The organism is Agaribacillus sp. DX54 (assembly GCF_056858335.1).
Map to the genome: position 1 here is coordinate 173,015 of NZ_JBXEQE010000002.1, position 57,671 is coordinate 230,685.

Consider the following 57,671-nt stretch of genomic DNA (forward strand, 5'->3'; position numbering starts at 1 on the left):
CACAAAATAACGGTTATATCCGCCGAGACCGATCATTTTTTTTCCAGAACGGCCTTGATGTATGTTTACATGGGTCATATGCGGTTTGACAATATCAAGCCGTATGAGAATTGGTTTTGGAAGAAAAATAAAATTGATCTGGTGCGGGCCTATGTTTCGAGCATCCAAACCGGTGACAAAATGCTCGTTCTGGATGATGGGTCTACCTTGAATTATGATGTGCTTATTCTGGCGGTTGGCTCCAAACCTAACAAATTCGGTTGGCCGGGCCAGGATCTCAAAGGGGTACAGGGCTTATATAGTTATCAGGATTTGGAATCAATGGAGCAATACACCGAAAATATAGAAAGGGGAGTGGTAGTTGGTGGTGGACTCATAGGTGTTGAAATGGCCGAAATGTTGCTGTCAAGGAATATTCCGGTAACTTTTTTGGTCAGGGAAGAAAGCTTCTGGAACGTTGTCTTACCACGGGAAGAGTCTGAAATGATTAATCGCCACATCAGGGAACATCATGTCGACCTGCGGCTTTCTACAGAATTGAAGGAAATATTGCCTGATGAAAATGGCCGAGCACAGGCAGTGGTTACCAATCATGGCGAAAAAATATCATGCCAGTTTGTTGGACTAACAGCCGGGGTAAGCCCCAATATCGGTTTTTTAAAAGACAGCGGGATTGAAACTCAAAGGGGAATCATGGTGGATCCTTTTCTTTTGACCAATGTGCCGGATGTTTATGCTATCGGTGACTGTGCACAATTCAGGGAACCGTTGCCTAACCGAAGGCCCGTGGAACAGGTATGGTATACCGGAAGAATGATGGGTGAGGTAGTAGCCCGTACCGTTTGTGGCAAGAAAACAGCCTATAAACCAGGTGTGTGGTTTAACTCCGCAAAATTCTTCGATATAGAATATCAGACATATGGGCATGTATGGTCACAATTAAAAGAAAATGAGGAGCAGTTTTATTGGGAACACCGGGATGGCAAAAAATGTCTGAAATTTGTCTTTGATAAAGCTTCCAGAAAACTGCTCGGTGTTAATGCTTTTGGCATAAGAATAAGACATGAGGTGCTGGATCAATGGTTGAACGAAGGACGAACCATTGAGTTCGTACTTGAAAACCTTAAAAAGGCCAACTTTGATCCGGAGTTTTTCAAGCGGCACGAAAGCGAGGTCATTGATTTGTATAACCGGCAAAATGCCGGCGCTAATTTAAATCTTGTAAAATAACTGAGGAACAAATGAAATTTATAAAGACCATTGGATTAGCCCTTTTTTTGGTGGGTTTTGGCATTTTTAATGCCTCATTTTTTCTGAATCAATTTCAGCTAAATGAAAAAATTATTCATACGTACATCACCGATAGTCCGAAGCAAAACCTGTTCAAAGAGCAGGCCTCAGCGCTTATGGACCAGCAGATTTCCTCTGGCTTCACCTTTGTTGGCAAGGTGTCAGCTATTTTTGAGGCTATAAATGAGGAAGCCCTTCAAAGTTATTCCATAAAAGAAGATGAAATTGACAAAATCATAGCCAATGCCCGTAAAGGAGATGCATTTAGTTTTCAGATTCAGGCGCTGTCGGAGGTTTATCCCGGAAATGATCCTGTGAGTGCGTTTAAACGCAAAGCTTTCAGTGATTATGGGAACTGGCTTGATGGCAGAAGCTTTGATGATAGGGAAACTTTTAGAAGCAACCTGCAAAATGTCGCCGGCAATATCAAGGAATATGGGATTATCAGCCAAAAGGGATTTGATACATACACCATCAAAAATCTGAAATATAGTCTTACAAAGGCAGCGAGCATTGGCCCGGTTAATAATAACCCGGTAAAATATTTGTGGTTAACCTATGTTTTGTGCATTGCCGGCGCTATGTTATACATTTTACCAAAGATTAAGGATGGCCCTCCCGGTATCAAAAACAATGGTATATTTCACAGTGCCATGAAAAATGTGGGCTGGTTGGGTATCCTTACAGGTACATATCTGATTTTGTTCTACATTTTTCTTTATTTCTATCCTGAATACATGACCACCTGGATTATTATGGTCGACCCGATCAGTGAATTTTTAAAAGGTAGTGAGGCAGGCCGGTTTTTTTTGTATGGATTTATCTATACCCTCTGTATTTTGGTAATGGGTGTTCGCATGCTGATAAAATACAGGCACAGCAGGTACCAAATGGTAAGAACAGTTTCAGTGATGTTCTTTCAGACTGCCTTTGCCTTTTTGATCCCCGAAATACTGTTACGTTTGAATCAACCGTATTTTGATTTTAAGAATATCTGGCCCCTGGATTATGATTTTTTCTTTGACAATGAGTTGAGTACGCTGGTTAGCAGCGGAGGTTTGGGAATATTTATGCTGGTTTGGGGTATTGCGCTGATTTTGATTGCGGTACCTGTATTTGTCTATTTTTTTGGTAAAAGATGGTATTGCTCATGGGTATGCGGCTGCGGGGGATTGGCTGAGACACTGGGAGACCCATACCGGCAATTGTCAGACAAGTCTCTGAAAGCATGGCGTGTTGAAAGGATACTTATTCATGCTGTTTTGGTTTTTGCGGTTTTGATGACGGTTGGCGTACTATACACTTATTTTACAGGAACCGGGTCATTGATGGGGATAAGCACTTACAAAATCAGAGAGGTTTACGGCGCCTGGATAGGTGCAGGCTTTGCAGGTGTTGTGGGTACAGGTTTCTATCCGTTAATGGGTAACCGTGTCTGGTGCCGTTTCGGTTGTCCTTTGGCTGCCTATCTGGGCTTAGTACAGAGGTTTAAATCAAGGTTCAGAATTACCACAAATGGTGGACAGTGTATTTCCTGTGGTAATTGTTCAACTTATTGTGAAATGGGTATCGATGTGAGATGGTATGCACAAAGAGGTCAAAACATTGTGAGATCCTCCTGCGTAGGGTGTGGGGTTTGCTCTTCTGTTTGCCCAAGAGGTGTGCTAAATCTTGAAAACAGGGATGAAAACGGAAGGTTCGGCAAACCGATTTTGATTGGAAATGATAGTTTTAAGGTAGAAGCCTGATCATTTGGAGGCAAATCTGCCTGATTTGTAATATTCAATCCCGGTAATTGTACAGGCGTATGAAAGTTTTATAAAAAAAGTACAGGATTAAGTTTATGATTAAAAATCGATAGTCTCAAAGGCTTTTCAATCATATATTACCTCATAAAACAGCTAGGTATGCATTTTAATAGTAGGAGATAAAGCAGCACTGGCTATGGGGTTAAAATGAATAATATCCGGAGGTCATTTTTTGGGATTACTATCAACCGCATCATGTTGGCGGTGTTTAGTTTTATTATACTGTTGGCAGGATATTTTATTTACGATATTTACCGGAAAAACCTGAAATATGCTGAAGAAAAGGTGCTGGCCCAACTGTTGGCTGTTGCTAATTCAATTAGCGTGGCCATCGACCCGCAGAGTTTAATCAACCTCACACATAAATATCCTCGTAAGGATGATATCCTGACAAACAGCCAGGATTCCGTTTACAACCGACTCCATAGATTACTTGCTGTCCATTGCCGAATAAATGCCCTGGAAAGCCCCATTTACGTACTGACGTTTAACAAACCTTCTCAAAAGTTTGAATTTTTAGTGACGAGTGCTGAAAATCCATATTTCCGGCACACCTTTAGTCAGGTTCCCGAGGTGCTGAAGGAAAAATATGATACTGGCGGATGCATTACTGACTACCAAACCGAGAACGGTCGGTGGTTGTCTGCTTTTGCACCGGTTAAAGGGGTTGAAGGTGAAACGATAGGCGTAGTCCAGGCAGATCATGAGTTTAATTCCTTTCTTAGTAAAGCGAGGGATAAGCTATGGAAAAATATAATTATCGCCGTAGCCATCATTTTAGTTTTGAGTTTCATGCTATTTAGATTTATGAAAAAGTCTTTGGGGAGGGAGGAGGAGATACGCAAAATCTTAGTAGAAAAGAACAGGGAGATCATTGGTCAAAACGAAGAGATCCGTGCACAGCATGAAGAAATTATCGCCCAGAATGAAAAAATTTCCGAGAATAACCTTGCCCTGGAAAAAAGTAAAAAGATCATTGAAGAAAAAAACACCCTGCTGGAAACTACCAATCAACTGCTGGACCAAAGAGTGCAAGAACGAACCAAGGCACTTGAGGAGTCCATGGAGAATCTGGACAATTTCCTTTATCGCTCCTACCATGATATCCTGGGGCCCATTGCCACTTTAAAGGGTTTATGTGGACTATCCAAAATGGAAAACCTGGATGACATATCACTTTCATATTTTGAAAAGATGGATAACTCAGTTGATAATCTCAAACAATCTATTAGAAAAGTAAATGCCGTTTATGAATTGAAGAACAGACATTTCATCTCAGAGGATATCAAATTGGCGTCGCTGATAAAGAAAATAACAGCAAAGCAGCAATATCTGTTACAAATAAAAACTGTTTCATTGCATAATCATGTGCCCTCCGGATGCCATGTCCATACCGATTTGTTTTTTTTGGATTTGATGCTGAGCGATATTATTCGCAATATTCTGACCTTTTCAGGCAATCATGAAATAGAACCCATATCGTTTCATATAAAAGAGGTCGGTATTAGCGAAGTTACACTCCGGATCAGCGATCCTGGTTCCCGGGAAATTTTTCTGAACAGTTACTTCAGAATTCACGAAAAAGATGCTATTTCTGTTAATCATGATCTTTACATTTTCCATAATGCCCTTAAGAAGCTCAAATGTCGAATCATAAATTACGATGATCCCAGAATCGGGCAAACCATGGAAATAATTATTCCGAATTTAGGTTAACCCCCGGGTAACTGTCATGTAATAGACATTATGTCTTCTTTGGTAGGCAATCATTCTTTAAGTTTTATTATTTAAATAACTTTGCATTATCGTGAAGCAAACAGTTAAGGTTATTATCCCTGCATTTAATGAGCAAAATTCGGTAGGTAAGGTGGTAAGGGATATTCCTAAAGATCTGGTCAACGAAGTGATTGTAGTTAATAATGCCTCCACCGATGACACCAAAATCAATGCCTGCCGTGAAGGCGCTACGGTTTTGGATGAGCCAAGACAAGGATATGGTTTTGCCTGCTTAAAAGGCATTGAATATGTTCAGTCAAACACGAACCAAATTCCTGATATTATTGTATTTATTGATGCTGATTATTCGGATTACCCGGAGGAGTTGCCGGAACTGGTCAGGCCCATTGTTGAGCAAAATGTCGACCTGGTGATTGGTTCAAGGGCATTAGGAAACCGTGAAAAAGGTGCTATGACTTTTCCGCAAATATTCGGAAATTGGTTAGCGACAAACTTGTTACGATTGTTTTACGGTGTAAAATTTACGGATCTTGGCCCTTTCAGGGCGATAAAATATAATAGATTAGTGGCCCTGGATATGCGGGATACCACCTATGGCTGGACCGTTGAAATGCAGTTGAAAGCCGCTAAAAAAAAGTTCAAATGCATTGAAGTACCCGTAAAGTATAGAAAACGGATAGGGTTTTCTAAAATCTCGGGAACGGTAAAGGGAACTTTGTTGGCAGGTTACAAAATTTTATGGACGATTTTCAAATACATATGACCTTACACGGCTTATGGAATTGGCAGTAGTTATTATCTATTCACTGGCTTTGTTAATGATCTTTTTGTTTAGCCTGGGGCAGCTTAACTTAAGCTGGCATTATCTCCGTGCCAGAAGAAAAGAAAATGCCGCCCAACATCATCCGGAACAGGTGAAAGCGTGGCCCATCGTCACTGTGCAGTTGCCTGTTTACAATGAACTCTATGTGATTAACCGCCTGATCGATGCCGTAGCCGCCATTGACTATCCAAGGCAGAAGTTAGAAATTCAGGTGCTGGATGATTCCACAGACGAGACTGTCAATGCTATTGCGGGCAAAGTTGCTTTGATCAGAAAGCAGGGCATTGACATTCACCATGTGCGCAGGCCTGACAGGGAAGGTTTTAAGGCGGGCGCCTTGAAATATGGCTTAGAGATAGCCAGGGGTAGTTTGATCGCTGTTTTTGATGCGGATTTTGTTCCGGAACCTGATTTTTTAAAGGCTACAGTCCCTTATTTTACTGATAAAGAAGTAGGTGTGGTGCAAACCAGATGGGGTCATTTAAACAAAAACTATTCTTTACTGACCCGGCTTCAGGCATTTGGTCTGGATGCGCATTTTTCAGTTGAACAAACCGGGAGGAGTGCTGCCGGAAGTTTTATTAACTTCAATGGAACAGCCGGGGTATGGCGTAAGGATTGCATAGAAGATGCCGGAGGATGGTCGTCAGAAACACTCACCGAAGATTTGGACCTGAGCTATCGCGCCCAGTTGAGAGGATGGAAATTCAGGTACCTGGAAGAGGTAGAGGCACCCGCCGAATTACCTATTCTCATGTCAGCGGTCAAGTCCCAGCAATATCGCTGGAATAAGGGGGCAGCCGAAACCGCCCGTAAAAATTTAGGACAGGTGCTGCGTTCACCTATTCGCCTCGTAAATAAAATTCATGCTACCTTTCATCTTTTTAACAGTTCGATCTTTGTATGCCTGCTGCTGGCAGCCGTTTTTAGCATTCCCATGTTATATATCAAATTCCTAAATCCCGGCTTCAACTTCATATTCAATTTGGGCAGTATATTTTTGTTGGGTTTTTTCTCTATTGGATACTTTTACTGGGTGGCTGCCAAAAGGATGGAACCACACCGCACATGGAAATACTTCTTTAAAACCTTTCCGTTTTTTCTGACTGTGTCTATGGGACTATCGTTACACAACGCTTTTGCTGTTCTGGAAGGGTTGTTCGGGCGTAAAACCCCTTTTATCAGAACACCAAAGTTCAATGTCACTGATCACAAAAAAAGATGGAAAGGCAATATCTACATCAAAAACCACATTAACCTGATGACAGTCATGGAAGGTGTTTTAAGTATTTATTTTATCTTTGGAGTAGCATTTGGCATCCATCTGCAGGATTTTGGTTTGATTTTATTTCACCTGATGCTCGCTGCAGGTTTTGGCAGCGTCTTTTATTATTCGGTGAGGCCAGCCTTTTATGAATAATCCGCTTAAAAATATAAACGCATTCCTTCCTTATTGCTTATTGATTGTTTCTCTCACAGGATACCTTTACATGGGGTATTTCCTTGAGCGTTCCTCAGCTATCCCACTGATGCTTACGTATTCTATTTTGTTTGCCATTTACGGGCTATTGCTTTTTAAACTGAAAAAAACGGCGCTCATTAGCTTCTCAGTTTTTTTTTCCCTGTTGATTCGCCTTTCCCTGCTTTTCGCCTTACCTAACCTTTCGGATGATTTTTACAGGTTTATCTGGGACGGCAGGCTGCTTAATCATGGTATTAATCCATTTATTCATTTGCCATCTTATTATATAGAAAACCCCACCCTATCTCCGGAGGGAATCAACCGCGACTTATATTTGAAGTTAAACTCACCGGAGTATTTCACAATTTACCCGCCCGTCAATCAGTTTATATTCTGGCTTTCCGCTTTACTCAGCCCCAATTCAATAGTGGGCTCTGTGATTGTCATAAGGGTGTTTATACTGTTGGCTGAAGCCGGGAATTTTTACATCATAGATAAACTGCTGAATATTTATAACCTGCCCTGCAAAAACCTGCTGATATATGCATTGAATCCATTGGTCATACTGGAGCTTAGCGGAAACCTGCATTTTGAAGGGGTTGTAGTATTTTTTGTCTTGGCCGGTGTTTATCTTTTGAAGAGGCATAAATTACTTTATGCGGCCGCTTCCTTTGCCCTTGCGATTAGTACCAAACTGATTCCGGTTATCTTTTTGCCTTTGATCTTCAGTAAACTTTCTTTCAGGAAAACCCTGTACTTCTATTTAATGTGCGGCCTGGTTACGCTGCTCACTTTTTTGCCTTTACTCAGTACGGAATTTGTGCAAGGTGTCAGTAGCAGCTTTTCTTTGTATTTTAAAAAATTTGAATTCAATGCCAGCCTTTATTATTTACTACGCGCCTATGGTTATCACCTGGAAGGATACAATATTATTGGCACCGCAGGAAGTTTTCTGGCCCTGATTACCTTTATGGCTATCGTACACTATGCCTTTTATGAATCTTATACCAGGCAAAATACTTTGCCTCACTGCTTTTTATGGGCCCTTTTGATTTACCTTTCCTTCACTACTACACTTCACCCCTGGTACATTATACCGCTAATCGCCTGTTGTTTATTTACCAGTTACCGTTTTCCGGTGCTTTGGGCGTTTTTGATTTTTTTCACGTACCTTCAATATAAACCCGAGGGATTCCTGGAGAATCTTAACCTGGTGCTGATAGAGTATGCCTTGTTGTTTGCATTTTTGTTGTGGGAGTGGGGGCGAAACTATTTTCAAAAGATGGGTTTATCACGTGATATACAGTGCTGATATCACCACAAAGTATTGCCCATATGTTCTATTCTGAAAGTTTAAATGGCATACACGGCAGGAAGTGTAAGAATGGGCACAAACCTTACCAGTGAAATTAATGCGGGGTTCGATTCACCCGGAGACAGGACAGAACCGAACCGCTTCAACAGCTTCTTTCAATTTTTACTATTCCAGCTATTTTTTTGGCCTGTTGCAGCTAATTTTTAACGGGAGGAACTATCCGCAGGGAAATGTTATGTGAACAACATATTTAATGGTTTTTGTGTTGATCCGGCAGCTAATTATACATGATTTGACGTTTCATTACTCCTTTGATTTTCCGCCTAAAATGAAATTGAATCCCATCGCAATTCAAAATAAATTCGACCCGGAATTTTGTAACAACTAAATATCAGTATGGATGGAGCGAATCAGTTTTTTTTTAATTTTATTTTGTGTTTTTTGGCTAAACAGTAAAGCCGCTTTAAGAAAAGACATGACCTGGCATGAAGGCACGGTCATTTTTACTAATCAAACCGCTGCATCCGGAGAATTGCATCTGGACATGGAGTTAGGTTTACTGCTTGTGAGGCAATCGGGTAGCATCAAGACTTTTCCCGCCTTTAAAGTAAAACACATTCAACTTTTCGACGAAAAATACGGCAAACCCCGGTTCTTTATTTCGTTGCCCTACAGAACACCCAGGTCTAATCAGAGTGCCAACCTGTTTGAGGTAGTACTGAGGGGTGATCTTATTGTTTTAAGAAAAGAACAAACCGGTCTGGCAACAAAGGTAGAGGCTTTCATAGGAAACCGCAATAACGTTATAGACCCTTATGATGAAGGTTATTACGTTTATTATCTCTACGATGGAGAGAAAATAACCAAACTTCGGTTGCTGAATAAAAAAAGAATGGCTTTATTGATGAAAAAATATGGTCAGGAGGTGAAAGGCTACATAAAAGAGAAGCACATCATACTCAAAGATACCTACAGCCGGATTAAGGTGATTGCCTACTACAATGCCCTTTCCCAATGCAAGAGGGACGGCGATCGTTAACCTGGCACGGAACCTCCGAATACTTCAATTAATCCGGTCATAATGTCGCTTTTGTCATGAATAAATGCAATTTTCATGACAACTTTTCGCATTTTTTTTATCGAATCACGGGTGGTTCATTATTTGATATGTGGGTTCATGATGATTTAAAACACTATAATTCATATGAACTTTAATAACTACACGATAAAATCGCAGGAAGCCATCCAAAAGGCTGCTGAACTTGCCGGATCCCTGGGACAGCAGGTGATAGAAACCGGTCATTTGTTGAAGGCTTTGCTTTTGTCAGATGAAAATGTTATTTCATTTTTGATCAAAAAGCTGAATGTCAACCAAAACCAGTTAAACACAAAGCTGGACGAAGTAATCGGTACTTATCCGAAGGTCAGCGGACAACATCCCTATTTATCAAATGATGCGCATGCCGTGCTCACCAAGGCGAGTCAGTATTTAAAAGATTTTAAAGATGAATACGTAGCCATTGAACACATCCTGTTGGGATTGTTGGCTGGCAAAGATAAGGTGGCCACCTTGCTGAAGGATCTGGGATTTAGTGAAAAAGAATTAAAACTCGCTATCGAAGAATTAAGAGGAGGAAATACGGTGAAAGATCAAAACGCAGAATCAAAATATAAGTCGCTGGAAAGGTATTCCAAGAACTTAAATGCGTTGGCTAAAGCTGGGAAGATAGACCCTGTTATTGGGCGTGATGAAGAGATCAGAAGGGTTTTGCAGATTTTATCGCGCAGAACCAAAAACAACCCCATGCTGGTTGGAGAGCCAGGAGTAGGTAAAACGGCTATTGTGGAAGGTATGGCCCAGAGGATTGTGGACGGAGATGTGCCCGAAAACCTGAAAACCAAGTCCATTATATCGCTTGATATGGGATTACTCATAGCCGGAGCCAAGTATAAAGGGGAATTTGAAGAGCGGCTGAAGGCGGTTATCAAAGAGGTAACTGATTCGGACGGGGAGATTATCATGTTTATAGATGAAATCCATACCTTGATTGGTGCCGGGGCCGGAGGTGAAGGGGCCATGGATGCTGCCAACCTGTTAAAGCCGGCGCTGGCGCGGGGGGAATTGCATGCCATTGGTGCCACAACCTTGAAGGAATATCAGAAATACATTGAAAAAGACAAGGCATTGGAGCGCCGGTTCCAGACGGTAAATGTCGGAGAACCCAATGTACAGGACGCCATCTCTATTTTGAGGGGGATCAAGGAAAAATATGAGCTGCACCATGGTGTACAAATTAAAGATGGGGCGGTTATTGCCGCGGTAGAATTATCCAACCGATATATCTCAGACCGGTATTTGCCGGACAAGGCCATTGACCTGATGGATGAAGCCGCCTCAAAATTGAGGCTTGAAATCGACTCGCTGCCTCAGGAGTTGGATGAACTGCAACGCAAAATCATGCAACTGGAGATTGAAAGAGAGGCTATCAGAAGAGAAAAGGATAAAGAAAAAGAAAACAAGTTAAGCAAAGCAATCGCTGAACTGGTGGAACAGCGAAATGATCTGAAAGCCAAATGGGAAAACGAAAAGGAAGTGATACAGGGCATCCGGCAGGAGAAGGAAAACATAGATAAACTGAAGATGGAGGCTGAACAGGCTGAAAGAAACGGGGATTTTGGCAGGGTGGCTGAGATCAGGTATGGCAAGCTGCTGGAAAGCGAAAACAAGCTGGAGCAACTGAGAGGCAAGATGGCAGAAATGCAGGGAGAGAGTTCATTGATCAAAGAAGTGGTCGAATCAGAGGATATAGCCGAAGTAGTGGCCAAATGGACCGGTATACCGGTCTCCAAGATGCTTCAAAGTGACCGCGAAAAGTTGCTGAATCTGGAAAGAGAGTTGGGCAATCGGGTAGCGGGTCAGGGAGAGGCGATCCTTGCTTTATCCGATGCTGTGCGACGAAGCCGTGCCGGGCTGCAGGATCCGAAAAGGCCCATCGGTTCTTTTATTTTTCTCGGTACTACAGGTGTTGGTAAAACTGAACTCGCTAAATCGCTGGCTGAGTTTCTCTTTAACGATGAAAATGCCATGGTACGGATCGATATGTCTGAGTATCAGGAAAGACATGCGGTCAGCAGGTTGATCGGCGCCCCTCCCGGTTATGTAGGTTATGACGAGGGAGGCCAGTTGACTGAAGCGGTACGCAGGAAACCTTACTCCGTGATTCTGCTGGACGAGATAGAAAAGGCCCATCCCGATGTTTTCAATATTCTGCTTCAGGTTTTGGACGATGGCCGGCTTACGGATAATAAAGGCCGGGTGGCGAACTTTAAAAACACCATTATCATTATGACTACCAATATAGGTTCACACGTTATCCAGGAGAATTTTGAAAAGCTCGATGATAGTAATGAAGATATGGTGCTGGAGGAAACCAAAAATCTGGTTTTTGAACTGCTGAAGAAATCAGTGCGCCCCGAGTTTCTTAACAGGATCGATGAAACGATTATGTTCAGACCTCTGTCCAGGGCCGATGTACGTAAAATTGTGGATATTCAGTTTAAGCTGGTGCAGGGCAGGTTAAAAGAAGGGGGCGTAACGATAGATGCCAGTGAAGATGTATTGAACTACCTGGCCGAAATCGGTTTTGATCCGCAATTTGGTGCGAGGCCATTGAAACGCGTATTGCAAAAGATAATTTTAAACGAGTTGTCCAAGGAGATTTTGGCAGGCAATGTCCATCAGGATTCAGTAGTTGGCATAACACTGGATGAGAACAAAAAAATCGTATTTGAGAATCTGGATCGTGTTGCATTGAATGATTAAAGATATAAGGTTTTAAGGTTGAATTAGTTTTGAGTTTATTGTTTACCGGAGCGCCAGCTCCGGTTTTTTTTGCGGTCATAGCATAGGGCTGTCCAATAAGCTTGATCTGGTCGGGAAACAGCGAATTTTATTTGGCTCAGTATGGCTTAACTCCTCCCTTGAGGGCATAGCCATCAGTTTATTGAATTTTATATTTTATAAGCAAAACCCTCTGTCTCTCTTTGTGCCTTTGTGCCTCCGTGGTGAACAAGGGTTAACCACGGAGGCACAAAGACACGGAGAGACACCAAGAATTTTGTCGAAAACGTTGTGCGACCGCCACGTCCGCTTGCGGTGTTCATTGTTTTTGTGTTTAAATAATTGGATGCCAAATAGTTAAATGGATTTAGGCTGACGGCTATACCCTCGAAGGGGTACAGGGGGTGTGCCGGTCGTTGAAGCCAATAAAATTTGGTTGCGATTCGAAACGTCATACTTATTGGACAACCCCATTTTCCAGATCTATTAAGATTAATTATAAATAGCATTTATATGGTATGCATGCATACTATATTTTAATTAAATCCCTTAAATTTGACATAAAAAAAAGCCCTGCTCAAGAGCGTGGGCTTTAACAATGGTGGTGCTGAGTGGACTCGAACCACCGACTCACGGATTTTCAGTCCGATGCTCTACCAACTGAGCTACAGCACCGCCGAAGTGGGTGCAAAGCTAAATAATTTTGAAATTGCTACAAATATTTTAATAAATAATTTTTAATATTGATTGAAAGCTTTTTAAACGACATAAAATGCAGTATATATCCCAAATTGCCTTTGTTCTGGTCCTTATTCTGGCAGGTTATTTTCTCAGTAAAAGAATAAGGCAAATTCGCAAAAACATCTTAATGGGAAGGCCCATCAATCGATCGGATAAATCTCCCGAACGGTGGAAAGCCATGTTGCTGATTGCCTTTGGCCAGAAGAAGATGTTTAAAAATGTACTACCCGCTTTGCTTCATTTATTGATTTATGTCGGTTTTCTGATTATCAACCTCGAGGTTCTGGAGTTTATACTGGATGGCCTTTTTGGGACTCATCGGTTGTTTGCCCCTTTTTTAGGGGATTTCTATACGGTTTGTATTAACTTTTTTGAATTCCTGGCTGTGGGTGTTTTGTTTTCATGTGTTGTTTTTCTGATACGCAGAAATATCCTTAACGTAAACCGGTTTTCGGGTCTTGAAATGACCTCCTGGCCCAAACTGGATGCCAATCTGATCCTGATCATTGAAATTGTATTAATGCTGGCCATTCTCACCATGAATGCCACTGATCAGATTTTGCAGGCCAGAGGCCATATGCACTATACAGCTACCGGCAGTTTTTTCTTCAGCAGTATTTTAATACCGCTGTTTGAGGGGTTAAGTGATCAGGGTTTGATAATGACCGAGCGGTTTGCCTGGTGGTTTCATATTACAGGTATCTTTGCTTTTGCCATTTATGTGACTTACTCCAAGCATTTGCACATATTTTTGGCTTTTCCCAATACCTGGTATGGCAATTTGGAAGCACCTGGTAAAATTGAAAACATGCCTGTGGTTACCAATGAGGTAAAAACCATGTTGGGCATGCCTGCCGAAGATGGTCACGCGACGCCGGCCAATCCCGATGAAATCGGTCGTTTTGGGGCTAAGGATGTAAATGATCTAAACTGGGTAAACCTGATGAATGCTTATGCCTGCACTGAATGTGGAAGGTGTACCAGCAATTGTCCGGCTAGTATGACGGGTAAAAAATTATCTCCCAGAAAAATCATGATGGACACCAGGGACAGGTTGGAAGAGGTTGGTGAAAGTCTTTCCAAAGGTGGTAAGGGATTGGAAGACGGGAAATCGTTGCTGGGTGACTACATCTCTAAAGAAGAGATCAATGCCTGCACCTCCTGCAATGCCTGCGTAGAAGCCTGCCCGGTTAACATCGATCCGCTGGCAATCATTCTGCAGCTTCGAAGATACGTTGCGATGGAAGAGTCTGGTTCCCCTGCCTCATGGAATGCCATGTTTTCCAATATAGAGACCAGCTTTTCACCCTGGAAGTTTGCCCCTACCGACAGGTTTAACTGGTCGGAGGAATTAAAACAAAACCCTAAATCCGAATAGCTATTATTTAAAACGATTCAAAGTATACAAAAGCATATATATATGAGCGAGTCCAGTTATCAGATACCTACAATGGCTGACATGTTGGCCAGGGGAGAGGTTCCGGAAATCCTGTTTTGGGTAGGGTGTGCCGGTTCATATGACGACAGGTATAAGAATGTAACCAAGGCTTTTATTAAAATATTAAAAAAGACCGGCACCAGCTTTGCAGTTCTGGGGCCTGAAGAAACCTGCACAGGTGACCCGGCGCGGCGTGCCGGCAATGAATTCCTTTTTCAAATGCAGGCAATGGCCAACATCCGGGTTTTAAATGGTTACGAAATAAAAAAAATTGTTACCGCCTGTCCACACTGTTTTAATACGCTGAAAAATGAGTACCCTGAATTGGGAGGAAACTATGAGGTGATCCATCATTCCACCTTTTTACAACAACTCATTCATGAAGGTAAAGTAACCCTTAAAGGCGGTGGTTCCTTTAAAGGGAAAAAAATCACGTATCATGACTCCTGTTATTTGGGCAGGGCCAACAATATCTATGAGGCGCCACGTCAGGTATTGCAGGCACTGGATGCCGAATTGGTGGAAATGAAGCGCTGCCGTACAAAAGGGCTTTGCTGTGGCGCCGGTGGGGCACAGATGTTTAAGGATGCTGAAAACGGGAAAAAGGAAATCAATATCGAACGCACCGAAGAAGCACTGGCCACAGGGGCCGAAATCATTGCTGCCGCCTGCCCATTTTGTATGACGATGATGTCTGACGGCGTGAAAAATAAAGAAAAAGAAGATAAGGTGAAAGTGCTGGACCTTGCTGAGCTAATTGCTAAGTCCGAAGGGTTGTAAAAATCCAATAACTCCACCACCACCTTACCTCCCTGCGTACGCGTCTCACCAACTGAAGCCTCTGTATCTCTTTGTGTCTTTGTGCCTCTGTGGTGAACAAGGGTTAACCACCAAGACACCAAGACACGGAGAGACACCAAGAATTTTGTCGAAAACGTTGGGCAACAGCCACGGGACGCCGGTGCCATTGGGCGTCATTTTGTTGATTTTGTTGATTAAGGCTTTTTCTATTAACCCTTCCTTTTTTTTTGCGTTAAAACGGATAAAGCCGGCAGATAATTTCAAAACTATTTACCGTAAAATATGAGGTAAAAGTATAAATTTGTAATTGACTGACCAAAACGCTGCCCAAGTGTGGCAGATTTGGCTTTTTGTCTAACTGAAACCCGTTATCAGACGGATTTGATTGAGAAGATATGTTTGTACCATTTGAAGAAATGCCCAGGGATTCCCGGGTCTGGATTTATCAGGCAGATAGAACTTTAAGCCCTGCGGAGATAAAACTGGTTGAAGACCACACGCAACAATTTCTGGAGCAGTGGTCGGCGCATGGTGAGGGGCTCAAGTGTTCAAGAACTTTGTTGCATCATCGGTTTTTGGTGATTTCCGTGGATGAAAACCATCATGCAGCTTCAGGTTGCTCCATTGACAGCTCGGTACATTTCATAACCGAACTAGGGAGGCAACTAGGAGTAGATTGGTTTAACCGTACCAAAATTGCTTTTATAGTCAACAGTGAGGTATTTATTGAAAACAAAAAAGACCTGAAGCAAAAAATTGCCGAAGGCAAAATTAACAGTGATACGCTTACTTTTAACAACCTTGTCACAAACATCGAAGAATTTGAACAAAACTGGTTGATACCGGCAGGTGACTCCTGGCTGAGCCGTTTTTTTATTTGATTAAAATAGCGTTTTTTACTACAATTTCGGCCTGGAATGGCTCGTTGTGTAATAAAAATAATCCAGTTGAATCAGGCAATTTTAATTAGTTTTATGAAATTGCTAAATTTATGTTATCCATATTAGATTTGATCATATGATGAATAGAGTATTTTTCTTATGTGTAATCTTATCGTTGATTGTAAGTCTTCCGTTAATAGGACAAAGTAAAAAATCCTTAAAGAAGGGTAACAAAAAGTATAAAAGGGGGGAATATGAGCTGGCTATCGCTATTTACGAGAAAGCATTGGACAAAGGTGGAGATACAGGGGCTTCTAATTTCCAGATCGCCGAGTCTTACCGGTTGTCACACCGCATAAAAAAAGCTTTACCCTATTACAAAGCCGCTATTGACCAGAATTACGATGATGAGAGAGCCAGGGTCTTCTATGCATTTGCCTTAAAGGCTAATGAGAAATATGAAGAAGCTGAGCAGGTATTATCCAACTATCTCGACGTTGGTGAAGTTGACTCTTTAAGAGTCCTGGCCGAGAATGAGTATAACAATCTTAGAAATCTAAGTGAAATAAAAGAGAAAAACAGCTATTACCGGGTCAAAAACCTGGCGGATATCAATACCCCGGATGCGGAGTATTCGCCTATTTACAACAATGGGGAATTGTATTTTACCTCTTCCAGAGGCGGAGGTAAAATGTATAAGGCCACGGGGACCTCTTTCACCGATATCTACAAGGTGAAAACCAAAGGGGCCAGGGTTGATGTAAATACGGTTGAAATGCTCAACAACCTTATCAATACACCCAAGGTGAATGACGGTTGCGTGACGTTTTCCAGAGATGGGCGAACCATGATTTTTGCAAAAGGAAACAGTGGCAGGAAAAGAGGGACATCGGAGGTGAATTTATATAGCACCCGCTACCGCAAAGGTGAATGGGCAGAACCTAAAATGCTGAGGATCAGTACGCCCAATACCTGGGATTCCACACCGGCTTTCAGCCGCGATGGCCGCACCCTTTATTTTGCTTCTTATAACAGGGAAGACAGTTATGGCGGCGTGGATATTTACCAGGCTAAACTCGACGGGCGTGGCCGGTGGGGCAATGTGAGAAATATGGGGCCTGCGATCAATACCCCGGGAAACGAAATGTTTCCTTTCGTGGCCGATGATGGAAAATTGTATTTTGCCTCTTCGGGTCATCCGGGTTTGGGGGGCCTTGACCTTTTTGTAGCAGAAAGAAAAGGGGGTAAAATTACAGTGGTGAACCTGGGTAGCCCTATCAATTCTGCAGCAGATGATTTCGGTTTATACCTGTATTCCCAGGACAAGGGATTTTTCTCTTCCAACCGTTTAGGGGGTAAAGGAGATGATGATATCTATACTTTTGTGAATAATGATCCAAACCTGAAAGTGGTTAATTACTTCCTCGCGGGAACCACGGTTACAACTGACGGTCAAGGTAATGAAAGTATCCTCGCGAGTACTAAAGTCAAGTTGATCGGGGCAAATGGTGACCTCATTGAAGAGACTACCACCAGCACTGCCGGAACTTTTCAATTCAGGGTTTACGAGGGCGAGAATTATACACTGGTGGGTGAAAAAGAAGACTATTTTACCACCAGAGGGGAATTTACCATGATTGGTAAAAGTATTCCACAGGAGGAATTGGTGAAAATGGTCACTAATAAAACTTTTGAAACCAAGTTAACCCTGGAAACCCTTGAACTGGAGAAGATCATTGTACTTGAAAATATCTTTTACGACCTGGACAAATGGGACATCAGAGAAGATGCGGCCCTCGAGCTCGATAAGCTGGTCAACGTGCTGAATGACAACCCGGAAATCAGCATTGAACTAAGCTCCCATACGGATAGCATTGGTTCTGATGACTATAACATCAGGTTATCTCAACGCAGGGCACAGTCAGCGGTCGATTATATTGTTAATACAGGAATAGAGCGCAACAGGCTGGTAGCCAAAGGTTATGGTGAGTCCAGGCCCATCGCGCGAAACACCAATCCTGACGGCACCGACAACCCGGAAGGCCGGCAGAAAAACAGGCGTACCGAATTTAAGATAATCAGTATTAATAAGGCCAGAAAACTGAATAAAGATAAAAAAGACGACGGCATCCTTGACGAAGACGATATCGATTTTGATGAGGATCTTGATGAAGGAAATTAAGGGAATTCAGAAATAATTTTTTATAATCGTCTAAAATGCAGGATCGATATATGCAGCGGGGTGTTTCTGCCTCAAAAGAAGATGTTCATAACGCTATCAGGAATATTGACAAAGGGCTTTACCCCAATGCTTTCTGCAAAATAGTACCGGACTACACCGGTGGAGATCCTGCCTACTGTAACATTATGCATGCCGATGGGGCTGGTACCAAGTCCTCCCTGGCTTACATGTACTGGAAAGAAACAGGTGACCTTGCTGTGTGGAAGGGTATTGCTCAGGATGCCATTGTGATGAACGTCGACGACTTGCTCTGTGTCGGCGCCCTGGATAACATGTTGCTCTCATCCACCATTGGGCGCAACAAAAACAAAATTCCGGGTGAAGTGATAACAGCCTTGATTAACGGTACCGAAGAGGTTTTGCAAATGCTTAGAGACCACGGTATCAACATCATCGGCACCGGAGGGGAAACAGCCGATGTCGGTGATTTGGTCAGGACGGTGATTGTTGACAGTACTGTCATGGCACGGGTACAAAGGGAAGATATCATAGAAAATCATATTCAACCCGGTGATGTAATTGTCGGGCTCTCCTCTTACGGGCAGGCTTCCTATGAAACGGCATACAACGGTGGGATGGGTAGCAACGGGCTTACCTCCGCGAGACATGATGTGTTTGACAAGTATCTGGTGGCCAGGTATCCTGAAAGTTTCGATAGAGAGGTTCCCGAAGCGCTTGTTTATAGCGGAAAATATCAACTTACCGATAAAGCTGACAGCACCCCCCTGGATATGGGCAAACTGGTTTTATCCCCAACCAGAACATATGCGCCCATCATGCAGGAAGTTTTTAAGACGCATAGGAAAAATATCCATGGCATCATCCATTGTAGTGGCGGTGCCCAGACTAAGGTGCTGCATTTTCTTGATAAAAATCATGTGATCAAAGACAACCTTTTTCCCGCCCCGCCATTGTTTCGCTTTATTCAGGAAGAAAGCAATACAGATTGGAATGAAATGTATAAAGTATTTAATATGGGACACCGCATGGAAATTTACCTTAACGAAACCCATGCAGGTGATATCATAGAAATCAGTGAAACCTACGGGGTGGAAGCCAGGATCATAGGAAGGGTAGAAGCCTCAGCTTCAAAACAGGTCACCATTCAAAGCGAATTTGGCTCGTTTGTTTACCGGTAATCCTGTAAGAAAACTAAAGAAAACCAAAATTTAGAGCATGGACGAAATTCGCATCCGTCATGTCGAAGCTAAAATAACTAAACTCGGATTGGAATTACCGGAACCCTCTGCTCCGGGAGGATCGTATGTATCGGTCAATGTAAGAGGAAACATAGCTTACGTGGCGATCCAGTTTCCTATCAGGAATGAACAATTTCTCTATCGAGGCAGACTTGGTGAAGACTTAACCACCCATCAGGGATATGAAGCCATGCAACTCTGCGCCCTGAACGTGCTATCCCAGATCAACGCCAAAGTTGGATTCGATAAGATTGAAGGACTGAATCACATCGACGCTTACTTTCAGGCTGGGGGTGATTGGGATGATGCCCCATCGGTTGTGGATGGTGCCTCCGAACTTTTTGTTAAAGTGCTTGATGAGGCAGGTAAACATTCCAGGGCCATTTTTGGTGTGGAAAGACTACCTAAAAATTTTTGTGTCGCCCTTACGGCAACTTTTACTTTAAGCAATTGAACTACAGGCTGGCAAGTAGGCTGATTTGCCGCATTATATTTGTTGGATCGCATAAACCCGGGAAAGTTGGTTAAGTATTTGAAATGGACAACGATTGGTATATTTCTGGTCATTATCACTTATTTATTGATGGCACTTATCCTCTCTGTTCTGCCAACCAATCCTTCCCCGGTACATTGTCCTGAAAAGCAAGAGATATTTGTTACCACCAATGGTATCCATTTGGCATTAATACTCCCGAAGGCACTTATTGATGAGCGCTTCCGGCTTCAACTGAAGACACCCGCCGGCGTGAATTTTATAGCCTTTGGCTGGGGAGACAGGGGGTTTTATCTCAACACACCGGAGTGGGCCGACCTTCGAATTCAAACGGCGGTGAAAGCCTTGTTTGTCAAGAGTGAAACGGCCTTGCATGTCACCAACTACTATAAACCCGGAGCCTCATGGAAAGCTGTGTCCGTATGCCCCTCGCAGGTAGCAAGTTTAAATGATTTTATCAGGAAATCCTTCAAAGTCGACGGGGATTCCTTGCTTTTGGAGATTGAGGGCGCAGGTTATGGCCAAAATGATAAATTCTATGAAGCCGTCGGAAGTTACACATGTTTCTATACCTGTAACAACTGGGTCAATGAAGGTTTAAAAAAAAGCAAAATCAAAACATCCTGGTGGTCCCCGTTTGATCATGGGGTTTTATACCATCTCAACCGCGAAATGCAGGATAGAATAATTCCGGTTCCATGCACGTGTATTTGTATATGAATAAACCTCTAACCAATTTATAATGACTTTTTAACCTAAAATGGGATTCAAAATCACACCACCATCGATTACATATTCACTTCCGGTAATGAATGACGAGTCATCCGAAGCCAGGAAGGTAACAAGTTTAGCAATATCACCTGATTCGCCAAACCTTTTCATAGGAACCCGGTTTTGCATGGCTGAGCTGAACTCATTGATGGCTGACTCATCAAGCCCCGCTTTGCCAAAAATGGGCGTTTTCACCGGCCCCGGGCATACCGCATTGACCCGGATTTTTTTTGGTGCCAATTCATAAGCTGCGGTTCGGGTTAATGAGTTCAAAGCTGCTTTACTGGCAGCATAGGCAGCGGTGTTGGGCATACCGGAATAGGCATTGATGGAAGACAGGTTGATAACCGAGGCCCCTTCACTAAGTATTGGAATAAATTTCTGCAGGGTAAAAAATGCCCCTTTAAAATTAATATTCATGCTATCGTCGAATTGTTCCTCGGTTAGTACTTCGATAGGTGCCATGGCTACGACCCCGGCATTGCTGAAAAGGATGTCTATTTTGCCAAATTTTGCTTTGACCTGCTCCACCAGATGGTCTGTATCCGACAGGCTGGATTGATCCGCGACGATACCCTCGGCACCCAACTCCCGGGCAGCCCGGTTTACAGCTTCCGGATTTCTTCCGGTAATAACAACTTGTGCACCATTGTCAATCAAATCTTTGGCTGATGCATAACCAATACCGCTATTACCTCCTGTAACCACGGCCACTTTTCCATTTAGTTTTGTCATTTTTGGTTTATTTAATAGAACGAATGTTCCAAAATTAGGTTACAACAATTTCGTGATAAACATTTTATGATTCGTTTAGAATTCCGTGATACTCCTGTGATACTTGGAAAGCTTTTTTGCGGGGTAAATAAAAATCTAAACAAACATGAAAAAACTATTGGTAATTTTAATTCTAAGCACTACCCTGTTCGCCGCATGCAGCGACGATGATGAGGGGACACCTGCACCACCTGAGGTGAATATCGATGAAATTGTGGAGGGTATATTGGATACGCTTCCTAACTTGACCGGCAATTTTGAAACTTACGTATTAAATTCAGTAGCCAATCCTGACATTAACGGCAAGGCGATATTTGCAGAAAGAACGGATAATTATAGTTATGTGATTATCTCTCTGGACGGAACCCCGTCCGGAGGAAGTCATCCCGCCCACATTCACAACGGCATGGCCCCTGGCCCCGGAGATATAGCCATTAGCCTGGAAAATGTCGACGGCAATACCGGTATTAGCATGACCGAAGTTATCAGTGATGATGCCGGCGCAAATATCAGCTATGGAGCATTGACAAGTTTTGATGGTTATATTAATGTACATTTAAGCGACACTGAACTGGAAACGCTGGTAGCACAAGGAAACATTGGTGCCAACGCAGGCATCATTCCTTTTAAGGTGACCATCGAGAATGTTAGCCGCGCATTTGATTTCTTCCAAAGTGGCGTTTTCAATACACCTGTCGGTGCGCTGTCACCTGGCCCGGTATTACCTGGCTCAGGAGATACTTACCAGTTCTCATTTTACGCTGGCCCCAGTGTTTTACCGAACACCCGAACCAGGCTTTCTTTTCTTACCATGCTGGTTGCTTCCAACGACCTGTTTCTGGCCCCCCTTGGCACGGGTATCGATTTATACGATGAGAACGGCAACCCGATAAATGGTGATATTACTGATCAGGTGTTTTTGTGGGATGCCGGCACTGAGGTAAACAGGGCACCAGGCAGCAGCGATCAGCCAGGTCCCGGTAATATGCCTCCGGGTTCGGGTACACCTGAGACTGCTAACATTCAATTATTGGAAGAAGTGGGAGGTGTAATTCCTGTGAATATAACCAACGACACCGATATGCAAGAGACTATTGATTACCCTGCTGTTAATGAATTGGTAAAGGTTTCTATCGACAATGATGGGGTTTTCTTTACAGTTACTATTGAAAACCTCTCTGCCGGAACAATTGTAGAAACACCTTTGTCACCAGGAGGATATTTAGTTCACACGGCTGATAATCCAATATTTACCAATAGTGAACCTGAAAGAGGGAACGGTATCGAACAGATAGCGGAAGATGGGGATGCCAGTGTTTTCGGCGATTTTCTTGTTGCCAATACCGGTTTGACTGTTCCCCTTTCACCTGGTGTCTGGGCGTTGCATGAAGATGGTGTCAATGCCTTGTTCGACTCCGGCTCTCCGGATCGTGGCGAAGGTTTGGTAGCCATTGCGGAAGATGGTGACCCCGGTGCATTGGGTGCAGCCCTGGCTGCAAATGCCAATATAATCAGCAGCGACGTGATCGACACACCCGACGGAGCCGATACGCCGGGACCTATCGGGCCAGGTGGTTCATATTCCTTCACGGTCTTCGCACAACCTGGTTACAATCTGGCATTTTCCATCATGTTTGTCCAAAGCAATGACTGGATTTATACCTTCAGCCAGGGTGGAATGCCACTTTTCAAAAATGGGTCACCTGTCAATGGAGATGTTACCAATGCTATATTACTATATGATGTGGGAAGCGAAGTAGATCAGTTTCCCGGCGCCGGTTTAGATCAGGTCATTAGGCAAAGTGGGCCTGACACCGGCGCTAATGATGAAAATAACGTATTAAGGAGACTTAATTTTGACGATACTGATCCCTTTGAAATTCCACCGACCAATCAGGTGGTCAAAGTGACTGTTACACCTATTAATTAATTATTTATTCCCTAACCAAAAAACCCGGATGTTCATTATCCGGGTTTTTTATTGATGGGTGGTAATCTTCGTATAATTTTTCCATAAAACCAAACCGGACACCAAGGTCAGCAGGGCCATGATGCCGTATGCGTAGATGATGTTTGTGCCTTCGCTGAAAAAGTACACAGAAAAAATCATTACAAAAATACCCCTCATGATAATATTAAGCAGGCTAAAAATACTATTCACCCTGCCAATGACCTCGTTAGGAATATGGTTGAACAGGTAAGATACCCTCAATACCCTGGTCCCCGCATTGGTAAATCCGATGGTAAGGCCTACCAGGAAATAAAATGGGATTGACCTGACCACTGTACATGTGGCAAGAATAACGGTGGTAAGCATCATGAGCATGATGATAGCCTTCGTTTTAGTTATATTTTTTGCCAGTCTGCTGATAAAAATACCGGCAGCCAGGGCTCCAAGACCGTACAACACCTCCATGGTGCCAAAAACTTGTCCTCCTGCTTGTAAATAATTGGTAATGTACATGGGCATTACGGCAAACAGGCTCACCAGCATAACCACAAAAATGGAATGACTAAAAAAACCGAACAGCAGAATGATCTTGTTTTTAATCAAAAACCTGAATCCGGTCTTTAAACGGCTCAGGAGTTTTCCTTTGTCTGCTTTAAATTTTTTGTCCGGAATGTATTTTATGAACGCAATAAGTATGACTGAAACAAAATAGGTTAAGGCATCTAAAGTGAATATTTCATAGATTTCCCAGGGTTTTATAAGAAAACTGACCTCCCCTAAAAACCACCAGTTGCCCTGATAATTTATGCCTTCCAGTAATGCTACGGCAAAAGCTCCGGCCAGTACATTGGTCGCCTGCCCTACGATCTCAATGTAAGAAGTAACCTTGGTATAAGAAGCCGGAGGTGTAATCTCCTGGGCGAAAGCGTACAAATTCGGATAGTGCATACGGTAACCGAATACTGTGGTAGCGAATACGACCACCACCGGACCAGTTGATAATCCCCCGTTTTGCCACCCAAAAATTGCGACAACGATAAGAATTAGCCCCTCCATGAAATTAGTAGCCAAGAAGAGACTTTTTCTGGGAAAACGGTCTACCAATGTGCCGGCATAAAGCCCCCAGAAAACATTGGCAAAAGTGACCAGGCCAAAGATGAGATTGAACTGCGAAGAGAGATCCTGCCTGGCAAAATACCATGGAATCGCCAGCATCGACACACCCTGCGCAAATCCGGAGATGGCATTGGCAGAAAATAACAGGATAAGGGCTCGACGATTTTTCAATGGGTGAAATTTAAGGTGCCAAATTTACAATAATTTCCACTTTATTATTTTTACTTCGCTGGAAAGAATGTATTCCCACAATTGCAGCCGGCCAAGCCCACCATTTTGATTTTCTTGATTTATTTATCATATTCTTCGCCCATATAGATTTTCACCAGTCAGCAAAGATATTTGTCAAGGGGTATTACTCTGGTTTTCCTATTTATTAATTTTGTGTTAATTATTTTAATTTTTCCTTGAAACAGGGCATAGCTATACCCTTATGCCTCATGGGCATTGCAGCCGGTATTATGCTTGGAGGGTTTTTAAAATGCCAGTCCTAATTCCAGGTTACCGGTTACTTCTATACCGAATTCCTTTTCTGTGTAGGGGGCGACCATATTCTCAAGGCCAATATCAAAATCCACATAACCGCGTTTGCCAATTCTTCTTTGGATCCCATAAAGTAGTTTTACAGAAAAGCCCGAGTCTCCGCGCCCGTAATTAAATCTGAGGTTAGGTTCTACCGCAACATAGTTGGCAGATAAATTATTGGCGCTTTTACCTTTCAGTATCCGGCGATTGAGGTTATAATAATAACGGATACCTCCGCTGAGGTTAGATTCCCTTAATCTGCGATTGATGGCCATCAGTTTTATTCTGGTAAACCATGACCAATCAGGGCGGTATTTTTTTTCAAAACTAACTTTTACCATACTCTCTATGAGAAGTTCATCTTCCTCTCTTTCACCATCGGACACCGCATAGAGAAAAGGAGATAACAAGTCGATTTTTAGTAAAGTAAGCTTTTCCTCCCTGGCCCTGATAACATGGTTGTAGGCATCCACGAGCTGCTCAAAGCTACCTTCTTCAACCTCTTCTTCCGAACTTTCGATAGTGACCTTCTCATTTTGTGCCCACAGATCGATTACAAATAGGTTGATTATAATAATTACAGTAAGTCTTTTGCTCATTTTGCTATAATGTTTCCGAATGAAGTTCTTAAACTGATGGAGCTTTCCTTTTCTAACGGTTGGTATATAAAGGATTTGTTGCCCCGGTTTTTGACCTTAAAATATTTTTCATATTTCATGGGCACGAGAACATCTCCAAACTCTGATCTCAATGAAAATTTGAATTGCTGATAATCAGGATTTTCTAAAGTTATATCGGCCTTGGAGGCAACAATTTCCAACGATTTTATATCATCTATATTACCCACAAACACATCACCCAAAGTAGACCTTAACTTGACATCCCCTGCAATGGCATCCAGGTTGATTTTAGTATGATTGGCAATTATGTCCACTTGACCGTCAACATTTCTTACAATCAGGTCGCCGAAATAACTCTGAACCTGAACGGCTGCATTCAGATTTTCGAGCTTAATTTTGCCATATTTCACTTCGAGGGTAAGCACACCAAATAAATTCGAGATGTCCACATCACCGTATTGATTGAAAAGTGCTATTTTACACCTCCTGGGAATAGTAACCTCATAAGAAGCTACCTGAATGGACGAAAGCTTTGGAACACTTTTTGGCATAGCCAGGTAGTTTTTCATGTAGATGGTTTCCTTTTTCTTTTCCAGGATATACCGTTGATAAGCCAGCTCTTTCTCTGCTGTTTCTCTTTCAGGGCTCTTTGAGATCAGTTTAAGGACCACATTGACCTCATTTTTGCTCCAGGTGTTTATTTTGATAGTAGATTTTTCACCTTCAATCTTAAGATTGGTGGAAGAAGAGACGGTAAAACTCTTTTCTATGGTTTTTGTAATTACCTGAAGCGTGGTCTGACCCATCGTAGCAATGTTTGATGCTGACATTAATGCAGCCGTAAGTATGATCTTATAGGTTAATATTCCGGTTTGCATTAACTTAATATGTACTGAATTAATTTTTTGCCGATCTCTGTTTTCTCCTTTTCAACCCTGATCAGGTAGTCGATCAGTTGAACCTGCTCCTGATGCAATGTAATCTCCGCTATCAGGGATTGTTTGACCGTATCCAGCTCTTTGTACTGTAAAAGCAAACCCTTGAATTCAGCGTTTTCACATTTCAGCTCAACCTGCAAACAATTGGCTTCTACAAAAGCAAGTACCTCATCTTTTTCCTCAAAAGATGAAATTAAAGCATTGAAATGATCCGACGATTGAATGGTTTCCTCTGAATAGGTAATCGTTTCACCTGTCTCTTTCTGATTTTGGTTTTTCAGCCAAAAGCCAAGGGTCAGCACCAAAACAACTGTCGCAGCGACGCCTGACATCCGGTAAAGACGCTTGAAAGATTTTCCCTTTTCCGTTGTTTTCCTGGCTGGATTTACAATATGGTCAAACAGGTCACCGGGTGCGGAATACTGAGGCAAGGTTCTGATGGCCGCTTTTAAAGCGGAAGTGTTATGTTCATCCGGCTGATCGGTCTCTTCCACTTTATCCAGCGCACCGGAGATTTTGCGCCATATATCGGGGGCTTTAATTTCTTCTAGTTTTATACTTTCCATCGCCTTTTCCAGGTGTTCCTGGCCTTGCTCACGATTTTCGTTCAGCCGTTGGCTAATTTTTGCCCAAATCCGTGCCGGGGCCTTTCTCTTTGGAAGCGAGGCCATGATTTTGTTTAGAATATGTCGGTTTTTCTCCTGCATCCTTCTAATTTCCTTTTTTAATACATCAATTCCTTCAGTAATTTTTGCAACATCCTTTTGCTGTGATACAACTGTGATTTTGACGTGCCGGCAGAAATCTCCAGCATTTCAGCTACCTCGTTATGGCTATATCCTTCTACCTCTACCAGCAGGAAAACATTTTTATAACCCGGAGGCAGTCGATGAATGGCCTTCTCCAGGTATTCACCGGTCAGGTTTTCGTCCCATGAAATGGTTTTTGGTTCCTCAGAGACGCCTAATTCGTCCAGCGATGACAATGGAATCACCTTCCTTTGCTTTTTGATGGCTGCCCGGATCATGATAATTTTCATCCAGGCACCAAGGGTGGATTTCCCCTGAAACTGATGTATAGCCTTGAAGGTCTCTATGAATCCTTCCTGCAGGGCGTCGGCTGCATCATCGCGGTCACCGAGCATGCGAAAGATGATGGTGTACATGCTGTCTTTGTACCGGTCGAACAACATTTTCTGCGTTTTTCTGTCATTTCTTTTACAGCCTTCGACTATCTGCGATTCCTCCGGATCGGTTTGGTAATTCAAATTTCTCAGTTGATTTTATACGCGTAATTTACGGGGTTTAATCTAAAGTGGTGAAAAAGGACAATATGGTTGTATGTGAAAAAAAAATTTCAAAAAAAATCCTCACTGACAGGTGGTGTCAGTACCTGTTAATAGCTTTACCATTATCAAATTCGAATTTGAGAAAAGTTTTAATTAAATTCTGTTTTAATCCTAAGGGTAGTTTATGTTAACTGATAAAATTGAAATATACTTTGACAGTTTTGAAGCGAAGGAAAGTACTATATTGAGTAGATTTCATCGCGAGATCATGAACAACGATCCCATGGTGCAGTGTGTTGTAGCCAGGGTAATGAGTATCGAGCAGGCATTGGTTTATCAGGAGCAGGGTGTTTTCAAATATGCTTTAGCCAAAACAAAAGGATATTTTACGCTTCACAACATGATTATGTATGCCTATCCGGAGATAAAAAGCTTTCTGGAGGATCAAGGAAATAACCTGAATGGTTTAAAATTTCAAAAGGGGTGTATTAACTTCAAAAGCGAGGAGGATTTTCCCCTGGAAATTTTTGGTGCATTTATCAGAAAGTCCTCTGAGATGGACTTTAGTAAAATCATTGCCCGTTACAAAAAAAACTAATGTGTTCATTAAAGTGTGACCCGGATCATCAACGCCAGAATACCTGATGATTCTTTACCGGAATAGGGAAATACTAGGGCCAATCGGACATGATAACTTCTATTGGCCCGTTTTTCCAAAATTCATAGAATCGATCATTGCAGTTTTCGCCTTTGTAATTGTAAGTTTTTTCAAAATAATTACCCCAATGAGGCCGGTTGCCGTCCACATCATCAATTCCGTACTCTTCTGCCAGGTCCCAGGAGCTAAATACCCGTCCATTTTTTTGCGCCAGTTTACCATCGGAACATAGTGATGCGATACAACGGCCCACAAAAAAAGGTGTTTCCGAGGCTATAAAATCGCGATCTTTTTCCGTTCCTTCCTGCCAGTTTTCTTCGGTAACACCAAAATGATCCAGCATGGCTTCAGATCTCAGAAAACCTGGCGTAACAGCTATCGCCATTACACCTTTCGTTCTAAGTTCCCTGGCCATAATAAAGGCTATGCGGATAATACTGGTTTTGACCAGATCATAAAAAAGGTTTCCGCGGTAATAGTAATTATCGCCATCAGTTATTTCAATGATAATACCATTATTTTTCATCATCAGCGGTACAGCATATTTGCTGGTGATAAGGTGTGAATAGATGGCCCTTCGGATCATTTTGTAACCTTTTTCAAGATTCAGCTCCCAAAAGGGTTTTCCCCATTCGGTCAGGCGATCACCTCCCCATACATCATTGATTAATATATCCAGTTTACCATTTTCCCTACTGATTTTATCAATGAGTCTTTTCACCTCTTCCTCTTCGGTATGGTCGACTCTCACGGGAATTCCTTTGCCTCCCCATCGATCCACCAACCTGGCAGTTTCTTCAATCGTTTCAGGCCTGTTCATGGAAGAAGGGTTGTTAATGGTACTTCTTCCGGTGCAATAAACGGTCGCGCCCGCTTCTCCCAGCATGCAGGCAATACCCCTTCCGGCTCCTCTTGTGGCGCCTGCCACCAGGGCGATCTTGTTTTTCAATGGCTGCATTTTATTTTGTTAATAGCGCTTATAAAAGTTTACAGTATTTTCATTAAGTAAATAATTATTATAGTTTTAGTCAAATAATGAGATTGAAACTACAGGAATTTTTATGGCTGGTAAAAAAGGTGGTGTAATCGCCTCAGGCGATCCGTTAACTTCGCAGGCAGGATGTGAAATTCTAAAAGCAGGCGGCAATGCTTTTGATGCAGCCATTGCGGCAACTTTGATGAGTTTTGTTGCCGGTTCCACCCTTACCTCCGCCGGAGGGGGAGGTTTTATGCTTGCTATGCCCAATCAGGGATCAGCTATATTATTTGACTTTTTTACACAAACTCCAAGGCATAAAAATGCTACCCGACAACTGCACTTTTATCCTATTGAACTGGACTTCGATGACTCCGTACAGACATTCCATATTGGTTTGGGCTCGGTGGCTGTACCCGGAAATTTTGCAGGGCTGTTTCATATCCATAAGAGATTGGGTAAAATACCGATAAAAGAGATTGCAGTACCTGCTATCGAAGCAGCCAGAGGTGGTGTATCCGTCACACCCTATATCCGGTATAACATTAAATTGGTGACACCGATATTAAATGCCTGTAATACTTCGGGCCCCATTTATATTCCCAAAGGGCGGGTATTGGAGGTAGGTGAAAAGTTTACTTTACCCGGTCTTGTTGATCTTCTGGAATATTTGGCCAAAGAGGGGCCCAGAGAATTTTATGAAGGGGAAGTTGCCCAAAGAGTTGCGAAAGACTGCGGGGAGTTGGGCGGGCATTTGACGATGGAAGACTTTACCGGTTATCGTGTATATGAAAAAAGGCCACTCACTTTTAACTATCGCGGCTATGAGGTTTTAACCAATCCACCCCCCAGCGCCGGAGGGGCACTGATCGCTTTTATGCTGAAGTTACTGGAAAGAGTACCCCTGTCAACGTTCGATTATGGGAGCAGGCAGCATTTAGAGCATCTGGTGAAGTCAATGCAGTTTTCAAACCGTGCCCGGGCTGCAAAATTCGACGAGCATAATTACAGGGACGATGTGCTCTCCCGGTTTTTGTCGAGCGATTATATTGAACAGTTCCAGATGGAATTGCTGAAAGACAAAAGAATACCGGGAAATACAACCCATGTTACGGTCATTGACAATGCATTTAATATAGCCACCGTTACAACGTCATATGGTGAAGGATCGGGTTATACCATTCCCGGAACCAACATCATGTTGAACAATATGCTGGGAGAGGAAGATTTAAATCCCCGGGGATTCCATCGCTGGCCTCTTAACCAGCGCATTACCTCAATGATGGCCCCAACGATTGTCCTTGACAACAAAAGCCCTTTTCTTGCCATGGGCAGCGGCGGGGCAAATCGTATAAGGACTGCTATTATGCAGGTAATGACAAACCTGATTGACTTTTCATTGCCCCTGGATAAAGCGGTTAACAACGGCAGAATTCATTGGGAAAATGCCATATTAGACGTAGAGCCAGGCTTTGATCCGGCTATTATCGAATCCATACCGGTACTGAATGACACAGAAAAGGTATACTTTGGGGATAAGAACATGTACTTCGGAGGGGTACATAGCATAATGGTGGACAAAAATGGGGGGCTTACAGCCTCAGGGGACCGCCGGAGGGAAGGCTTTGTGTTAAGTTGCTGAAAAGCCGGCGCTTTCGACTTGCGACATATCTCAACAATTTATATTTTAACATTGTGTATAAGACAAAGCACCTGTTTCTAACCTAAACCAATTCATACATTTATGGAAAACCCGGATAGCTATGCTAACGCCGTCGAGGATTAATTGACAATTGACAATTAGTGCCTGACAATCTATAATTGTCAATTGTACATTGTCAATTGTCAATTACCCAACCGTCTGCATCTCAATCAACTTGCTATAAAGCCCGCTGACTTCCAACAATTCTTCATGCGACCCTCTTTCCAAAATTTTTCCATCCTTAATCACCAGGATTTCGTCGGCATGCTGGATAGTACTTAGCCGATGCGCAATTACGATAGAAGTCCGGTTATGCATTAAATTGCTTAGCGCATCCTGTACCAGCTTTTCCGACTCAGAGTCCAGGGCAGAAGTTGCCTCATCCAAAATCAAAATGGGTGGGTTTTTAAAAACAGCCCTGGCAATACTTAACCTTTGTCTTTGTCCGCCGGATAGTTTTAAGCCACGCTCTCCAATCTGTGTATGGTAGCCATGCTCCATTTTAACAATGAACTCATGAGCGTTGGCAATTTTTGCGGCTTTGATTACTTCCTGCTCATCGACATGTTCCATGCCGAAAGCTATGTTATTCAAAACTGTGTCATTAAAAAGAATAGATTCCTGGGTTACAATACCCATTAACTTCCGTAAAGATTCAACTTTTATTTCTTTGATATTTTTGCCGTCCAGTAAAATCTCACCTGCATCAGGGTCATAAAACCGTGGAATCAGGTCGGCCATCGTAGACTTACCCCCACCGGAAGGTCCTACCAATGCTATGGTTTTTCCTTTTTTTATATTAAATCCAATATCACTTAAAACCGGCTTATTCCGATCATAAGAAAATGATACATCATCAAAGGAGATAGATTGATTAAACCCTTCAACGCTGACGGCCCCCTGAATATCCCTGATCTTTGGTTCGGTATCTAATATGGCAAAAATCCTTTCGGCAGATGCATTGCCTTTTTGTATGGCTGAAATAGCCTTGGATATTTCTTTGGCCGGGGTTAGGATTTGACTGAAAATTATGAGATACCCAATAAACTGGGCCCCATCCATCGATCCTTCAAATATCAGATTACCCCCTATCAGCAAAATACCGGAAATGGTTACAATACCAAAGAATTCGGAAAGCGGAGAGGCCAACTCAAATTTTTTAGCCATTGAAACATTGATGTTGGCATAGATCTTGTCTTCCTCTTTAAATTTTTTAAGCATATGGCTTCCGGCGGTAAAGGCTTTGATGACCCTCATTCCGGACAGACTTTCCTCTACCACATTCAGAATGCGACCAATCGACTCCTGGTTTAAAACGGCAGCTCTTTTCAGCCTTTTGGCAATACTGGATATGATTCCTCCGGCTACAGGCAAAATCAGCAGTGATAAAATGGTTAGTTTCCACTGCATAAGAAACAGTATAATAAAGTAAATAATAATCGTCGCGGGCTCTTTAAAAGCGACATGTATGGCATACATTACCGACCGTTCTACCTCCTGCACATCATTTGTGATCCTGGATATGGTATCTCCCTTTCTCTCGTTTGTAAAAAATCCCATATCGAGCCGGTTGATTTTTTCATAAATTGTGTCCCGCAAATTTCGCACAAGCTTTGCTCGAATGGTGGCTGACATCACCATCGAAAGGTATTTAAACAGGTTTCCCAAAAAATTGGCGACAATTAACACCCCACACACAAACAACAGGGAGGTGAGCTTATCCTGATTATCAGTGAAAGCCAGAAAGTAGTGATAAAAAACCTTTTCAGGATAAGTAAACGACCATTCAAAAGGGGGTAAATCGCGGTAAACCGTAAGTTCTGCCTCATCTAGCTGGTCAAATATTACTTCCAGCAGCGGGATAACCAATACAAAACTCGCCAGCCCGAAAATTATACCGAGAAAAGTATAAATGATATATTGAGGTACATTTGCCCTGAAAGGACGGGCAAATTGAAATATTCTTGATAGCAACTTCATAAAACTCGTTTCAACGGTATTACCTAACTGTTTGTGGGGTGCAAAGTTATTAAAACTCCAGCTCTCTTGGAGCAATATTCCAGCGAATAGCTAAAGTTCCCACCACGCTGTTGAGGTCTCGTTCATCCATGGCGCTGTCCATTCTTCTTACGATCCCTTTTAAGTCGATGAAAAAGTTGTGTTTTAGTTGATAACTCGCTGTGAAATCACCATATATAACTTGTGTGTTAACGCCCTGCCCCAGCTCATTGCCAAAATTGTCCAGAGGATCACCGTTTTCATTGAATCTTTCATTGCTGCTTTTGCGCACGTCGCTTCCAAAATTTGAAGTTGAATTAATGTCCGCCCCAAACTCCGTAAATATCAGTTTGCCGACCAGTGCCAGTTTATGAAAAGGTTGATACCTTGCTATGCCGATGTATTCCTTAAAATTGGCACCGTAAGGATGGGCGAGGGGCAGGTTATAATGCGAATGATTGGTTCTTTCCGTAAAATGTGAATAGGTATAGGGACGGCTGATGTTGGTTTCGGCTTGCAAATCAAGATTAGGCACCCCAAAAGCGTCGATATATTTCATGCCCAGTTGATATCCGAATTTATTGGCCCACCATCCATTACCTGCGGTTACATTATCGAGTTTAAATTCATCCAGTACCAATTGTCCGTAGAGTGAGAATTTGCTTAAAAAGTTCCACTTGAAATCGGTACCCAAAATCGCATTATCGGGGCTGCCTTCATTTTGTTCAATGGCCCTGAAGAATATTATTGGATTTAAATAAGCGATATTAATAGGTACTGTAATTCTGTTCGGATCATTGTTACCGAAGTTGATAATTTCAAACAACCCCAGATTAAAGTTTTTTCCAATATTGACGCTTAAATGATGATATGCCAGAAATTTGTTGGGAAACCGTGTGTCTGAGCGCGAACCACCCGCAGAAGCCCTTGCATTGGCCTTCATTTCAGCGGTCAGGCTGGTGTACCTGAGTTTCCATACTTTGACCTGGATTTTAAGGTAACTGTATGCATTGGCAAAATCTGAAAGAATCATGGATCTGTGACCATTGCCAGCGATATTTTCGTCAAACCCGAACTGTAGGTTCACATGCTCGGTAGCATTAAAGCTTATATATCCCCGGGCCGTAAAGAAATCGTACCCATTGTCGTTATAGGTTTTCCAAAAACCTTCACCAGGTATGGCAAACCTTTGGTACACGGTATCGGTAATCCATGATCTGGCATATTGCGGATAATTGGCCTGGTTTTCTCCTAAAAAGCTGTAAAACCCAATTTTTTTGTCCACCATACCCCTGATTTCCACACCTCGCGTGTTGATAAATGGGGTTACCTCTTCACCCCTGTCAAATCCCGCCGACAGGTGAAGGACCGGGTTGACATGCAAATCAAAGGCTTTTGTATCTACGTGGTAAAAGTCCGATTTTTTCCGGTACAGCTTTTTTAAAAATGGCTTTTTGCTTTCATTTTGAGCATATTCAGACCATTCCCAATTGTCATTGGCAAGATACAACAGGTTATCCTTGTCGGTTGTGCTGTAGTACCTTGCTTCTTCGTCCGACAGCAAACTATCGACAAACCGGGCTATGGATTTTCGCTGATAAGGCTTCATAGAGCTATGAAAGGAACCGGATAGTTTTCCGCTTTTTATTTCATATCTGTCCAGCAAGTAGTAGTAATCCCTGTTCAGGGGTGCATTGGCACTTTGACTGTAGCTCCTGAAGGTTAAAGTAAATAAAAGCAAAATCAGGATAATGTATTGTTTCATAGATGATTAGTATGCCGCTGCAAAATATTAAATACAAAACTAAAATCAGGAAAAATGTGCAAAATATATTGCTTAAAATGGCCAGGAAGCTTACATACCATCGGGTATAGCATGAAAGCCGGTTTACCCATGTGATTAATTTGAACTACTAAAGACTAAACGCTTGTTTAATTGTTGTAAGTACCTTAACTTTGTGCCTCTTTTGAAAAGCGTTAGATAAATTCAAAAATATAGTATAATGAAAAAAGGCATTCATCCGGAATACAAGGAGGTGGTTTTCATGGATACGTCGAGTGACTACAAGTTTCTTACCAAGTCCACCATGACCTCCAAGGAGACTATCAAGTGGGAAGATGGCAATGAATACCCCTTGATCAAAGTGGAAGTCAGCTCCGCCTCACACCCGTTTTATACCGGTAAGAAAATTTTCCTCGATACTGCCGGAAGGGTTGAAAAATTCAACAGAAGGTACAAGAAAAAATAAAAAACCGCAAAGTATCCGTGGTCAAACATTGGCCGAATATCTCTGTGCCTCTTTGTGTCTTAGTGCCTTCGTGGTGAGGAATGGTTAACCACAAAGACACCAAGACACAAAGAATTTCTCAGGCATAAGGTTGCTCAGCTAAAGATTGTTACGCTTTTTTCTATGAGCAATATTCAATAAGCAGAATTTAATACTTTTTGTAAACCTGCATAAGGGTTCCCGCCCGGGCAGAGAAAACAGGCATTCCTTTAAAAAAAGAATGCCTGTTCTTGCAAACAGGCACCTTTCTGCATTATATATGACTTTCCATAAGTCGTAGGGAGACCGCGTTAATAATTTCCTTTGGGTTTTAATGATTCCACTTCCGTTTGGTAACCCACCGGAAAAAAATATTTGCGTTTTTTTTGAGGTTATTTTTATTCTATTGCCACTGCCAAATTTCAAATCTTCAAGACTTTTATATTTTTGTGTCATGAATATTGTTTTGTATGATCACCGGGATGTCCGTGAGGCGCTTCTGCCCCTTACTTTCACAAGGCCAATAGGAAAAATCCTGGTAGGGCTACAAACTTTGGAAGATAAATGGCAAGCCTGCATTGGCGGCAGGACTTCCTTTCTCACCGTATCTTATCTGGAAAACAAATTTCCCCTGATTTCGGAAGATCAAAACCTTGTCATCAATGCTGCGGTCTGCCCCGACGAAGCATTGGCCGATAGGGTTCGAAACCTGAAAGATAATGAATGCCTCGTATATGAAGATATTTTTATTGCCTGTCGTTGCTCCGGGGATGAATTGCTGGCGATTAAAGACCGCGGTCCTGAAACGGGTGCATTTATCCGGATCAGATACGAACAGCCCGCTCCGGTGATTATTGACAGGCCCTGGAAAATCTTTGCAAATAATGCCGCTCAGATTAGCGCAGATTTCGAAATGCTCACTAAAAACCGTACCTCTTTTGGCATTAATGATCCGCATACCATAGTTTATGGAGCAGAAAATGTATTTGTCGAGGAAGGTGTTGACGTCAAAGCGGCAGTAATTAACGCGAAAGCCGGGCCGGTTTATATCGGTAAGCATTGTCATATTCACGAAGGAGCTAAGATTAAGGGGCCTTTTGGAATCCTGGAAGGTTCGAATCTTAATATGGGCGCAAAAGTGCGAAACGGCTCGACAGTCGGGCCTTTTTGTAAAGTGGGGGGTGAGGTAAACAATTCGGTGATATTCGGGTACAGCAATAAGGGCCACGAAGGTTTCCTGGGTAACTCTGTGGTGGGTGAATGGTGTAATTTTGGAGCAGACAGCAATAACTCCAATATGAAAAACAATTATGGCTCAGTGAAGTTATGGAGTTACTTGGAAAGGTCATTTGTTAACACCGGCAGGCAATTCTGCGGATTAGTTATGGGAGACCATTCCAAGTGTGGTATCAACGCCATGTTCAATACGGGAACTGTGGTAGGTGTATCTGCCAATATATTCGGTGCAGGATTTCCAAAGAATTTTGTCCCCTCCTTTTCCTGGGGCGGGGCAGATAACATGACGACATACCGTTTTCCGGAAGCCCTTGAAGTCGCTAAAAACGTCATGGAAAGAAGGGATATTAACCTGGATGACCGGGAAGAAAAAGTCCTGGAACATATTTTTGAGCATACGGCTGAGTTCCGGGACTGGGAATGATGCAAATCGGCATAAACATAAAATAGTGTATCATGTTGTTTTCTGAAATAAAGGGATTAAATGAGGTAAAAGAGAAACTGATTGACGCAGTCAACAGCAATCATGTTGCCCATGCCCAATTGTTTTTGGGAAAAGACGGCAGCCCCAACCTGCCTATGGCGCTGGCCTATGCCACCTACCTGAATTGTACCGACCGGCAGGTTAATGACGCTTGTGGCCGGTGTGCTTCGTGTGTTAAAATGAATAAATACATTCATCCGGACTTTCATTTTGCTTTTCCGGTTAGCAGCACCAAGAGCGTAGCAGCCAAAGATGCTCACAGCACGACATTTTTAAAGGACTGGAGAAAATTCCTGTTAGAAAGCCCTTACGGCAGCGCCTCTGAATGGAGTGTCCTTTTCGGTGGGGAAAACAGGCAATTAAATATTTCACGCGAAGAGAGCCGTCAAATCATCAGGGCCCTTTCACTAAAAGCGTTTGAAGCCACCTACAAGGTTATGTTGATATGGCTGCCCGAGTTTATGCATGAATCAGCAGCCAATGCCATACTTAAAATATTGGAGGAACCTCAGGGCAAAACTATATTTCTGCTGGTAACAAATGATTCGGAAAGGTTGTTATCTACAATTTTATCCAGGACTCAAATTGTAAAAATCAGGGCATTTTCTGATCAGGAGGTGAAAACTATTTTAATGAATGATGATGGGTTGCATGAAAAGAAAGCCGGGCAGGTGGCGCATTTGAGCGAAGGCAGCTTAAGCAAAGCCAGGCATCTGGCTTTTGAGGTTGAAGATGATAGCCATGCGATGTTTAGGGATTGGATGAGGCTGTGTTTTACCAACGACTATACAAAAATGGTGGAATGGTCGGATTTGTTTCAGAAGATGACCAAAGAGGCCCAGAAAAGCCTGTTGCAATATGGTTTGCATATGATGCGGGAAACGCTGGTAATAAGCACACAAAATCATGAAATTATGCGCCTGCAAGGGGAAGAGCAGTCGTTTGTAGAGAATTTTGAAAAGGTGATGAACTTTAACAAAACGGAAAAGATAGCGCAAGCATTAAATTCCGGTTATTTCCATTTGGAAAGAAATGCGAATCCTCGAATATTGTTTTTAGATTTGTCACTTGTAATTGCCAAAATACTGAGGAGTTGAGCAGATAATGTGCAGAAAAGTATGATAATCAGATAATGATGAAAATCCGTATCGGAACCAGGGGCAGTAGACTAGCCATGTGGCAGGCCAATTATGTAGCTGACCTGTTGAAGAAAAATGGTGCTGAGACTGAAATTGTCGCGATCAAAACCACTGGCGACAAGGTGCTGGATGTGTCCATTGCCAAAATTGGGAGTAAAGGGGTTTTTACAGAAGAAATAGAAGCAGCCCTGGCAACCGGTGACATAGATATAGCCGTGCACAGCGCTAAGGATATGCCTTCGGAGTTGCCGGAAGGTTTTGAGCTGATTGCATTTAGTGAACGGGAGCCAGCCCATGACGTACTGGTTAGTCATTTGCAAAATGTAGATTGGAGCCGGCCCGATGAGCATATTGTGGTTGGTACCTCTTCAACCAGGCGAAAGGCTTTGCTGAAACATTTTTATCCACATGTAAAAACCGCTGAAATCAGAGGGAACCTCCAGACGAGGATACAAAAAATGAAAGATGGCGCCTGCCACGCACTGCTACTCGCTTACGCAGGGGTTCACAGAATGGGCTATCATGATATGGTCATACATAAATTTCCTCTTGAACAATTTGTTCCTGCGGTAGGACAAGGCAGTATCGCGGTAGAAGTTCATCGACAGTTGCCTGATGACAAAACTGCTTTTGTCAGGAAGGCTGTTAATCACCAGCTTACCGAGATACTTTTAACCGCAGAGAGAGGCTATTTGAAGAGGTTACAGGGCGGCTGCAGCATACCTGTATTTGCATTAGCAGGCTATGATAACGGTCAGATTCAACTAGAAGCAGGTATTATCAGTCTTGATGGCCAGAGGCTGATCAAGACGCAACACAGGGATAAACCGGAAAATGCATTAACCTTAGGGTTGGAAGTGGCCGAAACTGTTTTATCGAGTGGCGGGGCTGCCATATTGCATGAAATCAAAGAAAACTTATAAAACCAAATTGAAATGAATATCAAGCTAAAATATTTACTACTGATCAGCTTTATTATCTTAGGAAACTCCTGTTCAAATAATAAGGATTACCTTGTTACCATTGAAACAAAATTTGGTGACATGAAACTGATATTATTTGACGAGACACCGAAGCATAAAAGCAATTTTATAAAACTAGCCAAGTCCGGAAGATATGACAGTACCATCTTTCACCGGGTCATTAAAGGATTCATGGTACAGGGGGGCGACATCGATACCAAGGAGGAAAACAATCCATCAGACGAAACCATACCTGCCGAGTTTGTTCCAAAGTATTATCACAAAAAAGGGGCCTTGGCTGCGGCGAGGCAGGGTGACCAGGTGAACCCCAAAAAGGCATCCAGTTGGTGCCAGTTTTACATTGTGCAAGGTGATCAATTTTCAAAAGAGCAACTGTCTGTGGATCAGGATAAATTTAGCATTAAACTCCGGAACTATATAGGTTTGGAAAAGAACGCCTCCTTAAAGGAAGAGTTATTAAATTTATATAACAGCGGTGATAAGGAGACTTATCAGGAAAAGGTCTACAGCCTTATTCCTGAAATTGAAGCGGAATATAATGTGGTTTTAATTAAGGACTATCCGGCTGAAAGGTTGAATGATTACAGCACTATTGGCGGTGCTCCACATCTTGATGACCAATATACGGTTTTTGGCATGGTGGTGGAAGGCCTGGAAGTCATTGATGCTATCGCTGATCAACCTACTGGACCAGGTGACAAACCAGCAGAAGATATTGTCATGAAAGTGAAGGTAGAGGAAATGAACAAAAAGAAAATCACCAAGGAATATGGGTATCGATACCTGGAGAGTTAATCAGTCATGAAAATACTAATAACAGGTGCTAACGGTTTGTTAGGGCAAAAACTCGTTGCGCTTATCGCTCCAATGAGCGGTTATGAGCTAGTGGCTACTTCAAGGGGTAAAAACAGGTTGCCGGAAAATGACCTTACCTATCACTACCAAAGTCTTGATGTAACTGATAAATCCCAAGTCATGGGGGTGGTTTCAACTCACCGACCCGATGCCATAATACACACTGCTGCCATGACCAATGTGGATCAGTGCGAGTCGGAGCAGGCCCTTTGTCAGGCGATGAATGTAGACGCGGTCAGTCACATGATTGAAGCTGCCCGTGAGGCAGGTGCTTTTTTGTTACATCTCTCTACCGATTTTATATTTGACGGTAGTTTTGGTCCGCTGGACGAAGAGGCGACACCAAATCCAATAAGTATCTATGGTCAAAGTAAACTGGATGCCGAGCGGCTATTAACCGACAGTGATATTGACTGGGCTATAGCCAGAACTGTCCTGGTATATGGCCTGGCTCATGATATGAGCAGATCGAATATTATCTTGTGGGTAAAAAACAGTCTTGAAAATCAACAATCCATCAAAGTGGTGAACGATCAGTGGCGTACTCCTACATTGGCAGAAGATCTGGCTATGGGCTGTTTTCTTATTGTAAAAAACCAGGCCAAAGGCATTTTCAACATTGCCGGAAAAGACCTCCTGACCCCTTATGAGATGGCCGTAAAAACCGCAGCGTTCTTTAACCTGGATACATCAACGATGGCAATGGCCGATTCCAGCAACTTCAGCCAACCGGCCAAAAGACCGCCGAAGACCGGGCTGAAAATTGATAAGGCGAAGGAGTTATTGGGTTACCGGCCCCACTCTTTTGAGGAAGGAATTGCCATACTGGCAGCACAGATGCAAAAACTGCCCAAAAACTAGCCTGATGGAGGGTGTCCCTTCCCCAAAAAAATTCTAACATAAAAATGTTCACGCCACCACGCGAGCGTCTTGCTGCCGATACCCAACATTTCTTCCGTCAGAAACCCTTTGTGTCTTGGTGCCTTTCATATGAATAATTCATAAATTATTGAATTTCAAATACTTATGAATTAGTTATTTTTGTTAGATGTTTGGTCAATTGTCTGACCTTGGGGAACTTTGTGGTTAACCATTTTTTACCACGGAGGCACCAAGACACAAAGAGTCACTAAGGCTTCCGTGACTTAGCTTTTCCACAAATAGCGTGGGGCTCCAGCCTTGTGTTTACTATTTTAAGCCAGCTTGCAACCAGCACTGATTTCAGTGAGTCGTTCTTTTTTCACGTTCTTTTTTTATGGCCAAGGATAAAAAGAATACAAACCCACCTACCACAATTCCGAGGATCAATATCATTCCTATAATCGCTGAAGTACTCATATCTTGTTTTTTACAAACTTTTTATACAAAAACTTATTGATAACAATCCCCAGCAACAATGCCAATGCCCATTGTGTAATGATGCTTGCATTGCTGTAGATATCTACCAAATTCCACCGGCCGTTTGCGTCAAACCACGGATAATCGCTGTAACCCTGCGACATCCACCAGTAAATGAGCATTAGCCCTAAAAAAATGTTAAACACCATGGTAGCCCTGAAATAAAGATCAGGCACCTTGAAGTCAGAATCCTTGTCAATAAAATTTTTTTTGAAAGTGAGTAAGCCACTTTTTATAGCAGCAACCACAAAAAACAATCCACTCACAATGAGCCCTATTCCCCACACCCAATCCTGGTTATTGAAAAAATCCAGGTACCATGCCGAGGGAAAACCAAAAACTATGGTAAACATGGCAGCGCGTGTAGCAGCGCTCTTCCTGGCCAGCCCGAGATCCACGAGGTTTTTGATAAAAAGCTCAATCATTGGCAACAACGAGCTGAAGGCAGCCAGAAAAAAAGCCAGAAAAAATACCACCGATAAAAAGGAACCGCCTGGAATACCGGCAAATAGTTTAGGAATTATCGAAAAAGTCAAGGCCTGGTTTCCCGCCTGTAAATATTCAGTAGCCTGTTCTTTGGTAGGGGACAGGGCAAAAACCGAGGGCAATATCGCCATAGCAGCCATTAACGAGGCGGTATTGTTGCCAAAAGCTCCGATAAAGGTGTTGAGGGTCACATCCTCTTTTTTTCTTGAGTAAGAGGATATCGTCATCATCAACCCCCAACCTGCCCCGGTTGACCACGCGGATTGGGATAGCGCCTCAATCCATATTTTTGGATCGGAGAATAGCCGGATATCGATAGAAAACATATATTCTAACCCCTTTTCCCCGTTTTCCATATTGAGCGCCAGTATGGTGATAACAAGAAGTAATATAAATAAGCTGGGTATCAATAGCTTATTGGCTATCTCCAGTCCCTTTTGAATGCCCCTGACCAGCAAAAAACTGCCGGCAAATACCACAAGAATATGCAACATTACGGTGATTGGATTCCTGTTGGATATCCCGTTCCAGTGTGACTCCAGATAATCCGGGTCTTGTATTAAAACTGCATCCAGACCGTCAGCCCCGGATATTTCCAGATAGGCGTTTTTGAATGAAAACCCCAGATATTGCAGGCCCCAACTGGTCACAACCGAATAATAAAAACAAATACCCAAGGTGCAGATGGTGATAAAAAAACCTACCCAGGCATAAGATTTTCCCAAAGCCTCACCAAAGGTGCCGATAACACCCTTTTGGTATTTTTTACCCAGTGAAAATTCAGCTAATAAAATTGGAATTGACCAAAGTAAAAGGAAAAAAATCCAAAGTAAAATAAAAGAACCGCCGTATTGTCCTGCCAGCCTTGGGAATCTCCAAAGGTTACCGGCACCAATAGCCATTCCCAGCGATGCTAAAATCAGTCCCCAGCGATTGCTGAATTCTTCCTGTTTCGTCATTAAGTGAAGTTTTTGGTGAGCGAATTTCCTAAGCTAGGATAATTATTTGGAAAAATGAAATTATTCGTGGGTGGGTATTTGGCAGGATTGTAGCTATTTGTTGCAATAGATTTTATCATAATCCTCCTCCCCATAAATCTGGCGTCTTATCATTTTTCCATTTTTATCATAATAAATCACCACATATAAACCCGCTTCTCTTACATGTTTTTCGCAGAAAAATAAATAAGTGTCTTTATGCCCGATCACCTGTAAATCGTCGAATGTAGGTTTAATGATGATACCAGATTGATTCCCGATTACCCCGTAACCATTTTCCCCCAGGATAATAGCCTTTTTTTCGGAGGAGTCTGCAAATATTTGAAAATCAGCAAGATTATCCATCATATATTCATCTTTATAAATATTATAGATCCGCCATCGTCCTTCTTGGTATACTGCCGCAAGGCTGTCACGCCAATATTCAATTTTTTCGAAGTCGAATGGGCTGATTTTCTTGTTGTGATGGTCTATAAAACCACTTTTACCTGATTTGGTGGCAACCAGTAAACTTTGATTATAAACCGAAAGGGCTGATTCGTATTCCGGACGGATTGTGAATTCGTCATTTACACCGAATGCCCCGAATTTATTCCTTTGCAAAAGTGAAAAGATCCCGTTTTTCGGTTTACCAATGGCGTCGTAATAAGTAGCAAGTACTATCTTCCCACTGCTATTCATGATACCCTTTTTACCATTTTTTTCGACAATAAAAAAGTTATCGTACAGCGCATTCATTTGTGTGTTGGTCAAAGCCCTGATTTTTTCCCCTTTCAGGTTGTAGAGTGTTATCAGCCTTTTTTTGGGATCGGTAACTACTATATATTCCAGACTATCACCCTGGTTTTCCTGGAAATTGGACAAAATCAATTGAAACCTCTGCCCTTCTTTTATTTCGATCCCCGGGCCTCCGGCCAGAAAAACGGATCTTTCTTCTTCGCCGGTCAGATAAATCGCATTTTTGCTTAAAAACTGGATGCTGTCAAATTCGAAACCTGTTTTAATCCCCTGATGCATGTTGAATAACGCCCATTTATCATTTTGTTTTAAACCAAACCATTCATCCTTGAACTGGTATTGATCGCATGGACCGGCAAACACTTCCTGCAATTGTTGATTATACACAAGAAAAGTATCGGTCCTAATGACGTACCATCCATGGGGCTGATCGTGGATTTTTTGGCCTTGGGGAGCAATTACTGTGACCAGCTTGTTGTTTATCAGACTCTCCTGATTATCTCGCATAACAATCATTTCTTGGTCATTCACCAGTTGATAATCATCATATTCGAATTGCAGCTTTGAATTGTTGGCGGCCAGCATGGTTGTGAGCGCTTCATGGTTGGTGACAGCGATTTTTCCGTCTTGCTCAAAGATAAAAAAGTCCCCTTCGACCTGGATATCCTGAAATCGGGGGTCGAATAATAACTTTCCCGATAGCGTAGCCAGCCCCCAAAGCCGGTTTTTTTTGATGGCCAGAAATTGATTGGCGATCAGCCTGACTTCGTCCCAAGCTACAGGTAAAACTTGCCACCCGGCCTTGTGAATGATCCCATAACCCTTCTCATTGGCAATTTTTAGAAGACCATAACCCATTGATCCGGTGGTTTTAAAAAGACCTTTATGTATTTTTGTGCCTGATTTGGTCAGCATATAACCTATTTTATTGTCGCTGGCGATTACAAAATCCTGATATATTCCGGTACAGAAGTAAGACGGATCAATGTCCTTGTCCCAAATAAGCGTTTCAACCAGTTTTCCGGTTTGGTTAAAGAATCTATATCGATTGTTTTCATAAACAGGGAATAGTACTTGTTTATGATAAGGGATAAGTTTTCCGATAGAATCAATATTCCTTATCCCTGCATATGTTTTCAAAAAATCTTCCGGGGTGCCGCCATTTTCCTGCTGGTGGTAGTAAAGATAATCCAGGGCTTTCTTGGCATATTTGCTGCCAGGATACTGGCTGATAAACGCCTCATACGAGTTTTTTTTATTATCGGCAGTGGAAATTTCAAAGATATCTTTTTCAATAAGGTCCCGGAAAGGTGTTTGGGGGTGTTCATTAAGAAATTGCCGGTAACTGGTCAGCGACTTCTCTTTGGTCTTTTCATTGAATAATAGCTGGTTGTATTTAACCATGGCCTCCCCGGATTCGGATGCCTCCGGATACTTATCCATAAAGTCTTTGTAGGATTGGTAAGTATTGGTTGCCCGGGCTTTTTTATAAGCCACTTTGTTTCTGAGGGTTTTCGCCTGGTTTACCTGTACTGCGGCAGGGTGTTTTTTCAGAAAAAGATTATAACCGGCTTCACTGTTGTTATGGAGTGCCTGCTGAAACGCGAGGCTGTCAATCTTGTTTTTTTGCATCCAAAGCGTTGAGTCATCAATCGGTATTTTATGGAGTCTTTCTATGGCTCTTTGGTCGACCAAAGCATAGTGATCGATGGCTTTAAGGATCAAGAGATAGCTGGAGTCAAGGTTATATCTTGGAAAGGACTCGCTTAAAAATAACCTTGAATAGACATAATAGGCGCCCGGGTTGATGCTATCCTTTTCAACAGATTTCCTGAAAATCTGCTCAACTCTCAGGTAATCTTCTTTTTCGAGAAGCAACAATGCCCTTTTTGAGTTTTGAGCAAAAACCCCGCAAGCCACATTAAAAAAAACTACAACCGTAAACAGACCTTTCTTCATTTTGCAATAGCCATGAATATCAACCTTGCTGTATTTAATCGTTAAATATCCTTTAAAATTAATCAAAAACCATTATTTGTGGTTTTACAAAACAGATAATAATGTCATATCGGGGTTGCTATCTACAGGGAAAAATTCCGGGTTGTCAAAAAACTTCTTAAATCTAAAGAATATTTGGCGTTCATTAAACAATAATTAGACCATTTATCACATTTTAAGAGATGATGAGGGATAAATTCGATATAATTACATTTGGAAATGGCGACAATTCATTAAGGCCGGTTACTTTGGAAATTCATGGGGTAGCATAACCAGTGCGAAGTTTATTTCGTCACAATTAGTATACCCATTGACAAAATAAAAACAATCATTTCATGGAATTTACCCCAAAATGGTGTATAGTTTTAGTATACTATTTGTAGTACTATTAAAGTTTATTTGAACCTCAACAACAAGAATAATGGAAAACAAAATTACTAGGATAGTCATTGTTGAAGATAATGAAGTGGTAAAAGATGGATTTGCCTTACTGTTAAACAGCATTGAAGAATATGATGTTGTGAACAGTTATGTGAAGTGCGAGGACGCGATTAAAAATCTGAAAAATGACCAATCTGATATTATCCTGATGGATTTGGAACTACCTGGCATGCATGGTATTGAAGGGATTCAACGTATAAAGAAAGAAATTCCGGCTCTGAATATCATAGTGATAACCGTGCATGAAGACAGCGAACTTGTATTCCAGGCACTTTGTGCCGGTGCTTCCGGTTATATTACTAAAACTGCCAATTACTCCAGTTTACTCGAAGCCATTAATGAGATTAAAGCCGGGGGTGCCCCGATGAGTTCCAGAATTGCACGCATGGTGGTTGAGTCATTTCAGAAGAATCAGGATTCCCCGCTTACCAGGAGGGAAACCGAGGTACTGGAGCTCTTGTCAAAAGGAAAAAGTTATTCAATAATTTCTGAAGAATTATTTATTCATAAAGAGACGGTTAAGTCCCACATCAAAAATATTTACTTCAAATTACAGGTACACAGTAAGGCGGAAGCCATTGAAAAGGCGCTTAAGGAAAAGCTGATTTGATAAATTATTACAGCAAGAAAGTAAACGAGGCACTCACCTCGTTTTTTTATTCCACATATTACTATATTTTACATTCATTAAGTACAAAACTGCTAAAAAAGATAATAACCCATTTTACGTTAACCCAATTTAATTTCTAAATGCACCATTCACACCGTTATATGCCCGTTTAAGAAAAAAATACCCCAAATTGTGTTAACGAATATATCCCCATTATCATTCAATGATGTAGCTCCGGCAAAATTATGTATAGTTATCGTTCGCCAAAATCCCCTATTTCGGTCGGTATAAACTTATCTTATTTATCAAGACCTTTGAGTGAAAAAAATGGCTTTTTAGGATACTTCAGCTCATAATAAGATCAGCGGAAGAGATTCTTAAATAATTATTTCAACAACTTAACTAAACGTTTATGCAACTAAACCTACGCAAGTCCTTTGCCCTTTTTGGGGTGATGGTTTTTTATGTATTAGTCGCTGCAGCACAAGAGAGGGTTGTGAGCGGAAAAGTTACTGACGCAAAAGACGGGTCAGGATTACCCGGTGTGAACGTACTGCTAAAAGGTACAACCACCGGTGCGGTATCGGATATTGACGGAAATTACTCTTTGGATATCCCATCTTCGGCGGGTACATTAATATTCTCATCCATTGGCTACATTACCCAGGAAATTGAAATCGGCAATCAGACAACGATCGATATTGCCATGGAGTTGGATGTAACCCAACTTTCTGAAGTTGTGGTAACAGCCATAGGTATTGAAAGAGACAGCAGATCACTGGGTTATCATGTACAGGAGATAAACTCGGAGGCTATTGAAAACCGGGCCACTCCCGATGTGGTGAGATCTTTAAATGGTAAAATTGCCGGTGTTCAGATTACCGGTTCAAACGGTGCGCCGGGTTCTTCTACCAATATTATCATTCGTGGCAACAGCACTACCAGAAATAACCAACCTTTGTTTGTGGTAGACGGAGTGCCTTATGACAATTCGCTGGACCAAAATGATAACACACTGGTACAGGGTGCCACGGTTTCAAACCGGGTAGTGGATCTCGATCCGAATAATATTGAGTCCGTTACCGTGTTAAAAGGTGGTGCAGCCGCAGCCCTTTACGGCTCCAGAGCGGCTAATGGTGCTATTATCGTTACTACAAAAACGGGTAGCAGCCAGGCCGGAACAGCCAAAGGGCTTGAAGTTTCGCTCACCTCTGGTTATACTGTGCAGGAGGTTTCCAAATTACCGGACTTACAAAATACCTATGGTCAGGGCGCTGACGGTATCTTTAATAACGGTTTTTTCGGTACCTGGGGGCCGGCTTTTGACTCTGAGGTCAACGAGGTTACGGATCACCTTGGGAACAGGGTCCCTTACCAGGCTTACCCGGATAACGTGGCAGATTTTTATGAAACCGGGGCATTGATAGAAAATTCAGTACTGATACGTACCGGAAACGAAGACTACTCCTTTTCTGCAAGTTATGCCAGAACTGACAATGAAGGTATATTTCCTAATTCGGACTACAGTAAAAACGTCTTTTCTGCAGGAGGAAGTGTAAAACTTACCAACGGTTTTACGGCCTCCGGAAATTTGACCTATACAAATTCTGAGCAGGTCGGTATACAAGCCGGCGGTGGCGGTGTGGCCGATGGTTCTGTGCACAGGGTGTTATGGTTTGTACCGAGAAGTTACGACCTCACAGGATATCCGTTCATCGATCCTAATACCCTGGAGAATAGCTATTACAGAAACGGTGTATTGAATCCCTATTGGGTAACCAATGAAAATCCTTTCTTCAGTGATTTGAACCGGGTTAACGGATTTTTGAAATTAAGTTATGAGATAACCGAATGGCTGACTGCCAGCTATCAGATTGGATTTAATACCTACAACGATAGACGAAAAACAGTTTATGCGGTTGGTAACCCGGTCGATCCTTTGGGACGAATTGTTGCGGATGATATCACATTTACAGAATATGAATCAAATTTTTTGTTAACATTCGCCAAGGAGCTGAACCAGGATTTTAATCTACGGGCCATCGTTGGTCACAATATCAACAGTCGCTCCGGTGAGCATCAGCAAATATTAGGATCCGGAATTATCGTGCCCAGGATTTACCAACTGGACAATACCAATAATTTGTTGAAAGGAGAATTCCCTTTGGGAGGTGATGAATTTCAAAGAAGGCTTTGGGGTGTTTTTGCTGATGTGCAATTGTCCTATCAAAACAAAGCCTATCTTAATTTTACCGGAAGGAATGACTGGTCTTCCACACTTCCCAGCGATAACCAAAGCTTTTTTTACCCTTCTGTAAGTGGCTCGGTCATGGTGTCTGAGTTTATTGACATGCCTTCTCAATACATATCTTTTGCTAAGGTAAGGGCTGCCTGGGCGAGGGTAGGAAACGATGCCAGTCCCTTTTCTTTGGTGACAATATTCAGAGGTAATGAAAACATCGGTACGGGTGCCTTGGATGGCTTGAACTGGCCATTCGGAGAGGTAAGTAGCATAACAGTGGGTAACACAGAAGGAAATCCGGACTTAAAACCGGAATTTACCAATGAAATAGAATTGGGGTTAGATTTAGGCTTTTGGAATGACAGAATTAATTTGAGTGTTACCTGGTACAAAAGGAATACCACTGATCTGATTACCAATGTAACCCTTCCCGCCACAAGCGGATTTTTAGGCCGGTTCATCAATGCCGGAGAAATTGAAAACAGGGGCTGGGAGCTGACGTTGGATGCAACACCGGTACAGTTAGGAAATGGATTTAACTGGAATATATTAGCCAATTTTACGCGAAACAGAAACGAGGTTATTTCACTGGCACAGGATCAGGAACAGATTGACTTGCCAGGTTCCAGGTTTTTCTCACGGGGACAGGTACTGAGAGTAGGCGAACCTTATGGACTGATAGAAGGCAGGGCCCTGTTAAGGGATGATGAAGGCAACCTTTTGATTAACCAAGACGAAGGATTACCTATCGGTGATCCAAATGTTTCTATCCTTGGAGATCCTAATCCGGACTTTTTATTAGGGGTTACCAATACTTTCACCTACAAAGGCCTGAGCCTGGGATTCCTGGTGGATGCCAGGGTTGGTGGTGATATGTTCATAGGCACCATTCGGAGTATGAGGGCCAGAGGTGTATTGGATGAAACAGGGGAAGATAGAAACCGGTCTTTCCTGGTTCCGGGTGTTTTAGCCGACGACAACCTTCAGCCGCTATTGGATGAGTCGGGTCAAAAGGTACCTAACAATATTTATGTAGATGCCAATAGCTATTTTTTCCAGGGACCAGTTGGGTTTGGAGACAACTCCGATGAGCCAGGTATATTTGATGTAACTACCATTCGATTAAGAGAATTGTCATTAAGTTACAATTTCCCGAAAAGTTTATTTGAAAATACACCCATCGGTAGTGCACGGATTAGTTTTATAGGCAGGAATTTATGGTTTACAACCCCCAACCTGCCCGACGGCGCGGGTGTCGATCCGGAAGCCAGTGGGTTATCGGCGGCCAATCAAAATGCGTTGATTGTCAACTATATTCCTACTACTAAAAGTTACGGAGTGAACCTTAACGTAACCTTCTAATCAATAAAATGACGATTTACATGAAAACGTTAAAATATATAAAAATCAGCGCTTTGATGGTGGCGGTGTTACTAGCTACTAGCTGTAATGATGATTTTTTGGATGTCAATGATGATCCGAATTTTCCGGCAGATGCCACTTCTGATTTCCTCTTACCTGCCGCACAGGCGCAATATACTTTTGCTTTTGCCGGTGTAATCAGCAGGATCACGTCGACACTTACCAAACAAATCGTAAATACCAGGTATCATCGATGGGATATTGGCCGTACCGATATAGGTAATTCATGGAGATTTGACCTTTTTGGCGGGGCATTGAAGGACTTAGAGACTATTATTGAAAAGGAAACCGCCGCTGAAAACTGGGAATATGTTGCTGTGTCGAAGTTACAGAAAGCTTACATTTTTAGTGTGATGACGGACTTGTGGGGAGACTTGCCCTTTACGGAGTTCGGTCAAGAAACATTTCCAGTGTATCAGGATGATGCGGAGGTGTATTCTTTGGTACTTGATTTAATCGATGAAGCAATTGCTGATTTTGACAGGGAGGGGCAGAATGTAATTACACCGGATGATGTGGATTTGATTTATGGCGGCGATGTTGATATGTGGAAAAAAATGGGAAATTCCCTGAAGCTGAAACTTTATAATCAATCCAGAAAAGTAAATGAGGCTGAGTCCAGAACCCAGATTAATCAGTTAATAGCCCAGGGCAATCTGATTTCAGACCTGGATGAAAATTTTGAGTTTGTTTACAATGACTCCCAATCTCCTGAAAACCGTCATCCTAACTATGTCGCGGATTACGCCAGAGCCAGCAGGGAGAATCATATGTCTATTGATTTTAATACATTTTTGAGTAACCTGAACGATCCGAGACTTCCCTATTATCTGGAGAATCAGAATGACTCCGACAGTTTCGAAGGTTTGGTTAACGGATCGATCACCAATATAGGAAACGATGATCTCAGCCGGTCTGTTTGGGGAATATTCCCGGTCGGGGGAAGGTTTACAGAGGAGGTAGAAGATGGGGAAGAAGTTCCCGGTCCCGTTAACGGTGCTTCCGGTACAGGTGATGTGCCGTTCAGAATGATCACCAGTTATATGGTACAGTTCATCATCGCAGAGGCAGAGCTGATATTGAACAATAATCTGCCTGCCGCTGAAACAGCTTTTAGGTTGGCCATGGAAGAGGCTTTTGCCGAAGTAAATGCCCTGCCTGGTGCCCCGGAAATTGTAGATACGGTAGTAACATCATACATTGATGCACATGTTGTAGCTTTTGATACGGCCGCAACTAATGAAGAAAGGCTCGATGTCATCATTACCCAGAAGTATATCTCCCAATTTGGCAATGGTATGGAGTCTTTTACTGATTTCAGACGTACCGGTTATCCTTCGGCACAGCAGATCGATGAAATCGTCAATCCGCTTGGCGAAGGAGTGTTTCCAAGAAGATTACCCTATGATGTAGATGAATTTCAGGGCCCTAACCCCCCTGATGAAGAAATCTTGTTGCAAACGCCGGTATTTTGGGATGTTAATTAACAATGTCAAATTCAATGAAAATGAACACAACAAAAAAAATATATTACGTCGTAACCATGATCACCTTGTTGATAGTGGTTACAAGTTGCGATGATGAAGAGCTGTTTAAAACAGTTGTGACTGAAGAGCCTGATGTGACCTTCAATTTTTATGATTCTGAAGGCAACCCATCCGAACGCGGCAGCAATTCGTGGAGAATAGAAAACCCCATACTGACTGATGAAAATGCCACTGATGCCGACATCAACTTTACATTCATTAGCGAATTCATATTACCCGAAGGAATTACTATTGACAGTGTAACGGTACAATATCAGGCAGATTTTATCTTCGACAGTGGAGGATCGCTTCCCCGGGGTTGGTTTTCCTGGGAAACTGTATTGCCTGCCGATGATCGCCTGGACGGAAACAGGCTGACCTATACCTTTAACATAGCAGAACTAAATGCAGGTTACCCGGATGTGTTTTTTCCTCTTTTGACCCTAGGTGCCCCTTTTGGAATCGTCAAAGATACCAATAACGCCCGTGTACAAATATTTTTGTCAGATGGCAGGGATCTTATTTCCACCAAAATAATCTTTTGGTACCCTATTGTACCCGGTGATCCTGAATAAAATAGTATACTAATATTCATTTCATGCCAAAATTCCGTTCCTGATTCTGATATGGAACGGGGTTTTGGCTTTTTTTGAAAACTTTACTTGTTGTTTTCCCTCCATCAGTGGCTACTTACCGGTTTACTACTGCCGCTACTTATAGAGTTCAGTAGTACATTAATGAACATGTTTGTATCATTACCGGACATAAAAAATAGATTTATAGCATTTAAATATATGATTATCAATTACTTAATGTTTCGGCATATAAATTGAAAATTTGAGTTCGCAAATTAAAAATGTGAACCATGAAGATTACTGCCATTCTTAGAGCCGGCTTATTCGCACCCTTATTCCTTAGTTTTATGTTGGGTTTTTCTTCTGCTAACGCCCAGGAAATCAGAAAGCTAACATTGGAAGAATGCATCGACATTGCTTTGAACAATAACATTAGTGTACAAAGGGCCAGAAATGATGCCCTGATGGCCTCTTCCAACAAAAAACAGGCCTTGCTTAATTTTTTACCTTCATTGCAGGCCAGGGCAAATTATAACAACCGAACAGGAACCTTCTGGGATGAGAATGCGGCAAGACAAGTCAGTGATGTGACAAGCACTTCATCCCCTAATATAAATGCCGGTCTACTGATATTTAATGGACTCAGAAATCATCACAACAAAAAACAAAGGAATAATGAATACAATGCTTCAAATTATGCCGTGGAAGGAACCAAACAAACGGTCAAAACGAATGTAATCGCCTTTTACCTGAACCTGGCTGCGGATAAGGAAAATATAAAAATTTCAGAAGGACGGCTAGCGCTTTTGACACGACAACTGGAACGGGAAGAAAAGCGGGAACAAGCAGGCGTGGGACAAATTGAGGAAGTTTATAACCTAAGATCTCAGGTAGCCAATGAAAAACTGAATCTGGTGACCCTCAAGAATACCTATGAAAGGGATAGGTTATTGCTCATTCAGGCTTTACAACTGGAAAACGTACAGAATATAGACATTTCTGATTTGGAGATTTCCGATCAGGAGATTGAACAACAGATAGAATCTTACCAAAATGTTATCGACAAGGTGATGGTCACTTCACCGGATTTGAAAAGTGCCAGTTACAGTCTGGAGGCCTCAAAAAATGCATTGAATGTCGCCCGGGCTGACCGTTATCCTACGATCACGGTATTTGGTGAAATAGGCTCCAGCTATTCATCCAATGGTGCTAGAAATCCGGCAACCGGAGAGTTGGATCCCGATGCCGGTTTAATGGATCAACTTGAATTTAACGAATATGAAGGCGCTTTTTTTTCTCTTAATATTCCCCTATTTAACAGGGGCTTAACCAATAATAATATCCAAATTGCCAAAATTAACATGGTCAATGCCAAGTTGGATCTTAAACAGGCCGAGTTAGACCTTACCAACGCAGTACAACAGGCTTATCTTGATCTGATTAATGCCAAAGGCACCTATGACGCAGCCAAAGAAAACCTGATTGCATTGGAACAGTCGTTTAAATTCATGGCGTCCAGATATAATGCAGGAAATTCGGATTTTTATGCTTACCTGGAAAGCCTTAATAACAAAAACAGAGCAGAAATGGAGCTGAACAATGCCAGGTACAGTATTGCTTTGAGAAAAAAGATTCTGAATATTCTGCAAGGTTTGGAGTAAGGCAACAATAAGCCATACATCCGATTATATCCAGGCTGTTTAACAATGAAAACTTTCCTGACCGTTAAACGGTCGCGAATGACTCTGGCATGTTTATGAGCAAAATCCCAATTTGCGCTGCTGTCATTTATTCAAAGGGATCGTGAAATTCAGGTGCCTTATTGCACTGATTGTAGTTGGCCCGGAAATGCCTCCGTATTGCCTAAAAGTGTGCAAGCTTAAAGATGTCCATGGTTTTCTGTCCGATTAAAATTACCTTGTTGTTTATTAACAAAACACTTTTATATGTTTTATCGGTTTTCAGGGAGATGGTTCTTTCTTGCAGACTGTACAAATGGATAAAATGGATGGCATCCCCTGACAAATAATACAATTCATCTTTGAGAAAGTTAAAATAGCTTAATCCTGTCAATGGCAACTTTTTGACATAATTCCCAAAATTGTCAAATACCAGTATTCCACCATTGGCATCATTGATGAAAACCTGTTGCTGATAGGCCTTCATAAAATTCAGATCGTTGTCTTCTGCCAGGATAAAGTTGTTTAAAGAGGCATTAATCAATACCTGGTTGGTGGTATTGTCAAATTTGATCAGGTTTAAGTTTTCATTATCTACTAACCAAAGGTTGTTATCTTCGGCAAGGGTCAGGAGCGAAGAGAAGCCTACGTCCTCACCGCTAATCCGGTAATATGGCGAAGTGTTTAGAAACCTGTCAAGCAGTATATATTCCTGAAAGTCTGCATAAAAAACAAGGATTCTGAGTACCGGCCATGCCTCTATTAACGTGACAATACCGGGTTTATCCGGTGAGTAGGTATTTATCACATTTCCATTATCATCATATTGGGTGATATCTCCTTTATCATTGGCCAGGTAGATATATCCGTTTCTGTCTTTTGATATGGCGGTGGGATTGGACAGGGCAATACTTTTATGCCATTGCAGCAAAGATGATTGGCCTGATACGTTCAAAATAACGAGGCAGATTAATGCAAAGAAGCTCCATATTTTAATCCTGGGGGTCTTCAAAAGTTTTCAATTTTAAATGAATACCATCAAAAGCGGCATAGGTAAAATGATTTAACCATTCGCCGAGGTTAATGTACCGGCTATTATGGCTAACTTCCAAATCCAACGGCAGGTGACGGTGACCGAATATGTAAAAGTCATGGTGTTTAAGTTTTTCCTGCTCGCGGCTATACCGGAGTAACCATTCATCCTCTCCCAGGTAAACATCCTGTTTTTTGTTGTTGGTGATACGGCTTTTTCTTGACCAATAATTGGCAACTCCAATGCCAAAATTAGGGTGAAGTCTTGCAAATGCCCATTGGCAAAGCTTATTTTCAAAGATTTTTTTCAGGATTTTATAAGTAAAATCTCCTGGCCCTAACCCGTCTCCATGCCCTATAAAAAAGTTTTTGCCGTTAATACTGAACGACTGCGGCTTACGGATTACAGGTATACCCAGTTCTGTGGGAAAATAGTCGAAAAGCCACATGTCATGATTTCCTGTAAAGAAAGTGATCGGAATACCTGCGTCCCTGATTTCTGCCAGCTTACCCTGAAACCTGATAAAACCTTTGGGGATGGCCTGTTTGTATTCGAACCAAAAGTCAAACATATCTCCCAGCAAATAAATGGCATGGGCGTTATGTTTAATGCTGTCGAGCCAACTCACCACTTTTTTTTCTGTGCGGCGGCGCTGCTCTTGGGAACCGGCCCCCAAATGAAAATCCGAAGCAAAGTATACTTTTTTGTCCGGTGGAAGATGCTCAATGGAAGGGATCATGTAGTCAGCTATAGCAAGTGAAAGTGGCCTTGATAAATTTTCCTAAAATAAAAAAAGACCAGGAAAAGAAAAATTTCCTGATCTTCCCTAGCCGGAATACTGCCGGTCATTCAGAGCCTTCTTTCTTAGAACTGATGGCATTTTCTTCAGAAGAGGTATCCTCGTTATTCGACGAGACTTTCTCCTGGTTACCGGGATTGTCTGTAACTTCCTTTTCTTTAACATCCTTGATGCTTTCCTCGTCTACACCGTTGGACTTTTCCTTTTTGGTGAAAGCCTCATACGTGGTTTCCCTGGCAAATGGTCTTTTTCCAATAAGCCTTTCAAGGTCACTCTGGAATATGATTTCCTTATCCAAAAGCTCTTTCGCTACAATTTCCAGTTCCTCCACTTTTTCATTGAGCAACTTTTTGGTCCTTTCATACACCATAGAGATTAAGTTCCTGACTTCTTCGTCAATGGTTTCTGCAGTGGCTTCGGAATAAGGTTTATTGAAGCTGTAGTCATTTTGTTTGGAGTCGTAGAAAGAAATATTGCCCAGTTTATCATTCATACCATATACGGTGACGATGCTGTAGGCCATTTTGGTGACCCTTTCAAGATCACTCAGGGCGCCAGTGGATATTTTACCAAAAATAATTTCTTCTGCGGCCCTTCCGCCCAGCGTCATGCACATCTCATCCATCAACTGCTCCGTTTGATACAAAAATTGCTCTTTTGGCAGATATTGGGCATAACCCAACGCTGCTACACCCCTGGGAACTATACTCACTTTTACCAAAGGATCTGCATGTTCCAAAAACCAACCGGCTACCGCATGGCCAGCTTCGTGATAAGCAACAATTTTTTTCTCTTCCGGAGAAATGATTTTGTTTTTCTTTTCAAGTCCACCGATGACCCTGTCGATGGCATCCTGAAAATCCTCCATGTCAACCTGTTTTTTGTTTTTTCTTGCCGCAATCAAGGCGGCCTCGTTACAGACGTTTGCGATTTCTGCCCCTGCAAAACCAGGTGTTTGAGCGGCGAGCTTTTTAGGATCCAGGTCCTTTGCCAGTTTTATGGGTTTTAAATGAACTTTAAAAATAGCTTCTCTTCCTACAATATCGGGTTTGTCAATGCTGATCTGCCTGTCGAACCTTCCGGGACGCAGCAAGGCGGGATCAAGTACGTCAGGACGGTTGGTCGCTGCGAGTATGATCACCCCGGAGTCTGTGGAAAAACCATCCATTTCTACCAGCAATGAGTTAAGTGTATTTTCCCGCTCGTCATTTGAACCAGGCACCTGGCCCCTGCCCCGGGATCTTCCGATCGCGTCCACCTCGTCAATAAATACGATGCACGGGGCCTTTTCTTTCGCTTGCTTGAACAGGTCTCTCACTCTTGCAGCACCTACGCCTACAAACATTTCTACAAAGTCTGAACCCGACAGGCTGA

Annotated in this window: 44 protein-coding genes and 1 tRNA gene (2 of these 45 running past the window's edge); 29 read left to right on the top strand and 16 right to left on the bottom strand. The window is 42.3% G+C overall.

The window, feature by feature from the left end:
* The 8 genes from AC04NP_RS03320 to clpB form a co-directional block, all read left to right on the top strand.
* Positions 1-1,230 carry the 3' portion of an NAD(P)/FAD-dependent oxidoreductase gene (locus AC04NP_RS03320; protein WP_482857978.1) on the top strand. The gene continues 75 nt to the left of window position 1, outside the view, so the window shows 1,230 of its 1,305 coding nt (coding positions 76-1,305); the start codon falls outside the window, past its left edge; the stop codon is at positions 1,228-1,230.
* Positions 1,231-1,241: 11 nt separating this feature from the next.
* Positions 1,242-3,038 (top strand): 4Fe-4S binding protein, encoded by a 1,797-nt coding sequence (locus tag AC04NP_RS03325; RefSeq protein ID WP_482857979.1) that lies wholly within the window; start codon positions 1,242-1,244, stop codon positions 3,036-3,038.
* A 207-nt stretch (positions 3,039-3,245) separates the two neighbouring features.
* Entirely contained in the window at positions 3,246-4,814 is a 1,569-nt protein-coding gene (locus AC04NP_RS03330) for a phytochrome family protein (protein ID WP_482857981.1), read from the top strand.
* Between the two features lie 91 nt (positions 4,815-4,905).
* The gene (locus tag AC04NP_RS03335; RefSeq protein WP_482857982.1) at positions 4,906-5,598 is read left to right on the top strand and encodes a glycosyltransferase family 2 protein; all 693 of its coding nucleotides are present in this window, start codon (positions 4,906-4,908) and stop codon (positions 5,596-5,598) included.
* Positions 5,599-5,611: 13 nt separating this feature from the next.
* Positions 5,612-7,078 (top strand): cellulose synthase family protein, encoded by a 1,467-nt coding sequence (locus AC04NP_RS03340; RefSeq protein WP_482857984.1) that lies wholly within the window; start codon positions 5,612-5,614, stop codon positions 7,076-7,078.
* Positions 7,071-8,432 (top strand): MptA/MptB family glycosyltransferase, encoded by a 1,362-nt coding sequence (locus tag AC04NP_RS03345; protein ID WP_482857985.1) that lies wholly within the window; start codon positions 7,071-7,073, stop codon positions 8,430-8,432. The genes AC04NP_RS03340 and AC04NP_RS03345 overlap by 8 nt, the downstream gene beginning before the upstream one ends.
* Before the next feature lie 478 nt (positions 8,433-8,910).
* Positions 8,911-9,474: a hypothetical protein gene (locus AC04NP_RS03350; protein ID WP_482857986.1), complete on the top strand. Its 564-nt coding sequence runs from the start codon at positions 8,911-8,913 to the stop codon at positions 9,472-9,474.
* Positions 9,475-9,639: 165 nt separating this feature from the next.
* Positions 9,640-12,258, top strand: coding sequence for an ATP-dependent chaperone ClpB (gene clpB / locus AC04NP_RS03355; protein WP_482857987.1), 2,619 nt, complete (start codon positions 9,640-9,642; stop codon positions 12,256-12,258).
* A 617-nt stretch (positions 12,259-12,875) separates the two neighbouring features.
* Here clpB and AC04NP_RS03360 read toward each other — a convergent pair.
* Positions 12,876-12,951: transfer RNA gene (locus tag AC04NP_RS03360), tRNA-Phe, on the bottom strand.
* Positions 12,952-13,048: 97 nt separating this feature from the next.
* On the opposite strand from AC04NP_RS03360, the gene AC04NP_RS03365 reads away from it, so the two are divergent.
* The 7 genes from AC04NP_RS03365 (at position 13,049) to AC04NP_RS03395 (ending at position 20,791) form a co-directional block, all read left to right on the top strand.
* The gene (locus tag AC04NP_RS03365) at positions 13,049-14,395 is read left to right on the top strand and encodes a 4Fe-4S dicluster domain-containing protein (protein ID WP_482857988.1); all 1,347 of its coding nucleotides are present in this window, start codon (positions 13,049-13,051) and stop codon (positions 14,393-14,395) included.
* Between the two features lie 42 nt (positions 14,396-14,437).
* Positions 14,438-15,235: a (Fe-S)-binding protein gene (locus AC04NP_RS03370; RefSeq protein ID WP_482857989.1), complete on the top strand. Its 798-nt coding sequence runs from the start codon at positions 14,438-14,440 to the stop codon at positions 15,233-15,235.
* Between the two features lie 416 nt (positions 15,236-15,651).
* The gene (locus AC04NP_RS03375; protein WP_482857991.1) at positions 15,652-16,137 is read left to right on the top strand and encodes a hypothetical protein; all 486 of its coding nucleotides are present in this window, start codon (positions 15,652-15,654) and stop codon (positions 16,135-16,137) included.
* 136 nt (positions 16,138-16,273) lie between these two features.
* Entirely contained in the window at positions 16,274-18,319 is a 2,046-nt protein-coding gene (locus AC04NP_RS03380; RefSeq protein ID WP_482857992.1) for a CHU_0125 family OmpA-like outer membrane integrity protein, read from the top strand.
* A gap of 35 nt (positions 18,320-18,354) precedes the next feature.
* Positions 18,355-19,518, top strand: coding sequence for an AIR synthase related protein (locus tag AC04NP_RS03385; RefSeq protein ID WP_482857993.1), 1,164 nt, complete (start codon positions 18,355-18,357; stop codon positions 19,516-19,518).
* A gap of 37 nt (positions 19,519-19,555) precedes the next feature.
* Positions 19,556-20,032, top strand: a complete 477-nt coding sequence (locus AC04NP_RS03390; RefSeq protein ID WP_482857994.1) for a RidA family protein — start codon at positions 19,556-19,558, stop codon at positions 20,030-20,032.
* Positions 20,033-20,098: 66 nt separating this feature from the next.
* Positions 20,099-20,791: a DUF2459 domain-containing protein gene (locus AC04NP_RS03395; RefSeq protein WP_482857996.1), complete on the top strand. Its 693-nt coding sequence runs from the start codon at positions 20,099-20,101 to the stop codon at positions 20,789-20,791.
* Between the two features lie 30 nt (positions 20,792-20,821).
* Here AC04NP_RS03395 and AC04NP_RS03400 read toward each other — a convergent pair whose 3' ends face one another.
* Positions 20,822-21,577, bottom strand: a complete 756-nt coding sequence (locus AC04NP_RS03400) for a glucose 1-dehydrogenase (protein ID WP_482857998.1) — start codon at positions 21,575-21,577, stop codon at positions 20,822-20,824.
* 145 nt (positions 21,578-21,722) lie between these two features.
* Here AC04NP_RS03400 and AC04NP_RS03405 point away from each other — a divergent pair, with 145 nt between their 5' ends.
* The gene (locus AC04NP_RS03405; protein ID WP_482857999.1) at positions 21,723-23,546 is read left to right on the top strand and encodes a spondin domain-containing protein; all 1,824 of its coding nucleotides are present in this window, start codon (positions 21,723-21,725) and stop codon (positions 23,544-23,546) included.
* Positions 23,547-23,594: 48 nt separating this feature from the next.
* Here the strand turns inward: AC04NP_RS03405 and AC04NP_RS03410 are convergent, their stop codons facing one another.
* From AC04NP_RS03410 to AC04NP_RS03430, 5 genes are all read right to left on the bottom strand, one after another.
* Positions 23,595-24,854 (bottom strand): MFS transporter, encoded by a 1,260-nt coding sequence (locus AC04NP_RS03410; RefSeq protein ID WP_482858001.1) that lies wholly within the window; start codon positions 24,852-24,854, stop codon positions 23,595-23,597.
* Positions 24,855-25,159: 305 nt separating this feature from the next.
* Positions 25,160-25,807, bottom strand: coding sequence for a hypothetical protein (locus tag AC04NP_RS03415; protein ID WP_482858003.1), 648 nt, complete (start codon positions 25,805-25,807; stop codon positions 25,160-25,162).
* The gene (locus AC04NP_RS03420) at positions 25,804-26,658 is read right to left on the bottom strand and encodes a DUF4097 family beta strand repeat-containing protein (RefSeq protein WP_482858004.1); all 855 of its coding nucleotides are present in this window, start codon (positions 26,656-26,658) and stop codon (positions 25,804-25,806) included. The genes AC04NP_RS03415 and AC04NP_RS03420 overlap by 4 nt, the downstream gene beginning before the upstream one ends.
* Positions 26,659-26,705: 47 nt before the next feature.
* On the bottom strand, positions 26,706-27,473 hold the full coding sequence (locus AC04NP_RS03425; RefSeq protein WP_482858005.1) for a hypothetical protein: 768 nt from the start codon (positions 27,471-27,473) through the stop codon (positions 26,706-26,708).
* Between the two features lie 17 nt (positions 27,474-27,490).
* Entirely contained in the window at positions 27,491-28,033 is a 543-nt protein-coding gene (locus AC04NP_RS03430) for an RNA polymerase sigma factor (RefSeq protein ID WP_482858006.1), read from the bottom strand.
* A 205-nt stretch (positions 28,034-28,238) separates the two neighbouring features.
* Between AC04NP_RS03430 and AC04NP_RS03435 the strand changes: the two genes are divergently transcribed.
* Positions 28,239-28,652: a hypothetical protein gene (locus tag AC04NP_RS03435; protein ID WP_482858008.1), complete on the top strand. Its 414-nt coding sequence runs from the start codon at positions 28,239-28,241 to the stop codon at positions 28,650-28,652.
* 73 nt (positions 28,653-28,725) lie between these two features.
* Here AC04NP_RS03435 and AC04NP_RS03440 read toward each other — a convergent pair whose 3' ends face one another.
* The gene (locus AC04NP_RS03440; protein WP_482858009.1) at positions 28,726-29,670 is read right to left on the bottom strand and encodes an SDR family oxidoreductase; all 945 of its coding nucleotides are present in this window, start codon (positions 29,668-29,670) and stop codon (positions 28,726-28,728) included.
* A 103-nt stretch (positions 29,671-29,773) separates the two neighbouring features.
* Between AC04NP_RS03440 and ggt the strand changes: the two genes are divergently transcribed.
* On the top strand, positions 29,774-31,330 hold the full coding sequence (gene ggt, locus AC04NP_RS03445) for a gamma-glutamyltransferase (RefSeq protein ID WP_482858010.1): 1,557 nt from the start codon (positions 29,774-29,776) through the stop codon (positions 31,328-31,330).
* Between the two features lie 207 nt (positions 31,331-31,537).
* Here the strand turns inward: ggt and AC04NP_RS03450 are convergent, their stop codons facing one another.
* Together AC04NP_RS03450 and AC04NP_RS03455 are read right to left on the bottom strand one after the other, a co-directional pair.
* On the bottom strand, positions 31,538-33,370 hold the full coding sequence (locus tag AC04NP_RS03450; protein ID WP_482858012.1) for an ABC transporter ATP-binding protein: 1,833 nt from the start codon (positions 33,368-33,370) through the stop codon (positions 31,538-31,540).
* Between the two features lie 49 nt (positions 33,371-33,419).
* Positions 33,420-35,153: a hypothetical protein gene (locus tag AC04NP_RS03455; protein ID WP_482858013.1), complete on the bottom strand. Its 1,734-nt coding sequence runs from the start codon at positions 35,151-35,153 to the stop codon at positions 33,420-33,422.
* A gap of 238 nt (positions 35,154-35,391) precedes the next feature.
* Between AC04NP_RS03455 and AC04NP_RS03460 the strand changes: the two genes are divergently transcribed.
* The 6 genes from AC04NP_RS03460 (at position 35,392) to AC04NP_RS03485 (ending at position 41,213) form a co-directional block, all read left to right on the top strand.
* Complete coding sequence (locus tag AC04NP_RS03460) at positions 35,392-35,637, top strand: type B 50S ribosomal protein L31 (RefSeq protein ID WP_482858014.1); 246 nt, start codon at positions 35,392-35,394, stop codon at positions 35,635-35,637.
* A 472-nt stretch (positions 35,638-36,109) separates the two neighbouring features.
* The gene (locus tag AC04NP_RS03465; RefSeq protein WP_482858015.1) at positions 36,110-37,315 is read left to right on the top strand and encodes a putative sugar nucleotidyl transferase; all 1,206 of its coding nucleotides are present in this window, start codon (positions 36,110-36,112) and stop codon (positions 37,313-37,315) included.
* A 32-nt stretch (positions 37,316-37,347) separates the two neighbouring features.
* Entirely contained in the window at positions 37,348-38,472 is a 1,125-nt protein-coding gene (locus tag AC04NP_RS03470) for a DNA polymerase III subunit (protein ID WP_482858016.1), read from the top strand.
* Positions 38,473-38,507: 35 nt separating this feature from the next.
* Positions 38,508-39,437 (top strand): hydroxymethylbilane synthase, encoded by a 930-nt coding sequence (gene hemC / locus AC04NP_RS03475; protein WP_482858017.1) that lies wholly within the window; start codon positions 38,508-38,510, stop codon positions 39,435-39,437.
* Between the two features lie 12 nt (positions 39,438-39,449).
* Positions 39,450-40,292, top strand: a complete 843-nt coding sequence (locus AC04NP_RS03480; protein WP_482858018.1) for a peptidylprolyl isomerase — start codon at positions 39,450-39,452, stop codon at positions 40,290-40,292.
* Between the two features lie 6 nt (positions 40,293-40,298).
* Positions 40,299-41,213 carry an SDR family oxidoreductase gene (locus tag AC04NP_RS03485; protein WP_482858020.1) on the top strand — a complete coding sequence of 305 codons (915 nt, stop codon included), beginning with the start codon at positions 40,299-40,301 and terminating at the stop codon, positions 41,211-41,213.
* Positions 41,214-41,573: 360 nt separating this feature from the next.
* On the opposite strand, the gene AC04NP_RS03490 is transcribed toward AC04NP_RS03485, so the two are convergent.
* From AC04NP_RS03490 to AC04NP_RS03500, 3 genes are all read right to left on the bottom strand, one after another.
* A complete protein-coding gene (locus tag AC04NP_RS03490) occupies positions 41,574-41,690 on the bottom strand; it encodes a MetS family NSS transporter small subunit (RefSeq protein ID WP_482858021.1) in 117 nt (38 codons plus the stop codon).
* Positions 41,687-43,195: a sodium-dependent transporter gene (locus tag AC04NP_RS03495; protein ID WP_482858022.1), complete on the bottom strand. Its 1,509-nt coding sequence runs from the start codon at positions 43,193-43,195 to the stop codon at positions 41,687-41,689. Before AC04NP_RS03495 ends, AC04NP_RS03490 begins: the two co-directional genes overlap by 4 nt.
* Before the next feature lie 93 nt (positions 43,196-43,288).
* A complete protein-coding gene (locus tag AC04NP_RS03500; RefSeq protein ID WP_482858023.1) occupies positions 43,289-45,997 on the bottom strand; it encodes a WG repeat-containing protein in 2,709 nt (902 codons plus the stop codon).
* A gap of 394 nt (positions 45,998-46,391) precedes the next feature.
* Between AC04NP_RS03500 and AC04NP_RS03505 the strand changes: the two genes are divergently transcribed.
* The 5 genes from AC04NP_RS03505 (at position 46,392) to AC04NP_RS03525 (ending at position 54,447) form a co-directional block, all read left to right on the top strand.
* Entirely contained in the window at positions 46,392-47,021 is a 630-nt protein-coding gene (locus AC04NP_RS03505; RefSeq protein ID WP_482858024.1) for a response regulator transcription factor, read from the top strand.
* Between the two features lie 412 nt (positions 47,022-47,433).
* Complete coding sequence (locus tag AC04NP_RS03510) at positions 47,434-50,625, top strand: SusC/RagA family TonB-linked outer membrane protein (protein WP_482858025.1); 3,192 nt, start codon at positions 47,434-47,436, stop codon at positions 50,623-50,625.
* 20 nt (positions 50,626-50,645) lie between these two features.
* Positions 50,646-52,172 carry a SusD/RagB family nutrient-binding outer membrane lipoprotein gene (locus tag AC04NP_RS03515; RefSeq protein WP_482858026.1) on the top strand — a complete coding sequence of 509 codons (1,527 nt, stop codon included), beginning with the start codon at positions 50,646-50,648 and terminating at the stop codon, positions 52,170-52,172.
* Positions 52,173-52,192: 20 nt separating this feature from the next.
* The gene (locus AC04NP_RS03520) at positions 52,193-52,786 is read left to right on the top strand and encodes a hypothetical protein (RefSeq protein ID WP_482858027.1); all 594 of its coding nucleotides are present in this window, start codon (positions 52,193-52,195) and stop codon (positions 52,784-52,786) included.
* 290 nt (positions 52,787-53,076) lie between these two features.
* A complete protein-coding gene (locus tag AC04NP_RS03525) occupies positions 53,077-54,447 on the top strand; it encodes a TolC family protein (RefSeq protein WP_482858028.1) in 1,371 nt (456 codons plus the stop codon).
* Positions 54,448-54,649: 202 nt separating this feature from the next.
* Here the strand turns inward: AC04NP_RS03525 and AC04NP_RS03530 are convergent, their stop codons facing one another.
* The 3 genes from AC04NP_RS03530 to ftsH form a co-directional block, all read right to left on the bottom strand.
* Positions 54,650-55,477: an NHL repeat-containing protein gene (locus AC04NP_RS03530; RefSeq protein WP_482858030.1), complete on the bottom strand. Its 828-nt coding sequence runs from the start codon at positions 55,475-55,477 to the stop codon at positions 54,650-54,652.
* Positions 55,458-56,237, bottom strand: a complete 780-nt coding sequence (locus tag AC04NP_RS03535; RefSeq protein WP_482858034.1) for a UDP-2,3-diacylglucosamine diphosphatase — start codon at positions 56,235-56,237, stop codon at positions 55,458-55,460. Before AC04NP_RS03535 ends, AC04NP_RS03530 begins: the two co-directional genes overlap by 20 nt.
* A gap of 106 nt (positions 56,238-56,343) precedes the next feature.
* A protein-coding gene (ftsH, locus tag AC04NP_RS03540; RefSeq protein WP_482858037.1) for an ATP-dependent zinc metalloprotease FtsH crosses the window boundary here: on the bottom strand, positions 56,344-57,671 show its 3' portion. The gene runs 772 nt beyond the window's last position; 1,328 of the gene's 2,100 nt are visible here — the last part of the coding sequence; its start codon lies off the right edge, out of view; it ends in the stop codon at positions 56,344-56,346.

Bases quoted from the DNA above. Each gene is read 5' to 3' on its own strand.
- AC04NP_RS03325 (WP_482857979.1), top strand. From the start codon at position 1,242: ATGAAATTTATAAAGACCATTGGATTAGCCCTTTTTTTGGTGGGTTTT.
- AC04NP_RS03330 (WP_482857981.1), top strand. From the start codon at position 3,246: ATGAATAATATCCGGAGGTCATTTTTTGGGATTACTATCAACCGCATC.
- AC04NP_RS03340 (WP_482857984.1), top strand. From the start codon at position 5,612: ATGGAATTGGCAGTAGTTATTATCTATTCACTGGCTTTGTTAATGATC.
- AC04NP_RS03345 (WP_482857985.1), top strand. From the start codon at position 7,071: ATGAATAATCCGCTTAAAAATATAAACGCATTCCTTCCTTATTGCTTA.
- AC04NP_RS03350 (WP_482857986.1), top strand. From the start codon at position 8,911: ATGACCTGGCATGAAGGCACGGTCATTTTTACTAATCAAACCGCTGCA.
- clpB (WP_482857987.1), top strand. From the start codon at position 9,640: ATGAACTTTAATAACTACACGATAAAATCGCAGGAAGCCATCCAAAAG.
- AC04NP_RS03365 (WP_482857988.1), top strand. From the start codon at position 13,049: ATGCAGTATATATCCCAAATTGCCTTTGTTCTGGTCCTTATTCTGGCA.
- AC04NP_RS03370 (WP_482857989.1), top strand. From the start codon at position 14,438: ATGAGCGAGTCCAGTTATCAGATACCTACAATGGCTGACATGTTGGCC.
- AC04NP_RS03375 (WP_482857991.1), top strand. From the start codon at position 15,652: ATGTTTGTACCATTTGAAGAAATGCCCAGGGATTCCCGGGTCTGGATT.
- AC04NP_RS03380 (WP_482857992.1), top strand. From the start codon at position 16,274: ATGATGAATAGAGTATTTTTCTTATGTGTAATCTTATCGTTGATTGTA.
- AC04NP_RS03385 (WP_482857993.1), top strand. From the start codon at position 18,355: ATGCAGGATCGATATATGCAGCGGGGTGTTTCTGCCTCAAAAGAAGAT.
- AC04NP_RS03390 (WP_482857994.1), top strand. From the start codon at position 19,556: ATGGACGAAATTCGCATCCGTCATGTCGAAGCTAAAATAACTAAACTC.
- AC04NP_RS03400 (WP_482857998.1), bottom strand. From the start codon at position 21,577: ATGACAAAACTAAATGGAAAAGTGGCCGTGGTTACAGGAGGTAATAGC.
- AC04NP_RS03405 (WP_482857999.1), top strand. From the start codon at position 21,723: ATGAAAAAACTATTGGTAATTTTAATTCTAAGCACTACCCTGTTCGCC.
- AC04NP_RS03415 (WP_482858003.1), bottom strand. From the start codon at position 25,807: ATGAGCAAAAGACTTACTGTAATTATTATAATCAACCTATTTGTAATC.
- AC04NP_RS03420 (WP_482858004.1), bottom strand. From the start codon at position 26,658: ATGTCAGCATCAAACATTGCTACGATGGGTCAGACCACGCTTCAGGTA.
- AC04NP_RS03425 (WP_482858005.1), bottom strand. From the start codon at position 27,473: ATGCAGGAGAAAAACCGACATATTCTAAACAAAATCATGGCCTCGCTT.
- AC04NP_RS03435 (WP_482858008.1), top strand. From the start codon at position 28,239: ATGTTAACTGATAAAATTGAAATATACTTTGACAGTTTTGAAGCGAAG.
- AC04NP_RS03440 (WP_482858009.1), bottom strand. From the start codon at position 29,670: ATGCAGCCATTGAAAAACAAGATCGCCCTGGTGGCAGGCGCCACAAGA.
- ggt (WP_482858010.1), top strand. From the start codon at position 29,774: ATGGCTGGTAAAAAAGGTGGTGTAATCGCCTCAGGCGATCCGTTAACT.
- AC04NP_RS03450 (WP_482858012.1), bottom strand. From the start codon at position 33,370: ATGAAGTTGCTATCAAGAATATTTCAATTTGCCCGTCCTTTCAGGGCA.
- AC04NP_RS03455 (WP_482858013.1), bottom strand. From the start codon at position 35,153: ATGAAACAATACATTATCCTGATTTTGCTTTTATTTACTTTAACCTTC.
- AC04NP_RS03460 (WP_482858014.1), top strand. From the start codon at position 35,392: ATGAAAAAAGGCATTCATCCGGAATACAAGGAGGTGGTTTTCATGGAT.
- AC04NP_RS03465 (WP_482858015.1), top strand. From the start codon at position 36,110: ATGAATATTGTTTTGTATGATCACCGGGATGTCCGTGAGGCGCTTCTG.
- AC04NP_RS03470 (WP_482858016.1), top strand. From the start codon at position 37,348: ATGTTGTTTTCTGAAATAAAGGGATTAAATGAGGTAAAAGAGAAACTG.
- hemC (WP_482858017.1), top strand. From the start codon at position 38,508: ATGATGAAAATCCGTATCGGAACCAGGGGCAGTAGACTAGCCATGTGG.
- AC04NP_RS03480 (WP_482858018.1), top strand. From the start codon at position 39,450: ATGAATATCAAGCTAAAATATTTACTACTGATCAGCTTTATTATCTTA.
- AC04NP_RS03485 (WP_482858020.1), top strand. From the start codon at position 40,299: ATGAAAATACTAATAACAGGTGCTAACGGTTTGTTAGGGCAAAAACTC.
- AC04NP_RS03490 (WP_482858021.1), bottom strand. From the start codon at position 41,690: ATGAGTACTTCAGCGATTATAGGAATGATATTGATCCTCGGAATTGTG.
- AC04NP_RS03495 (WP_482858022.1), bottom strand. From the start codon at position 43,195: ATGACGAAACAGGAAGAATTCAGCAATCGCTGGGGACTGATTTTAGCA.
- AC04NP_RS03505 (WP_482858024.1), top strand. From the start codon at position 46,392: ATGGAAAACAAAATTACTAGGATAGTCATTGTTGAAGATAATGAAGTG.
- AC04NP_RS03510 (WP_482858025.1), top strand. From the start codon at position 47,434: ATGCAACTAAACCTACGCAAGTCCTTTGCCCTTTTTGGGGTGATGGTT.
- AC04NP_RS03515 (WP_482858026.1), top strand. From the start codon at position 50,646: ATGAAAACGTTAAAATATATAAAAATCAGCGCTTTGATGGTGGCGGTG.
- AC04NP_RS03520 (WP_482858027.1), top strand. From the start codon at position 52,193: ATGAACACAACAAAAAAAATATATTACGTCGTAACCATGATCACCTTG.
- AC04NP_RS03525 (WP_482858028.1), top strand. From the start codon at position 53,077: ATGAAGATTACTGCCATTCTTAGAGCCGGCTTATTCGCACCCTTATTC.
- AC04NP_RS03535 (WP_482858034.1), bottom strand. From the start codon at position 56,237: ATGATCCCTTCCATTGAGCATCTTCCACCGGACAAAAAAGTATACTTT.